The 57,671-nt window shown below is 63.3% G+C and carries 48 protein-coding genes (2 of these 48 cut by a window edge); 30 read left to right on the top strand and 18 right to left on the bottom strand.

The window, feature by feature from the left end:
* Both tkt and IFT44_RS02935 read left to right on the top strand, forming a co-directional pair.
* On the top strand, positions 1 to 583 hold the 3' portion of the coding sequence (gene tkt, locus IFT44_RS02930; protein ID WP_192175391.1) for a transketolase. It extends 1,487 nt beyond the left edge of the window; only the last 583 of its 2,070 coding nucleotides appear in the window; the start codon falls outside the window, past its left edge; its stop codon occupies positions 581 to 583.
* 255 nt (positions 584 to 838) lie between these two features.
* Positions 839 to 1,630 carry a TSUP family transporter gene (locus tag IFT44_RS02935; RefSeq protein WP_122477856.1) on the top strand — a complete coding sequence of 264 codons (792 nt, stop codon included), beginning with the start codon at positions 839 to 841 and terminating at the stop codon, positions 1,628 to 1,630.
* Here the strand turns inward: IFT44_RS02935 and nudC are convergent.
* From nudC to gnd, 5 genes are read right to left on the bottom strand one after another with little or no spacing between them, the layout of a single operon-like run.
* A complete protein-coding gene (gene nudC, locus IFT44_RS02940; RefSeq protein ID WP_192175392.1) occupies positions 1,598 to 2,428 on the bottom strand; it encodes an NAD(+) diphosphatase in 831 nt (276 codons plus the stop codon). The two genes, IFT44_RS02935 and nudC, sit on opposite strands and share 33 nt — an antisense overlap.
* 33 nt (positions 2,429 to 2,461) lie before the next feature.
* Positions 2,462 to 4,276 (bottom strand): glycoside hydrolase family 15 protein, encoded by a 1,815-nt coding sequence (locus IFT44_RS02945; RefSeq protein ID WP_185793245.1) that lies wholly within the window; start codon positions 4,274 to 4,276, stop codon positions 2,462 to 2,464.
* Positions 4,277 to 4,333: 57 nt separating this feature from the next.
* A complete protein-coding gene (locus IFT44_RS02950) occupies positions 4,334 to 5,161 on the bottom strand; it encodes a Cof-type HAD-IIB family hydrolase (protein WP_122477851.1) in 828 nt (275 codons plus the stop codon).
* Entirely contained in the window at positions 5,158 to 6,666 is a 1,509-nt protein-coding gene (gene zwf, locus IFT44_RS02955; protein ID WP_192175393.1) for a glucose-6-phosphate dehydrogenase, read from the bottom strand. Before zwf ends, IFT44_RS02950 begins: the two co-directional genes overlap by 4 nt.
* Complete coding sequence (gene gnd, locus IFT44_RS02960; protein ID WP_425311959.1) at positions 6,663 to 7,823, bottom strand: phosphogluconate dehydrogenase (NAD(+)-dependent, decarboxylating); 1,161 nt, start codon at positions 7,821 to 7,823, stop codon at positions 6,663 to 6,665. The genes zwf and gnd overlap by 4 nt, the downstream gene beginning before the upstream one ends.
* Before the next feature lie 457 nt (positions 7,824 to 8,280).
* Between gnd and glgA the strand changes: the two genes are divergently transcribed.
* The 9 genes from glgA to IFT44_RS03005 all read left to right on the top strand — a co-directional run bounded on the left by glgA (position 8,281) and on the right by IFT44_RS03005 (position 21,653).
* On the top strand, positions 8,281 to 9,843 hold the full coding sequence (gene glgA, locus IFT44_RS02965; protein WP_122477847.1) for a glycogen synthase GlgA: 1,563 nt from the start codon (positions 8,281 to 8,283) through the stop codon (positions 9,841 to 9,843).
* 35 nt (positions 9,844 to 9,878) lie between these two features.
* Positions 9,879 to 11,672, top strand: coding sequence for a malto-oligosyltrehalose trehalohydrolase (treZ, locus tag IFT44_RS02970; RefSeq protein WP_192137261.1), 1,794 nt, complete (start codon positions 9,879 to 9,881; stop codon positions 11,670 to 11,672).
* Positions 11,669 to 13,753, top strand: coding sequence for a 4-alpha-glucanotransferase (gene malQ / locus IFT44_RS02975; RefSeq protein ID WP_192103511.1), 2,085 nt, complete (start codon positions 11,669 to 11,671; stop codon positions 13,751 to 13,753). The genes treZ and malQ overlap by 4 nt, the downstream gene beginning before the upstream one ends.
* Positions 13,750 to 16,539, top strand: a complete 2,790-nt coding sequence (locus IFT44_RS02980; protein WP_192175394.1) for a malto-oligosyltrehalose synthase — start codon at positions 13,750 to 13,752, stop codon at positions 16,537 to 16,539. The genes malQ and IFT44_RS02980 overlap by 4 nt, the downstream gene beginning before the upstream one ends.
* A gap of 14 nt (positions 16,540 to 16,553) precedes the next feature.
* The gene (locus IFT44_RS02985; RefSeq protein ID WP_192055273.1) at positions 16,554 to 16,904 is read left to right on the top strand and encodes a DUF2934 domain-containing protein; all 351 of its coding nucleotides are present in this window, start codon (positions 16,554 to 16,556) and stop codon (positions 16,902 to 16,904) included.
* Between the two features lie 222 nt (positions 16,905 to 17,126).
* Complete coding sequence (gene glgX, locus IFT44_RS02990) at positions 17,127 to 19,289, top strand: glycogen debranching protein GlgX (protein ID WP_192103505.1); 2,163 nt, start codon at positions 17,127 to 17,129, stop codon at positions 19,287 to 19,289.
* Positions 19,286 to 20,293, top strand: a complete 1,008-nt coding sequence (locus IFT44_RS02995) for an acyl-CoA dehydrogenase family protein (RefSeq protein ID WP_192175395.1) — start codon at positions 19,286 to 19,288, stop codon at positions 20,291 to 20,293. The genes glgX and IFT44_RS02995 overlap by 4 nt, the downstream gene beginning before the upstream one ends.
* A complete protein-coding gene (locus IFT44_RS03000) occupies positions 20,290 to 21,048 on the top strand; it encodes a PIG-L deacetylase family protein (protein ID WP_122477836.1) in 759 nt (252 codons plus the stop codon). The genes IFT44_RS02995 and IFT44_RS03000 overlap by 4 nt, the downstream gene beginning before the upstream one ends.
* Positions 21,045 to 21,653: a class I SAM-dependent methyltransferase gene (locus IFT44_RS03005; protein WP_192175396.1), complete on the top strand. Its 609-nt coding sequence runs from the start codon at positions 21,045 to 21,047 to the stop codon at positions 21,651 to 21,653. Before IFT44_RS03000 ends, IFT44_RS03005 begins: the two co-directional genes overlap by 4 nt.
* 72 nt (positions 21,654 to 21,725) lie before the next feature.
* Here the strand turns inward: IFT44_RS03005 and glgB are convergent, their stop codons facing one another.
* The 3 genes from glgB to IFT44_RS03020 form a co-directional block, all read right to left on the bottom strand.
* On the bottom strand, positions 21,726 to 23,969 hold the full coding sequence (gene glgB, locus IFT44_RS03010; protein ID WP_192059646.1) for a 1,4-alpha-glucan branching protein GlgB: 2,244 nt from the start codon (positions 23,967 to 23,969) through the stop codon (positions 21,726 to 21,728).
* On the bottom strand, positions 23,966 to 27,289 hold the full coding sequence (gene treS / locus IFT44_RS03015; RefSeq protein ID WP_192175397.1) for a maltose alpha-D-glucosyltransferase: 3,324 nt from the start codon (positions 27,287 to 27,289) through the stop codon (positions 23,966 to 23,968). The genes glgB and treS overlap by 4 nt, the downstream gene beginning before the upstream one ends.
* 95 nt (positions 27,290 to 27,384) lie before the next feature.
* Complete coding sequence (locus IFT44_RS03020) at positions 27,385 to 29,412, bottom strand: alpha-1,4-glucan--maltose-1-phosphate maltosyltransferase (protein WP_192175398.1); 2,028 nt, start codon at positions 29,410 to 29,412, stop codon at positions 27,385 to 27,387.
* A 208-nt stretch (positions 29,413 to 29,620) separates the two neighbouring features.
* On the opposite strand from IFT44_RS03020, the gene IFT44_RS03025 reads away from it, so the two are divergent.
* The 3 genes from IFT44_RS03025 (at position 29,621) to IFT44_RS03035 (ending at position 33,222) form a co-directional block, all read left to right on the top strand.
* On the top strand, positions 29,621 to 29,794 hold the full coding sequence (locus IFT44_RS03025) for a hypothetical protein (protein WP_192137276.1): 174 nt from the start codon (positions 29,621 to 29,623) through the stop codon (positions 29,792 to 29,794).
* A 99-nt stretch (positions 29,795 to 29,893) separates the two neighbouring features.
* Entirely contained in the window at positions 29,894 to 31,309 is a 1,416-nt protein-coding gene (gene mapR, locus IFT44_RS03030) for a GntR family transcriptional regulator MpaR (protein WP_192059655.1), read from the top strand.
* A gap of 524 nt (positions 31,310 to 31,833) precedes the next feature.
* Positions 31,834 to 33,222 (top strand): MFS transporter, encoded by a 1,389-nt coding sequence (locus IFT44_RS03035; RefSeq protein ID WP_122796998.1) that lies wholly within the window; start codon positions 31,834 to 31,836, stop codon positions 33,220 to 33,222.
* A gap of 52 nt (positions 33,223 to 33,274) precedes the next feature.
* Here the strand turns inward: IFT44_RS03035 and IFT44_RS03040 are convergent, their stop codons facing one another.
* Positions 33,275 to 33,817, bottom strand: a complete 543-nt coding sequence (locus IFT44_RS03040) for a hypothetical protein (protein WP_446730934.1) — start codon at positions 33,815 to 33,817, stop codon at positions 33,275 to 33,277.
* A 209-nt stretch (positions 33,818 to 34,026) separates the two neighbouring features.
* Here IFT44_RS03040 and IFT44_RS03045 point away from each other — a divergent pair, with 209 nt between their 5' ends.
* The 3 genes from IFT44_RS03045 (at position 34,027) to IFT44_RS03055 (ending at position 36,055) form a co-directional block, all read left to right on the top strand.
* On the top strand, positions 34,027 to 35,322 hold the full coding sequence (locus tag IFT44_RS03045; protein WP_122715514.1) for an Nramp family divalent metal transporter: 1,296 nt from the start codon (positions 34,027 to 34,029) through the stop codon (positions 35,320 to 35,322).
* A 135-nt stretch (positions 35,323 to 35,457) separates the two neighbouring features.
* The gene (locus IFT44_RS03050) at positions 35,458 to 35,793 is read left to right on the top strand and encodes a hypothetical protein (RefSeq protein ID WP_122477822.1); all 336 of its coding nucleotides are present in this window, start codon (positions 35,458 to 35,460) and stop codon (positions 35,791 to 35,793) included.
* Positions 35,794 to 35,827: 34 nt separating this feature from the next.
* Positions 35,828 to 36,055 carry a hypothetical protein gene (locus IFT44_RS03055; protein WP_192059657.1) on the top strand — a complete coding sequence of 76 codons (228 nt, stop codon included), beginning with the start codon at positions 35,828 to 35,830 and terminating at the stop codon, positions 36,053 to 36,055.
* A gap of 30 nt (positions 36,056 to 36,085) precedes the next feature.
* Here the strand turns inward: IFT44_RS03055 and IFT44_RS03060 are convergent, their stop codons facing one another.
* The 4 genes from IFT44_RS03060 to IFT44_RS03075 form a co-directional block, all read right to left on the bottom strand.
* Complete coding sequence (locus IFT44_RS03060) at positions 36,086 to 36,316, bottom strand: hypothetical protein (protein WP_163007557.1); 231 nt, start codon at positions 36,314 to 36,316, stop codon at positions 36,086 to 36,088.
* Positions 36,317 to 36,482: 166 nt separating this feature from the next.
* Positions 36,483 to 37,901 (bottom strand): short-chain fatty acid transporter, encoded by a 1,419-nt coding sequence (locus IFT44_RS03065; RefSeq protein ID WP_192175399.1) that lies wholly within the window; start codon positions 37,899 to 37,901, stop codon positions 36,483 to 36,485.
* A 59-nt stretch (positions 37,902 to 37,960) separates the two neighbouring features.
* The gene (locus tag IFT44_RS03070) at positions 37,961 to 38,617 is read right to left on the bottom strand and encodes a 3-oxoacid CoA-transferase subunit B (RefSeq protein ID WP_192103484.1); all 657 of its coding nucleotides are present in this window, start codon (positions 38,615 to 38,617) and stop codon (positions 37,961 to 37,963) included.
* Between the two features lie 38 nt (positions 38,618 to 38,655).
* The gene (locus tag IFT44_RS03075) at positions 38,656 to 39,354 is read right to left on the bottom strand and encodes a CoA transferase subunit A (protein ID WP_122477814.1); all 699 of its coding nucleotides are present in this window, start codon (positions 39,352 to 39,354) and stop codon (positions 38,656 to 38,658) included.
* A 129-nt stretch (positions 39,355 to 39,483) separates the two neighbouring features.
* Here IFT44_RS03075 and IFT44_RS03080 point away from each other — a divergent pair, with 129 nt between their 5' ends.
* Positions 39,484 to 40,380, top strand: a complete 897-nt coding sequence (locus IFT44_RS03080; protein WP_192059661.1) for a LysR family transcriptional regulator — start codon at positions 39,484 to 39,486, stop codon at positions 40,378 to 40,380.
* Between the two features lie 74 nt (positions 40,381 to 40,454).
* A complete protein-coding gene (locus tag IFT44_RS03085) occupies positions 40,455 to 41,276 on the top strand; it encodes an aldo/keto reductase (protein WP_192059662.1) in 822 nt (273 codons plus the stop codon).
* Between the two features lie 44 nt (positions 41,277 to 41,320).
* Here IFT44_RS03085 and IFT44_RS03090 read toward each other — a convergent pair whose 3' ends face one another.
* Both IFT44_RS03090 and IFT44_RS03095 read right to left on the bottom strand, forming a co-directional pair.
* Positions 41,321 to 41,854: a DUF4174 domain-containing protein gene (locus IFT44_RS03090; protein WP_122477809.1), complete on the bottom strand. Its 534-nt coding sequence runs from the start codon at positions 41,852 to 41,854 to the stop codon at positions 41,321 to 41,323.
* Positions 41,855 to 41,885: 31 nt separating this feature from the next.
* Positions 41,886 to 42,770, bottom strand: coding sequence for an EamA family transporter (locus tag IFT44_RS03095; protein ID WP_197975811.1), 885 nt, complete (start codon positions 42,768 to 42,770; stop codon positions 41,886 to 41,888).
* 195 nt (positions 42,771 to 42,965) lie between these two features.
* Here IFT44_RS03095 and IFT44_RS03100 point away from each other — a divergent pair, with 195 nt between their 5' ends.
* The 10 genes from IFT44_RS03100 (at position 42,966) to prpF (ending at position 54,698) form a co-directional block, all read left to right on the top strand.
* The gene (locus IFT44_RS03100) at positions 42,966 to 43,391 is read left to right on the top strand and encodes a 3-isopropylmalate dehydratase (protein WP_192059665.1); all 426 of its coding nucleotides are present in this window, start codon (positions 42,966 to 42,968) and stop codon (positions 43,389 to 43,391) included.
* A 50-nt stretch (positions 43,392 to 43,441) separates the two neighbouring features.
* Positions 43,442 to 44,164: a GNAT family N-acetyltransferase gene (locus tag IFT44_RS03105; RefSeq protein ID WP_192059667.1), complete on the top strand. Its 723-nt coding sequence runs from the start codon at positions 43,442 to 43,444 to the stop codon at positions 44,162 to 44,164.
* A gap of 76 nt (positions 44,165 to 44,240) precedes the next feature.
* Positions 44,241 to 45,968: a gamma-glutamyltransferase gene (gene ggt, locus IFT44_RS03110; protein WP_192059669.1), complete on the top strand. Its 1,728-nt coding sequence runs from the start codon at positions 44,241 to 44,243 to the stop codon at positions 45,966 to 45,968.
* A 147-nt stretch (positions 45,969 to 46,115) separates the two neighbouring features.
* The gene (locus tag IFT44_RS03115) at positions 46,116 to 46,679 is read left to right on the top strand and encodes a type 1 glutamine amidotransferase domain-containing protein (protein WP_192175400.1); all 564 of its coding nucleotides are present in this window, start codon (positions 46,116 to 46,118) and stop codon (positions 46,677 to 46,679) included.
* A gap of 33 nt (positions 46,680 to 46,712) precedes the next feature.
* Entirely contained in the window at positions 46,713 to 47,789 is a 1,077-nt protein-coding gene (locus tag IFT44_RS03120; RefSeq protein WP_192059673.1) for an alkene reductase, read from the top strand.
* A 130-nt stretch (positions 47,790 to 47,919) separates the two neighbouring features.
* A complete protein-coding gene (locus IFT44_RS03125; RefSeq protein ID WP_244646817.1) occupies positions 47,920 to 48,672 on the top strand; it encodes a GntR family transcriptional regulator in 753 nt (250 codons plus the stop codon).
* Positions 48,669 to 49,556 carry a methylisocitrate lyase gene (gene prpB, locus IFT44_RS03130; protein ID WP_122477799.1) on the top strand — a complete coding sequence of 296 codons (888 nt, stop codon included), beginning with the start codon at positions 48,669 to 48,671 and terminating at the stop codon, positions 49,554 to 49,556. The genes IFT44_RS03125 and prpB overlap by 4 nt, the downstream gene beginning before the upstream one ends.
* Positions 49,557 to 49,597: 41 nt before the next feature.
* A complete protein-coding gene (gene prpC, locus IFT44_RS03135) occupies positions 49,598 to 50,725 on the top strand; it encodes a bifunctional 2-methylcitrate synthase/citrate synthase (RefSeq protein ID WP_122477797.1) in 1,128 nt (375 codons plus the stop codon).
* A 162-nt stretch (positions 50,726 to 50,887) separates the two neighbouring features.
* Complete coding sequence (gene acnD / locus IFT44_RS03140) at positions 50,888 to 53,503, top strand: Fe/S-dependent 2-methylisocitrate dehydratase AcnD (RefSeq protein ID WP_192175401.1); 2,616 nt, start codon at positions 50,888 to 50,890, stop codon at positions 53,501 to 53,503.
* 10 nt (positions 53,504 to 53,513) lie between these two features.
* Positions 53,514 to 54,698, top strand: a complete 1,185-nt coding sequence (gene prpF / locus IFT44_RS03145; RefSeq protein WP_192175402.1) for a 2-methylaconitate cis-trans isomerase PrpF — start codon at positions 53,514 to 53,516, stop codon at positions 54,696 to 54,698.
* Between the two features lie 17 nt (positions 54,699 to 54,715).
* Here prpF and IFT44_RS03150 read toward each other — a convergent pair whose 3' ends face one another.
* Genes IFT44_RS03150 through IFT44_RS03160 form a run of 3 tightly spaced genes read right to left on the bottom strand, consistent with a single transcriptional unit; the run spans position 54,716 to position 56,806 of the window.
* Positions 54,716 to 55,414, bottom strand: a complete 699-nt coding sequence (locus IFT44_RS03150) for a dihydrofolate reductase family protein (RefSeq protein ID WP_192055301.1) — start codon at positions 55,412 to 55,414, stop codon at positions 54,716 to 54,718.
* A 57-nt stretch (positions 55,415 to 55,471) separates the two neighbouring features.
* Positions 55,472 to 55,975: a GNAT family N-acetyltransferase gene (locus IFT44_RS03155; protein ID WP_192175403.1), complete on the bottom strand. Its 504-nt coding sequence runs from the start codon at positions 55,973 to 55,975 to the stop codon at positions 55,472 to 55,474.
* Positions 55,976 to 56,020: 45 nt separating this feature from the next.
* On the bottom strand, positions 56,021 to 56,806 hold the full coding sequence (locus IFT44_RS03160; protein WP_122477789.1) for a sulfite exporter TauE/SafE family protein: 786 nt from the start codon (positions 56,804 to 56,806) through the stop codon (positions 56,021 to 56,023).
* 269 nt (positions 56,807 to 57,075) lie between these two features.
* Here IFT44_RS03160 and IFT44_RS03165 point away from each other — a divergent pair, with 269 nt between their 5' ends.
* Positions 57,076 to 57,671 carry the 5' portion of a pirin family protein gene (locus tag IFT44_RS03165; RefSeq protein WP_192175404.1) on the top strand. 127 nt of this gene lie beyond the right edge of the window, so the window shows 596 of its 723 coding nt (coding positions 1-596); its start codon is at positions 57,076 to 57,078; its stop codon lies beyond the right edge, outside the window.

Raw genomic sequence — 57,671 nt, forward strand, 5'->3', positions numbered from 1 at the left:
GACCCATCAGCCCATCGAACACCTGACCCAGCTACGCGCGACGCCGGGGCTGCTGACGTTGCGCCCAGGCGATGCCAACGAAACCACCCAGGCATGGAAGATTGCCTTGGCACAGACCGATCGGCCGTCGTGCATCGTGTTGTCGCGTCAGCCTATGGCGACCCTGGATCGCGAGCGCTTCGGCAGTGCCGAGGGCGTCGCCCGTGGCGGCTATGTGTTGGCCGACAGCGAGAATCCGCAGGTGATTCTGATCGCCACTGGCAGTGAAGTGGGCCTTGCCGTGCAGGCTTATGAGCAGTTGCACGAGCAAGGTATCGCGGCTCGCGTGGTCAGCCTGCCGTGCTGGGAGTTGTTCGAGGAGCAGGATGCGCAGTATCGCGAACAGGTGCTGCCGGCTGCGGTGACTGCGCGCGTGGCCATCGAGCAGGCCGGACCGCTGGGTTGGGATCGCTACGTGGGTGCCACCGGTGCGAAGGTGGTGATGAACAGCTTCGGGGCCTCGGCGCCGATCGACAAGCTGCAGGCCAAGTTCGGGTTCACCGTGGACAATGTGGTGAAGCTGGCGAAAGAGCAGATCGGCTAGCCCCATCTCGGCGGCGCGTTGAATCTGGAACTCCGCGGCGTTGCTTTCGCGGCCGCTAACCGCTCCTACGGTATCAGGCTCCTGTGTAGGAGCGGTCTTTGGCCGCGAAACGGCCGGCGCGGTCCATCGGCGGCTCCGCGGCGTCCCATTCGCGGCCAAAGACCGCTCCTACGGATGCATGCAGCGCCGCGCACCGGCTAGAATGGCTGCATTCGCCTGCGCCTTTCGCATGCACCCTGCCGTGAAGCCGACCCCATGTCTTTCGATCTTCTGTCCAATCTCAGCGTCACGCCGAGCGTCCTGCTCATTCTCGTGCTGGTCGCATTCGTGGCCGGGTTCATCGACGCCATCGCTGGCGGTGGCGGCCTGCTCACCACGCCTGCCCTGCTCACTGCAGGCTTGCCACCGCACCTGGTGCTGGGCACCAACAAGCTCAGCTCGACCTTTGGCGCCGCGACTGCAAGCTATACGTTCTACAAACGCAAGCTGTTCCATCCGCGGCAATGGAAGAATGCCCTGCTGGGCACCCTGGTCGGCGGATTTCTCGGTGCAGGTGCGGCGCACTACATGCCCGCCGAATGGCTGAACCGGATGCTGCCGGTGATCGTCTTCGCCTGCGGCCTGTACCTGCTGTTCGGCGGTACACCCAAGGCGCCCCTGGACAGCCACGCGCCAATCAAGCGCAAATGGCAATTGCCCCAAGGCTTGACGCTGGGCTTCTACGATGGCGTGGCAGGCCCCGGCACCGGGGCCTTCTGGACCGTCAGCACGATGCTGCTGTACCCACTGGATCTGGTCCGCGCCAGCGGCGTGGCGCGCAGCATGAACTTCGTCAGCAACATCGCCGCACTCACGGTGTTCATCATCAGCGGTCAGGTCGACTGGCTGATCGGCCTGAGCATGGGCCTGGCAGTGACGGTGGGTGCGTTCTTCGGCGCACGCACGGCGATCGGCGGCGGCGCCAAGTTCATCCGCCCGGTGTTCATTACCATCGTGCTGGCCCTGACCGTGCGGCTAGCCTGGCAGCACTGGTTCGGGCAGGCCTGAGCGGCGCGCCACGTACAGGTCGATGAGATGCCGGGCAATCGAGCGCCCGGCCGGCAGGGCCGGCAATGCATCGATGCGAAACCACTGGGCGTCTTCGATTTCGTCGAGCTGCGGCACGATCTCGCCGGCGGCGTATTCGGCATGGAAACCCAGCATCATCGAATGCGGAAACGGCCAGCATTGGCTGCCGATGTACTGGATGTTGCGTACGCTCACCTGGACCTCTTCCATCACCTCACGGCGCAGGCAGTCTTCGGCAGACTCGCCCGGCTCGGCAAAGCCGGCCAACGTGCTGTAGACACGCGGCACGAACCGTGGAGAGCGAGCCAGCAGGACTTCATCGCCGCGGGTGACCAGTACGATCATGCTCGGCGAGATCCGCGGATAGCTGCGCAACTCGCAGCGCGCGCAATGCATCGCACGTTCACCTGGCACCTGCAATGTCGGGCCGCCGCAACTGCCGCAAAACCGATGCTCACGCGCCCAGGTGCCGATCTGCGCGGCATAGCCGAGCATGCGGTAGACCTGGAAATCGCCTTCGAGCATGAACTGCCGCAGGCCCTGCCAGTGGCAGCCGTCCGGTGCGTCCGGGCTGCGCAGCTCCAGAAGGTAAACCGGCCGGCCGTCGAAATGCCCGATGCCGTGTTCGGTCAGGACATCGATGGGTCGCTGCTTGAGCCAGTCACGCTCGAACAGTACGCCTTGGGCGTTGCAGAGAAATCCCTGGCTGCTGCGAGCCACGGCCCAGCCACCGGGTTGTGCGGTATCGAGCACCGCTGTGGTCCAGCGTTCACTCATCGAATCAAATCCTCGTTTGGCAACTCCGCGCGATCATTCCACGCGCGCGCCCACGGCGGCGGCAGCGCGGGCCTGGGCCGGGTTCTGCGCGCGGTACAGGTTGAGCGCGGTATTGATGATGCCCAACTGGCTGAACGCCTGGGGAAAATTTCCCAGCATGCGCCCCGCCTGTGGGTCGTACTGCTCGGCCAGCAGGCCAACGTCGTTGCACAGACCGGCCAGGCGCTCGAACAGCCGTTCGGCGTCGGCCATGCGGCCTTGCAGCACATAGACATCGGCCAGCCAGAAAGAGCACACCAGAAAAGTCCCTTCGCCAGGGTCCAGGCCATCGACCCCGTGGGCGGTGTCGTAACGCAGCAGCAGACCGTCGCGCATCAACGTGCTCTCGATACGTGCCACGGTCGCCACCACCCGCGGATCGTCCGGCGGCAGGAAACCGGTCAAGGCAATCTGCAGCAGGCTGGCATCGGTATGGGTCGAACCATAGGCCTGAACGAAATGCCCCAGCTGCGCATCGATGCCCCGGCTGCAGACCTGGGCATGGATGCGGTCGGCGACGGCGCGGTAACGCGCGGCCTGTTCCCGCCCCTCTTCTGTGGGCTCGGCGAGGTTCGCCGCACGGTCGAAAGCCACCCAGGCCATGACCTTGGAATGGGTGAAGTGCTGCGGCGCACCGCGAATCTCCCAGATTCCCTCGTCCGGCTGCTCCCAGATGCTTTCCAGGTACGGCAGTATGACGCGGAAAATCGCAGCGCCACGCGGGTGTCGCGGCAGCCCGGCGCGGATGGCCTGGCTCATGGCGTCGGCCACTTCGCCGTAGACATCCAGCTGCCGCTGGGTCGCGGCGCCGTTGCCGATGCGCACCGGCGCCGAACCCTCGTAGCCCGCCAGCCATGGCAGGGTCTGCTCGGGCAATCGGCGCTCACCGGCCAGGCCGTACATGATCTGCATCTGCTCGGGGTTGCCGGCAACCGAACGCATCAACCACTTGCGCCAGGCAGCGGCTTCTTCGTAGTAGCCCAGGTTCATGAAGGCCAGCAAGGTCATGGTGGCATCGCGCAGCCAGCAGTAACGATAATCCCAGTTGCGCTCGCCGCCCAATTGCTCGGGCAGCGAGGTGGTGACCGCAGCGACGATGCCGCCCGTGGGGGCATAGGTCATGGCCTTGAGGGTCAACAGCGAGCGCTTGACCAGCGGCGTCCATGCCCCCACGTCGGGGCAGCGCTCGGCGAACTCATGCCAGTAGCGCTCGGTTTCGGCCAGGCAGCGGTCGGCATCCACGGCCGGTTGCAGCGGCAGGTGCGAGGCCTGGAAACTCAGGCGATAGCACAGCCGCTCGCCGGCGGCGACCGTGAAGCGGCTGCCGGTGCGGTGGTCCACCGCGTGCAGGTCGGACGCGCTGCGCAACACCAGCATGTCGGGGCCGGCCACCGCAGTGAGGGTCCGGGGATGGGCCTGCTCGACCCAGGGCACGCTGCTGCCGTAGTCGAAGCGCATGACCAGCTCCATGTCGAAAGCGACCTTCCCGCTCAGCCCGACGACCGTGCGCACTACGCAGTCCTGGTCACCCACCGGCATCCAGTCGACGAGCATGGCGCTGCCGTGCTCGGTATGGAACACCGTCTCCAGGATCATCGTGCTGTCGCGGTAGCGGCGCTCGGTAGCGGTCAAGGCATCGCTGGGGCAGATACGCCAGCGGCCGTTTTCGCTGTCACCCAGCAGGGCCGAGAAACAGGCAGGGGAATCGAAACGAGGAAAGCACAACCAATCCAGCGAACCCGACTTGTCAACCAGAGCAGCGGTACGGCAGTTGCCCAACAGGGCATAGTCTTCGATCAGTGCCGGCATGGAACCCTCATGACCACTGGCGCGGACCGGAAGTCGGTGCCACGCCGGAAAACTGTATCAACGTCGAGCGCGGGGCAATATCAGCTCATGAATGGCTTGCGCCACGCCGTCCGCCGCATTGCTGGCGGTCACTGCATCGGCCTGGTCGCGCACCGCCTGCTCGCCCTGGCCCATGGCCACGGAAAAACCGGCCCGCTTGAACATGGCCACATCGTTGGCGCCGTCACCCAATACGGCGGTGTTGGCAAGGTCAATGCTCAAACCGGCAGCCAAGGTTGCCAGGGCTTCGCCTTTGTTGGCCAACACCGCGGTGATGTCCAGGTAATACTGCTGCGAGCGTGCCGCAATCGCCTTGCCGCTCAGCGGCCCCTGCAGCTGCCGTTCCAGATCGATCAGCAGTTGGAAGTCGCTGGAGGTGGCGACCATCTTGTGCACGCGGTCCAGATAGGGCGTGAAATCGTCGACGATCAACGGCTCGTAGCCCAGAGCGTGCAGCTCCTTGGGAAAATAGTGAGCGTCGCGGTCGCGTGCCAGCCACTGGTCGTCGGCGAACACCCAGACGTCCAGCCGGTGCTGGGCAAACAACGCCAGGCAAATATCGACCGCCGCGCGCTCCACCCAGTGGGATTGCAGCTCACTGCCGTCGGGATTGACCAGTACGCCACCGTTGAATGCAGCGGTCGGCAGGTCGATTCCCAAGGTCTGGATCTGTTGGCGCATGGCCCGCGGCGGGCGGCTGCTCGCCAGGGTAAACCGCACCCCTGCCTCGCGCAGCTGCGCCACCGCCTCGATAACCGCTGGGCTCAGGCTGTGGTCGGGCATCAGCAGGGTGCCGTCCATGTCGCTGAGGACGAACTGGATGAGGTGTTCCGAAGCCGCACTCATCCCAGTCGATGCCAGTGGTGGCCATCGCGTGCCAACAACTCGTCGGCCGCCTCCGGACCGTCTTCGCCCGCCGCGTAGGTGGCAATGCTGCCGCCCTCGCGCCAGGCGTCGAGGAACGGCTGCACGGCGCGCCAACCATTTTCGATGTTGTCGGCGCGCTGGAACAGGGTCTGGTCGCCGATGAGGCAGTCGTAGATCAACGTCTCGTAGCCCGTGGACGGCTGCATCTGGAAGAAGTCCTTGTAGGCGAAGCCCAGCTTGACGTTCTCCAGCTCCATTGCCGGGCCGGGGCGTTTGGCCTGCAGGTCGAACCACATGCCCTCGTCTGGCTGGATCTGGATCTTCAGGTAGTTGGACTTGAGCCGGTCTACTTCGGTGTCGCGGAACTGCGCGTAGGGCGCCGGCTTGAAGCAGATGGCGATCTCGGTGTCGCGCACGCTCATGCGCTTGCCGGTGCGCAGATAAAACGGCACACCGACCCAGCGCCAGTTGTCGACCATGACCTTGAGCGCCACGTAGGTTTCGGTGCTGCTCTGCGGGTCGACCTTGGGCTCCTCGCGATAGCCGGGCTTGTCGCCCTGCCCCGCGGTGTACTGGCCACGGACCGAGTTCTTCAAGGCATCGGCCTTGGACCAGGGGCGAATGGCGCCGATCACCTTGGCCTTCTCGCCGCGGACCGCGTCGGCGCCGAAGGCCGCCGGGGGCTCCATGGCAATCATCGCCAACAGCTGGAACAGGTGATTGGGGACCATGTCGCGCAACGCACCGGTCTGGTCGTAGAAATTGCCACGGGTTTCGACCCCGACCGTTTCAGCGGCAGTGATCTGCACGTGGTCGATGTAGTGGTTGTTCCAGAAGGCTTCGAAAATACCGTTGGAGAAACGGCTGACCAGAATGTTCTGCACCGTCTCCTTGCCCAGGTAATGATCGATGCGATAGATCTGCTTCTCGCTCATCACGCTCAACAGGCAGGCGTTGAGCGCTTCGGCGGACGCCAGGTCGTGACCGAAGGGTTTTTCGATCACCACCCGGCGAAAGGCGTCAGGCTGCTCCTTGAGCAACCCGCTGCTGCCCAGTCGCTGCGCCACTTCACTGAAGAAGCGCGGCGAGGTGGCCAGGTAGAACATGGCATTGCCGGTACCGTTGACTTCGATGCGCGCGGCAATCGCCTGGTAGGTGGCGTCGTCGAGGAAGTCGCCGGAAATGTAGCTGATGCGCTTGCGCAGCTTGGCCCAGAGCGCCGGATCCAGCACTTTTTCCGGCTCGTCGATGCCCTTGGCGCGCGCCTGTTCGATGATGAAGGCTTCGAGCTTGGCGGCGAAGTCCGCGTCGCTCACCTCATTGTGATCGACCCCGACAATGTGCAGGCCGTTGTCCAGCAGGCCATCCCGGCTCAAATTGTACAAGGCCGGCATCAGCAAGCGTTTGACAAGGTCGCCGTGGGCGCCGAACAGAAACAGGGTTGACGGTGGAGCGGCATCTACTTTCGAGGTCGCTCTACTCATTTGGGAACCTCGACGTGACCGCCGAAGCCGAAGCGCATCGCCGAGAGGATCTTGTCACCGTAGGTCGCGTCCTGACGCGAGCGGAAGCGCGCGAACAAGGCGCTGGACAACACCGGTACCGGCACGGCCTGCTCGACCGCCGCGTCGATGGTCCAGCGGCCTTCACCACTGTCCGACACCACGCCGGAATATTGGCTCAGCTGCTGATCGCTGGCCAGGGCATCGGCCGTCAGGTCGAGCAACCACGACGACACCACGCTGCCGCGACGCCAGACTTCGGCGATATCGGCCAGGTTGAGGTCGAAACGCTGATCTTCCGGCAGCTCGCTGCTGGACTTGGTCTTGAGGATATCGAAGCCCTCGGCGAAGGCCTGCATCATGCCGTACTCGATGCCATTGTGGATCATCTTGACGAAATGCCCGGAACCGGCCGGACCTGCATGGATGTAGCCACGCTCGGCACGATCGTCCGAACTGTTGCGATCACGGGTACGCGGGATGTCGCCCATGCCCGGCGCCAGGCAGTCGAACAGTGGGTCGAGGCGTTCGAAGATGTCCGGCTCGCCGCCGATCATCATGCAATAGCCGCGATCCAGGCCCCACACGCCGCCAGAGGTGCCGACGTCGACGTAGTGCAACTGGCGTGCAGCCAGCTCGCGTGCGCGACGGATGTCATCCTTGTAGAAGGTGTTGCCCCCGTCGATGATCACGTCGCCCGGCTCGAGCAGATCGCCCAACTGGGCGATGGTCGCCTCGGTCGGAGCGCCGGCGGGCAGCATGACCCAGACCGCGCGCGGCGTGTCCATCTTGCTCACCAGATCGGCTAGATCGGCGGCCCCGATGGCGCCCTCACCGGCCAGGCCATGCACTGAATCCTGATTGCGATCGAAGACCACCGTTTGATGACCCGCGCGCATCAACCTTCTGGCGATGTTGCCGCCCATGCGGCCCAGCCCAATGATTCCCAGTTGCATGCGAGAGCTCCACTCTATGTTGCTTGAAGAAGATATTTCTTGAACGGTGTTGTCCTGAAAGCCTGTACGGGTATTGCCCGATCGAGCTTCCAAGTTAGTCCCGGACGATACCGGTAAGTTTCCGAGTATACCTTTGGTCGATTGCGACGCTGGGCAAAACTTGGCTTTTTTTGTCGATTTCATCAACGTTCATACCTGGGATCCGACACAAATCGCAACGGTTTGCGAGGCAGGCATGGACGACCGCGCAAAAGCGCTTTCGGCGCACAGCCAAAGTGCGCTGGAAGCCCTCTGGCAGAGGCCTGTAGTACGAGTGTGCCAATAATTATCGGCCGTCAGTCGCGCGCCTGGCCCAAAAAAATGGCGGATCTCCTACACTCAGGCCACAGGCGATGTATCGCTTGGAAATCCGATGCAAAAAACTCGAAACTTTTTGCAAATCAGACAGGTCAGGATAGGGAGCAGGTTATTTGATGTTTCTTGTCCGCCAAGCCTGCCATCCCGTGAATCATTGCAGCCTGCGGCAGGAACGCCGTTGCCTGCGGCGCCTGTGCGTGTGTCAGCGGGAAGCGCTAATCGATCAGCGCTTTTTTTAGAGTCAGGATCTGCCATACAAGTACGTAATGCACGGGAGAGAACAATGATCAGTGCCGCTGTCGAAAACCACGGAGAGCGTTTCAACAGGCAAGCGGCGGAACCCGCCCACTTGCAGGTTCCCACGCCTACCAGCAAAGCACTGCAGACGCCGTCTGGCGCCCACAAACAAAAAGTTCTTTTCGTGACATCGGAAATTGCCGACCTGGTCAAGACCGGCGGCCTGGGTGACGTGTCGGCGGCGCTGCCACGCGCCATGAGTCAGGTACATGACGTTCGCGTACTGATTCCCGGCTACCCGCAAGTGCTCAACAGCGACAACCCGATTCACGTGGTCGGCGAACTAAGCGGCCATGCCGCCCTGCCACCGTGCAAGATCGGCCGCATGGACATGCCCGACGGGCTGGTCATCTACGTGTTGCTCTGCCCAGAACTGTATGAGCGCGACGGCACCCCCTACGGCGCCAACAACGGCCGCGACTGGCCGGACAACCATATCCGCTTCGCCCGCCTGGGCCTGGCAGCCGCCGACATCGCCGCAGGCCAGGGCATGGTGCACTGGAAGCCTGACCTGGTGCACGCCCACGATTGGCCTGCCGGCCTGGCGCCTGCCTACATGCACTGGCGCGGTCTGCGTACGCCTACCCTGTTCACCATCCACAACCTGGCCTACCAGGGTGTGTTCAGCCGTGGCTGCTGCCCGGAGCTGGGCGTTCCCAACCATGCGATGCAGCAGGACGGCATGGAGTTTTTCGGCAAGCTGTCGTTTCTCAAGGCCGGCATGGCCTACGCGAACCACATCACCACGGTGAGCGCGACCTATGCCGAAGAGATCACCACACCCGAATTCGGTTGCGGCCTGGAAGGCTTCCTCAGCAGCAAGGCCCAGCAAGGCAAACTCAGCGGCATTCCCAACGGCATCGACGCCAGCTGGGAGTCGGCCACCGACCCGCACCTGGTCTGCCCGTTCAGCCTGAACGACTGGGAAGGCAAGGCGGTCAATGCGGCCCACGTGCGCAAGCTGTTCGAAATCGAAGAATCTGATGGCCCCCTGTTCGCCGTGGTGTCCCGCCTGGTCTACCAGAAAGGCCTGGACCTTACCGAAGGCGTGACACAGTTCATCGTCGAAAACGGTGGCCAGGTGATCATCATCGGCCGCGGCGAGCCCGAGGAAGAGCAGGCCATGCGCGAGCTCGCCCTGCGCTTCCCCGGTCGCGTGGGTGTACGCATCGGCTTCAACGAAACCGATGCGCGACGCATGTTCGCCGGCAGCGACTTCCTGCTGATGCCGTCACGCTACGAGCCCTGCGGCCTGAGCCAGATGTATGCACAACGCTTCGGCTCGCTGCCCGTGGCGCGCAACACCGGCGGCCTGGCCGACACCATCGAGGACGGGGTAACCGGTTTTCTGTTCGGCGAGTCAACCATCGAGAGCTACAAGGCCGCCCTGGCGCGCGCCTTCTATGTCTTCGGCAAGCCTGAACTGTTGAATGCCATGCGCTGCCGCGCGATGACCCAGCCTTTCAACTGGAGCGAGGCGGTGGAACCTTACGCCGAGCTTTATCAGGCGCTGGTCCATGGCAGCAAGACTTCTGCGAATCATAAATAACGGCGATCAATCAATAAATGGAAGAGGTTTCATCGATGCCTTCACGGAAAACTGAAACCTGGTCCCACGGTGCAGTAATGCAGGACTCCGGGCTCACTCACTTTGCATTGTGGGCACCGGACGCTTTCTCGGTCGGGTTGCAGATCGCCGACGGCGAATCGTTGCCCATGCTCGCCGGCAACGACGGCTGGTTCACCCTGGAACACAAGTGCGCGGCCGGTACCGCTTACCGCTTCGATATCGATGGCGAGATGGCAGTGCCTGACCCGGCGTCCCGCGCCCAGCAGGACGACGTGCATTCAGCCAGCCTCGTGGTCGACCCGCTGGCCTACAGTTGGCAGAACACCAGCTGGCTGGGCCGGCCATGGTCCCAGGCGGTCATCTATGAACTGCACGTGGGTGCGCTGGGCGGTTACGCTGGTGTCGAGTCCCACCTGGCACGCCTGGCAGCCCTTGGCGTCACCGCGATCGAGTTGATGCCCATTGCCGAATTCCCCGGCGAACGCAATTGGGGGTACGACGGCGTCCTGCCGTATGCTCCGGAAGCCTCCTACGGCACACCCGAACAGCTCAAGCATTTGATCGATTGCGCCCATGGCCATGGCCTGATGGTGATCCTCGATGTGGTCTACAACCACTTCGGCCCCGATGGCAATTACCTCGGCCGCTACGCCAAGGGCTTCTTCCGCCACGACAAGAAAACCCCGTGGGGCGATGCCATCGACTTCCGTCGCGATGAGGTAAGAAGTTTCTTCATCGATAACGCGGCCATGTGGCTGCTCGAATACCGTTTCGACGGCCTGCGCTTCGACGCCGTGCATGCCATTCAAGACCCGACCTTCCTGCAGGAGATGGCCACCACCCTGCGCGAGCAGGTCGGCGCCGATCGACACGTCTGGCTGATGCTGGAGAACGAGCACAACCAGGCTCATCTGCTCGAGCAAGGTTACGACGCGCAGTGGAACGACGACGGTCATAACGTGCTGCATGCACTGCTCACCGGTGAAGACGAGGCGTACTACGCCGACTTCAGCGAACAGTCGACCGAAAAGCTGGCGCGTTGCCTGAGTCAGGGTTTCATCTATCAGGGCGATACCAACCAGAAGGGCGAATCGCGTGGCGAACCCAGCGGTCATCTGCCGCCCACTGCCTTCGTGCTGTTTCTGCAGAACCACGACCAGATCGGCAACCGCGCCATGGGTGAGCGCCTGAGTCTGCTGTGCAGCGAACCGGCCCTGCGCGCCGCCACTGCCTTGCTGTTGCTGTCGCCGATGATTCCCATGCTGTTCATGGGCGACGAGTGGGCCGCCGACGAGCCGTTCCTGTTTTTCACCGATCACCACGGCGAATTGGCCGAAGCGGTCCGCGAGGGGCGTCGCGCCGAGTTTGCCGCGTTCGACGCCTTCGCCAACGAAGCAACCCGGGCGAAGATTCCCGATCCGAACGCTGCCAGCACGTTCGAAGCGTCGCGGCCGGACTTCGCCGAATTCCAGTTCCGCCAGGACGGGGCCTGGGTGCAGTTGTATCGCCAGTTGCTGGCCTTGCGCCGCGACGAGATCGTGCCGCGGCTCGATGGTGCCCAGTCACTGGGTGCGCAGGTATTGGCCGACAAGGCGGTGACGGCAAAATGGCGAATGGGCGATGGCAGCGTGTTGCGCATCGATCTGAACCTGAGCGAGGCGACCGTGCCGGCCCATCTGCAGACCGAACACCTGCTGTTCGACAGCCGGCCCCAGAACGACACCACCACCGTACTGACCCAAGGACTGCCCGCCTTTACCGCTCTGGTCAGCTTGATTCCGGCGGGTGACTCGGAGACAGCGGTATGACCGAACAACGCCAACTCCACGATCTTGCCGAGCGCGCCGGCATCGCCGTCGACTGGACCGATGCCAATGGCAAGCCGCAGACGGTTGCCGACGGTGTCCTGCGCAAGGTGCTGCGTGGCCTGGGCCACCCTGCCGATTCAGTGCAAGAGGTCGAGCAAAGCCTGGACGAGTTGCGCAAGACGGCACAGTCGCATCGCCTGCCCCCACTGTTGACGGTCGAACACGGCCAGCCGCTCGATCTTGCGCGGTTCTTCGAGCCGGGTACGGCCTGCGAAGTCAAGCTGGAAGACGGCAGTACGCTGTCGCTGAGCCTGGACAAAAACGGCGCCCTGCCCGGCCTGTTGCCCGTCGGTTATCAGGACGTGCACATCGAGCAGCAGCATTTCACCCTGGCTGTAGCGCCACCACGCTGCTTCAGCGTAGCCGACGCCTATGGCCAGGACACGGCCCACGCCTGGGGGCTGAGTGTTCAGTTGTACGCAGTGCGCCGCAGCGGTGATGGCGGCTTCGGCGACACCCAAGCCCTGGAAACGCTGGTGCGCAGTGCCGGCGAGCGCGGTGCCGATGCCTTGGCGATCAGCCCCATGCACGCCATGAGCAGCAGCGACAACACGCGCTACAGCCCCTACTCGCCTTCGAGCCGGCTGTTTCTCAACAGCCTGTACGCGGCACCTGCCGCGGTGCTCGGTGAAGACGCCGTGCGCACCGCTATCGAAACTTCCGGGTTGGGCGATACCCTGCACGCGCTGGAAGCGTTGCCTTTGGTGGACTGGCCAGCTGCCGCCGGGGCCAAGCAGCGCTTGCTGCGTGCGCTCTATGACAGCTTCTGCCAGAACGAACACCCCCTCAATGCGGATTTCAACGCGTTCCGCCACACCGGTGGCGAAGCGCTGGAGAATCACTGCCGCTACGAGGCTTTGCAGGCCGACTTCAAGGCTCGCGGTGAAAGCCTGGACTGGCGCCAGTGGCCCCAGCAGTGGCATGACCCGCGCGGCACGGCCGTAGCCGAGTTCGCTGCAGCCCACGGCGATGAGATCGCTTTCCATGCATTCTGCCAATGGCTGATCGACCGCTGCTTGGCCAAGGTGCAACAAGCGGCGCGCAGCAGCGGCATGAAGATCGGTCTGATCGCCGACCTTGCCGTGGGTGCCGACGGCGCCGGTAGCCAGGCCTGGAGCCGTCAGGACGAGTTGCTCGCCGACCTGACCGTGGGCGCGCCGCCCGACATTCTGAATCGCTCGGGGCAAAGCTGGGGCATCTCGGCATTCTCGCCCGAGGGTCTGCAGCGCAATGGCTTCCGCGCATTCATCGAGATGCTGCGGGCTAATTTCGCCCACGCCGGTGGCCTGCGCATCGATCACATCATGGGCCTGCAGCGCCTGTGGCTGATTCCGGCCGACGCCAAGCCCGGCGAAGGTGCCTACCTGCAGTTTCCCATCGACGACATGCTGCGCCTGCTCGCGCTCGAATCCCACCGTCACCAGGCCGTGGTGCTGGGCGAAGACCTCGGCACGGTGCCCGATGGCTTGCGTGAGAAGCTGGCAGCCCGGCAGATGCTGGGGATGCGCGTGCTGCTGTTCGAACAGAACGACGGCGTGTTCATCGAGAATCAAGCGTGGCCAGATAACGCCCTGGCCACCTCGACCACCCACGACCTGCCGACCCTCAACGGTTGGTGGCGCGGGCGTGACATCGATTGGAACCGCGACCTGGAACTGATCGACGAGCCGACCGAGAAACACTGGCGCGAGACCCGCGAGCACGAGCGTCGCGCGTTGCGCCAGGTGCTTGCACACGAGCTGCAGCAGAGTCAGGTGGAGGGCGTGGACGACATCGATGCGATGATCGACGCCAGTACCCGCTTCCTTGGCCAGACCCCTGCTCCGCTGGTATTGCTGCCGATCGACGATGCCTTGGGTATCGAGGAACAGGCCAACCTGCCGGGCACCATAGACAGTCATCCCAATTGGCGCCGCCGCTACAGCGCCCATGCCCAGAATCTTCTCGACGATGAAGACGCTGCCAGACGCCTAGAGCTGCTGGCCTGCGCCCGCCAACAAGCCAGTGAGCGTTACCGATGAAAAAAATGACGGCCAGCGTTCGGCTGCAGTTGCACAAGGATTTCACCCTGGATGATGCCGCTCGCCTGGTGCCGTATTTTTCCCGGCTCGGCATCAGCCATGTGTACGCGTCTCCCATTCTCAAGGCCCGCCCCGGCTCGATGCACGGCTACGACGTCGTCGACCCGACCCAGGTCAACCCCGAACTGGGTGGCCAGCCCGCGCTGGAGCGGCTGATCGCAGCGCTGCGCGAGCAGGACATGGGTTTCATCCTCGACATCGTGTCCAATCACATGGCCGTGGGGGGTGCGCACAACCCGTGGTGGCTCGACCTGCTCGAGTGGGGGCGTCGCAGCCCGTATTCGGAGTTCTTCGACATTCAGTGGCACTCGCCCGACCCGTTGCTCGAAGGCCAGTTGCTGTTGCCCTTTCTCGGCAGTGACTACGGCGCAGCCCTGCAGGGCGGTGAACTGGTGCTCAAGTTCGACGCCGAGCAAGGCAGCTTTTTCGTTGAGCACTACGAGCATCGCTTTCCGATCTGTCCGATCGACTACCCGCACATCCTGGCGGCGTCGGGCAATGCACCGGTCAGCGAGTTGGGCGCGCGCTTCGCCAACCTGCATGGCAGCGACGACGCGTACGGCGAGGCTCGCGCGCTGCAAGCCGATCTGGCGACCCGTGTTGCCAGCGGCGGCCTGAACGATGGCATTAAAGCCTCCCTCGCCCAGTTCGATGCCACCAGCGACGAAGGCTTCAACCGCCTGCACGAGCTGCTGGAGCGACAATCCTATCGCCTGGCAAGCTGGCGCACCGCCGGTGACGACATCAACTGGCGGCGCTTCTTCGACGTCAACGAGTTGGGCGGCCTGCGTGTCGAGCGGCCGGCGGTGTTCGAAGCGACCCATGCGAAGATCTTCGAACTGATCGGCGCAGGCCTGGTGGACGGCTTGCGTATCGACCATATCGACGGCCTGGCCGACCCGCGTGGCTATTCGCGCAAACTGCGACGTCGGGTCAACGCCCTGTTGCAGCAGCGCCCGGAGTCCGCGTGCATCGATCACGTACCGATCTACGTCGAGAAGATTCTGGGTGCAGGCGAAACACTGCACCGTGACTGGCAGGTCGATGGCACCACCGGCTACGAGTTCATGAACCAGGTGTCGTTGCTGCAACATGACCCTGACGGCGAGCAGCCACTGGGCGAGCTGTGGAGCCGCGTCAGTGGCCGCCCCAGCGAGTTCATCGAAGAAGCCCACGTGGCTCGCAACCTGGTACTCAACGGTTCCCTCGCCGGCGATTTCGAGTCCGTGGCCCAGGCCTTGCTGCAAGTGGCCCGCGGCGACTTGATGAGCCGCGACCTGACCCTGGGCGCCATCCGCCGAGCGCTGCAAGAACTGATCGTGCACTTCCCGGTGTACCGTACCTATATCAACCCGTGCGGACGCCCGGCTGAAGACGAAGCCTTCTTCCAGAAGGCCATGGACGGCGCACGCGGTACCTTGGGCGAGGCCGACTGGCCGGTACTCGATTACCTGCAGCGCTGGCTGGGTGGCGAACGCTGGCGCGCGCTGCCCATCGGGCGTCGACGCAAGCTGATTCGCCACGCCTGCGTGCGCTTCCAGCAACTGACATCGCCGGCGGCGGCCAAGGCTGTCGAGGACACTGCATTCTACCGCTCTGCCGTATTGCTTTCGCGCAACGACGTCGGTTTCGAGACCGAACTGTTCGCCGGCACCCCGGAAGCGTTCGACCAGGCCTGTCAGCAGCGCCTCGAGCATTTCCCGGACAATCTGCTGGCCACTGCCACCCACGACCACAAGCGGGGCGAAGACACCCGTACGCGCCTGGCCGTGCTCAGCGAGCGCGCACCCTGGTACGTCGAGCAAGTGCAGCAATGGCTGGAGCTGGCTGCGCCCCTGCGCAGTGCCTTCGGCGACGGCCATGCACCGAGTGGTGGCGACGAGCTGATGCTTTACCAGGCACTGCTGGGCAGCTGGCCGCTGGACTTGCGCAGTGACGACGTCGAAGGCCTGACCGCCTACGCCGAGCGCCTGTACCAATGGCAGCAGAAGGCGTTGCGCGAAGCCAAGCTGATCAGCAGCTGGAGTGCGCCAAACGAAGCCTACGAAACAGCCTGCCGCGACTTTCTCGAGCAATTGCTGCTGAGCGACAAGGGTCGCCCGCTGCGCGATGCCATTGCCGCCGCCAGTCGCACCATTGCGCCCAGCGGCGCGTTGGACAGCCTGGTGCAGACCCTGCTGCGCATGACCGTGCCTGGCATCCCCGATCTGTACCAGGGCGCCGAGTACTGGGATTTCAGCCTGGTCGATCCGGACAACCGTCGTCCGGTAGATTACGCCGCACGCGAACATTCGCTCGATGCCCGCCCTGCGGTCAGCGAATTGCTGCAAGACTGGCACGATGGTCGCATCAAGCAGGCCATGATCCAGCGCACGCTTCAGGCTCGTGCCGCACACCCGGCGCTATTCCGGGACGGCAGCTACCAGAAGCTCGACGTCCAGGGTGTGCATGCCGATCGCATTCACGCGTTCGCTCGCGTACTGGACGGCACGACGGCCATAGTGATCGTGCCCCGTCTGGCCAGCGGCCTGTTGGCCGATGCACAGACGCCTTTGATCGATGCCAGCGCTTGGGGCGACACCCGTGTCGTTTTGCCATCGGTGCAATCCGGGGCTACATTGAAGGGACTTTTCTCCGACCACGCAGTCACAGCAGAGAAGGAATTGTTGGTGAGCACTGCGCTGAAAGAGTTTCCCGTCAATCTCTTCCTACAAAGTGAGCTGTAATAAGGAGCGTTGAAATGAGTGCCGACGATAAACGAGTCCGCGAATTCGCCTATCAGATCTGGGAATCCGAAGGTCAGCCCGAAGGGCAGGACGAGCGCCATTGGGAGATGGCACGCAAACTGGCCGAGGCTGAGGCGCTAGCGCCTTCCAAGCCGGCCAAGGGCAAAGCTGCGGCCAAGCCCAAGGCGGCCGCTCAGCCCAAGCCCAAGCCAGCTGGCGAGGGTCCTGCTGCCAAACCCAAGGCCCCGGGCAAGGCTGCTGAGCCAGCCGATGCAGCAGCGGATCCCGCCGCCAAGGCCGACGGTGCTGGCAAGCCACCGGCACCGAAGAAGCCGCGTCCACCGAAAAAGCCCGCTGCAAAGTGACACCCGCCCGCGTACTGCCGCTACCTGGCACGCGGGCACATCTTCCGTCGGTCCAGCCCCAGGGCTGGACGGCTGCAGTTACCGAACTTCACGTGCCCGTCACCCGGACGGCACGTTCACCGACCCGTTGCCTGCCTCAGCACCCCCCGACTCTGAAGACACCGATGATGCTATGACATCTGCCTGCGCCGTATGCGTGCAAACCAAGAGCAAGGATCGACCATGAGTCCGCACAAGAAAGCTGCACCCGCGCCAGAACCGACCGAACCGTCGCGTATTCGCGAAGGCCTGCCCTTCCCGCTTGGCGCCACCTGGACCGGTCTGGGTGTGAACTTCGCACTGTTTTCCGCCAATGCCACCAAGGTCGAACTTTGCATCTTCGATGCCAGTGGCGAAGAGGAAATCGAGCGCATCGAGTTGCCCGAGTACACCGACGAGATCTACCACGGCTACTTGCCCGACGCCCACCCAGGGCTGATCTACGGCTACCGTGTGCATGGCCCTTACGACCCCGAGAACGGCCACCGTTTCAACCCCAACAAGCTGCTGATCGACCCCTACGCCAAGCAGCTGGTAGGCGAACTCAAGTGGTCCGAGGCCCTGTTCGGCTATACCATCGGCCATCCCGATGGTGACCTCAGTTTCGACGAACGCGACAGCGCTCCATTCGTGCCGAAGAGCAAAGTCATCGACCCGGCCTACACCTGGGGCCGCGACCATCGCGTCAGTGTGCCGTGGGACAAGACCATCTTCTACGAGGCACATGTGCGCGGCCTGACCATGCAGCACCCTGCCGTGCCTGAGTCCCTGCGCGGGACCTTCGCCGGCCTCGCCGTGCCGGAAGTGGTCGACCACCTGAAGAACCTGGGGGTGACGTCGATCGAGTTGCTGCCGATCCATGGCTTCGTCAACGACCAGCACCTGTTGCAGAAAGGCCTCAACAACTACTGGGGCTACAACAGCATCGCGTTCTTCGCGCCGCATTCGCGCTACATCGCCAGCGGCAAGATCGCCGAGTTCAAGGAGATGATCGCGCACCTGCACGACGCCGGCCTGGAAGTCATTCTCGACGTGGTCTACAACCACACCGCCGAAGGCAACGAGCAAGGGCCGACGCTGTCGATGCGCGGCATCGACAACGCCTCCTACTATCGCTTGATGCCCGAGAACAAGCGCTATTACATCAACGACTCAGGCACCGGCAACACGCTGGACCTGAGCCATCCCTGTGTGTTGCAGATGGTCACCGACTCGCTGCGCTACTGGGCCTCGGAAATGCACGTCGACGGTTTCCGCTTCGACCTGGCAACCATCCTCGGCCGCTACCACGACGGCTTCTCGGAACGTCACAGCTTCCTCGTTGCCTGTCGCCAGGACCCGGTGCTGCGCTCGGTGAAGCTCATCGCCGAGCCGTGGGACTGTGGCCCCGGTGGTTATCAGGTGGGCGGCTTCGCGCCGGGTTGGGCCGAATGGAACGATCGCTTCCGCGACACCGTACGGGCGTTCTGGAAAGGTGACGACGGCCAGCTTGCCGACTTCGCCGCGCGCATGACCGGCTCGGGCGACATGTTCAACCAGCGCGGTCGCCGGCCCTATTCTTCGGTCAACTTCATCACCGCGCACGATGGCTTTACCCTGCGCGATTTGGTGTCGTACAACGACAAGCACAACGAAGACAACGACGAAGACAACCAGGACGGCACCAGTAACAACGTCTCCTGGAACCACGGTGTCGAAGGCCCCAGTGACGATCCGGAAATCATCGAACTGCGCCTGCGCCAGATGCGCAACTTCTTTACCACCCTGTTGTTCTCCCAGGGTACGCCGATGATCGTCGCCGGCGACGAGTTCTCGCGCACGCAGGGTGGCAACAACAATGCCTACTGCCAGGACAGCGAGATCGGCTGGGTCAACTGGGAGCTCGACGAAGACGGCAAGAGCCTGCTGCGTTTCGTCAAACGCCTGATCAAGCTGCGCAACAGCTACCCGATCCTGCGCCGCAATCGCTTTCTGGTCGGCGAGTACAACGAAGCCATCGGCGTCAAGGACGTGACCTGGCTTGACCCGCTGGGCAACGAGATGACCGCCGAGCAATGGGAAGACGCCCATGGCCGCTGCCTGGGGATGATGCTCGATGGCCGCGCGCAGCCCAGTGGCATTCGCAAACCGGGCGCCGATGCGACCCTGCTGCTGATCGTCAATGCTCACCATGACGTCGTCAACTTCACCCTTCCCGAAGTACCGGAAGGTGAATACTGGAATTGCCGCATCGACACCAACCGCCCGGACCTGGGCGAGCATGAGCGTCTGGAATTCGGCAGCGAATTCCAGGTGACCGGTCGCTCGATGCTGATGTTCGAACTGCACCGGGATGTCGAAGAATGAAACCGACCCTGACCGAGGCTCTGACCTGGCCGGCGCAGGGTTACGCCGACACTGCAGCGCTGGGCAAGGAACTGCGGCGGCTGTGCGCCTCGGGCCTGGACAGCCTGCCGCTGCCCGCCGGTGGCGACACTTTGCAGCGCTGGCAGTGCCTGGCGGCCGTGGCCGGGCATGATCTGGGCCTGTGCAAACTGTACGAAGGCCACACTGACGCGTTGGCCATCATGCAGGAACTGGGCGCCGATCCCGCGCCCGAGGGCTCGATCTGGGGCACTTGGGCCTCGGAGCCGCCCCAGGCACGGGTGATGGTTCGCCACGAAGGTGACCGCGTGCTGCTCAGCGGCCGCAAGGCCTGGTGTTCGGGCGCCAGCGTCGTCACCCATGGCCTGCTCACGGCCTGGGATGACGATGGCCAGCAACAACTGGTCGCGGTGCCGATGGACCAGGCCAACCTGTGCGTCACCGACGACGGCTGGAACGCCGTGGGCATGGCCAACACCGGCAGCGTCGAGATCCTGCTGGAAAACGCCGAGGGCTGGTGCGTCGGAACCGCAGGAAGCTACCTCAACCGCCCCGGTTTCTGGCTGGGCGGCATCGGCATCGCCGCGTGCTGGTTCGGTGCCGCCCGTGAGCTTGGGCGCTATCTGGCCCAGCACTGCCATGCCCGGCCCGAACCTCATGCACTGGCGCACCTGGGCGCAGTGGATCGAGCATTGGCGGCCTGCATTGCCGTCCTGCGCTCGGCCGCGATTGCTGCCGACCAGCAGCCCGATGGCCATTTCGAGCATTCGGCGCGACTGTGCCGCGCGGTGGCTGAACACACCGCCGACACCGTCATCAGCCATGTCGGCCGAGCCCTGGGCGCGGGCCCGTACTGCAAGGATCCTCATTTCGCCCGGTTGATCGCCGATCTGCCGGTATACCTGCGACAGAGCCATGCCGAGCGCGACCTCGCTGCGCTGGGCCAGTTGCTCGGCGCCCCCACGACGCGGACCTGGAGTTTATGAAAGAAAACCCTATCGTAGGCCAGGGCACGCCCCTGCAGGCCTGGCGCGGCTCGCGGCACTTGGCCGAACTGCCATTGATCGACGCCCAGACTCTGGTACCGGCCGGCTCGCGGGCGGTGATCATCGCCCCGCATCCGGACGATGAAGTGCTCGGTTGTGGTGGGCTTTTGCAATTGCTGGCAGGGCTGGATCGGCAGATCCTGATCATCTCCGTCACCGACGGCAGCGCCAGCCATCCGGGCTCGCAGACGTGGCCGGCCGAACGCCTCAGTGCAGTGCGCCCGCAGGAGAGCGCCGAGGCGCTGCACCGGTTGGGCCTGCCGTTGCACAGCCTGCAATGGATTCGCGGAGGCTTTGCCGACAGCGGTGTGGCGCACGAGGAGCAACGCCTGACCGAGTTCATTCAGCGTTACCTCAAGCCCACCGATGTGGTGTTCAGCACCTGGTGCAACGATGGCCACACCGACCATGAGGCGGTAGGCCGTGCGGGCGCAACGGCGGCCGCGGCTGCTGGCGCGAGCCATCATGAACTGCCGATCTGGACCTGGCACTGGGCGCAGCCCGAAGACGATCGGATCCCGTGGTCGCGCGCGCGCAAGCTGCCGCTGGACAAGGTGATGGTGGCGCGCAAGAGCCATGCGGTGCATGCCTTCGCCAGTCAGCTGGAAGGCGATCCACAGATAGGCTTGGCGCCTGTGCTGCCCCCCTACGTACTGGAGCGGTTGCTGCAGCCGTTCGAGGTGGTGTTTCTATGAGCGGACAAAGCGTCGACAACCAGTATTTCGACAAGCTCTACGAGGGCAACGACGACCCCTGGGCCATGCGGCATCGCTGGTACGAGCGGCGCAAGCGGGCATTGCTGCTCGCCTGCCTGCCGCAGGAGCGCTATGGCGCGATCTTCGAGCCCGGTTGTGCCAACGGCGAGACCAGCCTGGCACTGGCCACGCGCTGCGACGCCCTGCTCAGCTGCGACATGAACACCCGCGCGGTGGGCCTGACCCAGGCGCGCCTGAGCGACATCGCCCACGCCCAGGCGCGACAGGCCGCCCTGCCCGCCGACTGGCCAAGCGAGCGCTTCGACCTCATCGTGCTCAATGAACTGGGTTACTACCTGAGTCGCACCGACCTCAGCCAGGTCATCGAGAAAGCTCGTGCTTGCTTGAACCCCGGAGGCCAAGTGGTTGCTTGTCACTGGCTGGCGAGCATCGAGGGTGCGCCGCAGACGGCCACGCAGGTCCACGAACAGCTGCACGCGGAATTGGGCATGCACCGGCTGGTGGAACACAGGGAGGGTGATTTTCTACTGGAACTGTGGAGCTGCGAGTCGACGACCGTCGCTCAGCACGAGGGATTGCGCTGACCCTTGGAACACGCAGACTTGATACTCAGTCGAAAAAAAGGGGCTCCGTGAAGGAGCCCCTTTTCATTACCGTCAGCCCTGGATATCGGCCCGCGTAGGACGCAGGATCAATACACCCAGCGGTGGCAGGTTGAGGCTGATGGCGTGAGGTTGGCCATGGCTGCCCTCCTCTTCGGCGAAGACCTTGCCGCCGTTGCCGTAGTTGGAGCCAGCGTACTGCTCGGCGTCGCTGTTGAGCAGCTCTTCCCACTCGCCACCGAACGGCACGCCTACGCGGTAGGCCTCGCGCGGAACCGGCGTGAAGTTGGCAACCACCAGCACCGGCTCGTTATTGGCACTCCAGCGCAGCCAGGCAAAGACACTGTTGGTGGCGTCGTCGCCGATCAACCACTGGAAGCCCTCAGGTTGGCAGTCCTGCTGGTGCAGTGCCGGTACTTCGCGGTACAGCCTGTTGAGGTCGGCGACCAACTGCTGAACACCCTTGTGTTCGGAGTACTCGGTGAGGTACCAATCCAGCTGATGATCGTGGTTCCACTCCCGCCATTGGCCGAACTCGCAACCCATGAACAACAGCTTCTTGCCCGGATGAGTCCACATGAAACTCAGGTAGGCACGCAGGTTGGCAAACTTCTGCCAGCGGTCACCGGGCATCTTGTCGATCAGCGAGTGTTTGCCATGCACGACCTCATCATGGGAAATCGGCAGCACGAAATGTTCTGAATAGGCATACACCAAACCAAAACTGAGCTGCCCGTGATGATGCGGCCTGTGGATCGGATCGTTCTGGACGTAGTTGAGCGTGTCATGCATCCAGCCCATGTTCCACTTGTAGTCGAAACCCAGGCCGCCTTCCTGTGTGGGCTGAGTCACGCCCGGCCATGCGGTGGACTCTTCGGCTATCACCATGGCCCCCGGTGCTTCCTGTTTCACCACGTCATTGAGGTGACGCAGGAACGCGATGGTTTCCAGGTTCTCACGGCCGCCGTACTCGTTGGGCACCCATTCCCCTGACTTGCGCGAATAGTCGCGGTACAGCATCGACGCCACGGCATCGACGCGCAGGCCGTCGATATGGAACTGCTTGAGCCAGTGAACCGCGGAGGCAATCATGAAGCCATGCACTTCAGTGCGGCCCAGGTTGTAGATCAGCGTGTTCCAGTCTTGATGGAAGCCCTCCAGCGGGTTGTCGTATTCGTACAGCGCAGTGCCGTCGAAACGCGCCAGGCCATGCTCGTCGGTGGGGAAATGCGCCGGGACCCAGTCCAGGATCACACCGATTTCAGCTTTGTGGCAGGCATTGACGAACGCCGCGAAGTCCTCCGGCGTGCCATAGCGGGCCGACGGCGCGAATTGCGACAGCGGTTGATAACCCCACGAACCGCCGAATGGGTGCTCCATGATCGGCAGCAGCTCGATGTGGGTGAAGCCCATCTTCTGTACGTACGGAATCAGGCGCTCGGCCAGTTCATGCCAGTTGTAGGGACGAACCACCTCGCCTGCTTCGTCGAGCTCGCACATCCAAGAACCGGCATGCAGTTCGTAGATCGACTGTGGTGCACCCAGGGCGTGGCGCTCGGCGCGGATATCCAGCCAAGCGTTGTCGTCCCAGGCGAACTGCATCGGCTTGGCCACCCGCGAGGCGGTGGACGGCGGCAACTCGGTGCACAGGGCAATCGGGTCGGCCTTGAGCGGCAGAATGCCGTGCTGGCCAAGAATCTCGTATTTGTACGGTTCGCCAGGCTGCAGGCCGGGGATGAACAACTCCCAGACGCCGGCCGGGAAGCGTTGGCGCATTGGATGACGGCGACCGTCCCAGACGTTGAAGTCACCGACCACCGAAACCCGCTTGGCGTTCGGTGCCCAGACGGCGAAGCGCACGCCCTGCACGCCTTCGATTTCAATGAACTGGGCGCCGAAGACGCTGCCCAGGTTGCGATGCTTGCCCTCTGCAAACAGGTAGATGTCCATGTCGCCGAGCAGATTGCCATAGCTGTACGGATCTTCGCTGACCTGCACACCCCCGGCCCACTGCACGCGCAGCAGGTAGGGTTGGCTTTGCTCGATACGGCCGGTAAACAACCCGGGCACGTCGCCCTGGTCGAGGGTCGTCAGTGGATGCCCCCCGTCCTTGGCCAATACCTGCACGCTCAGGGCCGTCGGCAGGTAGGCACGGATGTAGCTGCCTGTGCCGCCATCGCTATGGGCACCCAGAACCGAGAACGGATCGGAATGGTCGGCACGGATCAGCGCCTCGATATCGGCTTTTGCCGGCAACGCGCCGGAATCGCGCTTGCCATGTTCGCTGTGCGCACTCATTGCTTATTCTCCCTCGTACTCAAGAGCCCGAACAGTCCGTGCAAGGGCACGGCCAACCAGCTCGGGCGATTCTCCGCTTCATAAGCGATCTCGTAGGCAGCCTTTTCCAGGCTGAACAAATCCAGTGCCGCGCGCGCGCCGTCCGGGTCCTGCCACTGATGTGGCACGGCCTGGGTCGCCAGGTCGTAGGCGCCGATGAACGCATGGCGGGCCTCGGCCAGGTAGCGCTGGGCCACGCGCTGGCGCGCCGATGCCGCTTCCTCCGAGGCATCGGTGCTTTGTACATTGCGGATCGCCATGGCCGCAGCGTAGTCGAACGAACGCAATACGCCCCCTACATCCTTGTAAGGACTGTATTTCGCGCGGCGCTCTTCGAGTGGCCGTGCAGGCTCGCCCTCGAAGTCGATCAGGTAGGCATCGCCCTGCACCACCAGCATCTGGCCCAGGTGCAGGTCACCGTGGACCCGCATGATCAGACCGCCAGTGGCCTGCGCGCTGAGGCGCTCGACCTGGGCCAGCAACTCGTCGCGTCGGCCCAGCAGCTCGGCCACCAAAGCCTGGTCCTGCTCGGCAAATTCGGCGCGGCGCTGCTCGAGCAGGCCCAGCGCCCGCTCGACCTGGCTGGCGATGCTTGTAGCCCAGCCTTGGGCATCTTTCTGGTTGCTCACCCGGGCGAGGAAATCGGCCTGGGCGCCGGACGCCGCCAGGGCGACGTGCATCTCGCCCAGGCGCTGGCCGAGCATGCCGGCAAAGTCTGCCAGCTCGCCCAGTGCGTCGTAGCGCTGGCCTTGTTCGGAATGGGCGAAGGCCATCTCGTCGCGAATCGCGCGCTCGAGGTTGTTCTGGGTCCATTCCCAGGCGTCGCCCTGATTGTTCAGGTAACCCTGGGCAATCATCAGCAAGTGCGGTGTTCCGCTGGCATCCACACGGCTGACGGACCCCATCAGCGGCGAGATATTGGCGTAGCCCGCGGCGGTCAGGTAGTCGCCCATTTCCAGCTCTGGATGGATGCCACCGCTGACGCGGCGAATCATCTTCAGCACCAGGCTACCGCCAACCACGACCGAGCTGTTGGACTGCTCGGCCGACAGGTAGCGGATCACCGAAGTCTGGTCGAGATTCAGGGCCGTCAGATGCTCGGTGGCCTGGAAGCGGATCTCGCCTTCGCCGGTCGCCAGCGTCTTCTCGACCTGAAGCCCTTCGATCACCGAGTGGATGAAGTTTTCCAGGACGAAGGCGTCGGTGATCAGGCCGACTTCACGGCCGCGACGAACGCGCGACAGCGCCAGTTGCAAGGGCAGCGGCGAACCGCTGTGCTCCTCGGGAATGAAGCCGAACGGAAACTGGTAGCGGCTGGTCTGGCCACCGGCGGTGACCTCCAGCTCACTGAACAGCACCGGGCTTTGCGGCGTGCCGAAGCGCACGCCGTAAGCGATGCGCAGGTTGTCGATGGCGACATCCTTGCCGCCGAACCAGCGCCGCTTGGGCAGGTACTGCAGCAGAGAGGTGTTTTCCAGAGTGCTGCGCGACGGCTCGTCGAGCAACTCCTCCATCCGTTGTTTCAAAACCAGGGTTTGGAAGTCAGGCATGCTTTGGGCCGGTTCGACGTGCCAACTCGGCATCTGGGTTTCGCTGGCCAGCAGGAACCAATAGAAGCCGTAGGGTGGCAAGGTCAGCAGAAAATTCAGCTGACCGATGGGTGGGAAGGCGCTGCCGCCGAGCATCTCTACCGGCACCATGCCGGCGTACGGGGACAGATCCAATTCAGCCGCTTGGGCGGCACGCGAGACGTTGGCTACGCACAACACGATCTCGGTCTTGCCATCGCTGCCGGTGTATTCACGCACGTAGGCCAGGATGCGGCGGTTGGTCGGCGTGAGCATGGTCAGGGTACCGCGGCCGAACGCTTTCTGCTGACGGCGCACGGCGAGCATGCGCCGGGTCCAGTTCAGCAGCGAGTGCGGGTCGTTGGCCTGGGTTTCGACGTTGACCGACTGGTAGCCATAGAGCGGATCCATGATCGGCGGCAGCACCAGGCTGGCCGGGTCGGCGCGCGAGAAGCCGCCGTTTCGGTCGATCGACCACTGCATGGGCGTGCGCACACCGTCGCGGTCACCCAGGTAGATATTGTCGCCCATGCCGATTTCGTCACCGTAATACAGGGTCGGTGTGCCGGGCATGGACAGCAGCAGGCTGTTGAGCAATTCGACCCGGCGGCGATCACGTTCGAGCAGCGGCGCCAGGCGACGACGAATGCCGAGGTTGATCCGCGCGCGGCTGTCGGCCGCGTAGTAGTTCCACAGGTAGTCGCGTTCACGATCGGTGACCATTTCCAGGGTCAGTTCATCGTGGTTGCGCAGAAAGATTGCCCACTGGCAGTTGGCTGGGATAGCAGGCGTCTGGCGCAGAATGTCGGTGACTGGAAAGCGGTCTTCCTGCGCCAGTGCCATGTACATGCGCGGCATCAACGGGAAATGGAACGCCATGTGGCATTCGTCGCCGTTGTCGCCGTGGGCATCGCCGAAGTACAGCTGGGTGTCCTCTGGCCACTGGTTGGCCTCGGCCAGCAGCATGCGGTCCGGGTAATTGGCATCGATCTCGGCACGGATCTGCTTGAGCACCTGGTGGGTCTCGGGCAGGTTTTCGTTGTTGGTGCCGTCGCGCTCGATCAGGTACGGGATGGCATCCAGGCGCAGGCCGTCGATGCCCATGTCCAGCCAGTAGCGCATGACGTCGATGACCGCTTTCATCACTTGCGGGTTGTCGAAATTCAAATCCGGCTGGTGCGAATAGAAACGGTGCCAGAAGTATTGGCCTGCGACGGGGTCCCAGGTCCAGTTGGACTTCTCGGTATCGAGAAAGATGATTCGCGTTCCGTCGTATTTCTCGTCGCTATCGGACCACACGTAGAAATCGCGAGCCTTGGAGCCCTTCTTGGCCTTGCGCGCGCGCTGAAACCAGGGGTGCTGGTCGGAAGTGTGGTTGATCACCAGCTCGGTGATCACACGCAAGCCACGCTTGTGCGCCTCGCTGATGAAGCGGCGAACATCGGCCAACGTGCCGTAGTCCGAGTGCACCGCCTTGTACTCGGCGATGTCGTAGCCGTCGTCGCGACGTGGCGACGGGTAGAACGGCAGCAGCCAAATGGTATTGACGCCCAGATCGGCGATGTAATCGAGTTTGGCGATCAACCCCGGAAAGTCACCGATGCCGTCGTTGTCGGAGTCGAAGAACGACTTGACGTGGACCTGATAGATAACCGCATCCTTGTACCAGAGCGGATCATCGATGAACGCTTGCGACCGAGGCTTTTTCGCCATTGTGGATTCCCTGTAGTGAGCAGCGTGTCTGGAGCGGCTGGACATCGCCTGGAGCAGCGTGAGACACCGAGTGCGACGTACGACGTGGCACTTGCCTACGGCTGTACGCGGGTGATCCTCCAGATGCCGAACGGTTGATAGGCAGGGTCGATCCGCATGAACTGATTCTTGCCGTGCCACGTCCAGCGATGCCCGGTCATCAGGTCTTCGCCGTTGGTGGCCGCATCGTCGTCCAGGCCCAACTCCCACAGCGGCAGCTCGAAATGGGCTTCCTGGACGTTGTGTGGATCGAGGCTCACGGCGACCAGCACATAGTTGCTGCGGTCAGCGGTCCGCTTGCCGAAATACAGGACGTTATCGTTGTAGCACTGAAAGAACTCGACGCCCAGATGTGTTTGCAGCGCCGGGTTCTGACGGCGAATCCGGTTGAGCTGGGCGATCTCGGCAATGATGTTGCCGGGGGCGGTGAAGTCACGCGGGCGGATCTCGTACTTCTCCGAGTCCAGATACTCTTCCTTGCCAGGGATGGGCGCCGATTCACACAGTTCGAAACCCGAATACATGCCCCACAGGCCGGAGCCCATGGTCGCCAGCGCCGCGCGGATGAGGAACCCGGCGCGGCCGTTGTCGTGCAGGAAGAACGGGTTGATGTCCGGCGTGTTGACGAAGAAGTTCGGCCGGTAGCAGTGCGCCCACGGTGCCTGGTTGAGCTGGGTGAAATAGGTGGTCAGCTCCGGCTTGGTATTGCGCCAGGTGAAGTAGGTGTAGCTCTGCGAGTAACCGACCTTGCCCAGGCGCGCCATCATGGCTGGCTTGGTGAACGCCTCTGCAAGGAACATCACGCTGGGGTCCTTGCTGCGGATATCGGCGATCAGCCATTGCCAGAATGGCAGCGGCTTGGTGTGCGGGTTGTCGACGCGAAAGATCTTCACACCTTCCTCGACCCAGCCCCACACCACGTCGCGCAGCTCGGTCCACAGGCCCGGCACTGCGTCGGCAGCGTAGAAGTCGACGTTGACGATGTCCTGGTATTTCTTCGGCGGGTTTTCCGCATAGCGGATGGTGCCGTCCGGGCGCCAGCTGAACCAGCCCGGGTGCTCTTTGAGCCACAGGTGGTCCTGGGAGCACTGGATGGCGAAGTCCAGCGCGATTTCCAGACCGTGCTCGGCCGCCGCGGCCACCAGCCTGCGGAAGTCTTCCCGCGTGCCCAGCTGCGGGTGAATGGCCTCGTGCCCACCCTCGGCGCTGCCGATGGCATAAGGGCTGCCTGGATCGTCCGGGCCGGCGGTCAGGGAGTTGTTCGGGCCCTTGCGGTGAGCGCGTCCGATTGGATGGATCGGCGGGAAGTACAGCACGTCAAAGTTCATGTCGCGAATCATCGGCAGACGGCTGTGCACGTCGTTGAAGGTGCCATGACGAGCTTTGTCATCGGTGATCGAGCGCGGAAACAACTCGTACCAGCTGGCGAACTGCGCGAGTTCGCGTTCTACGTCCAGGGCATATTCGACACTGGAGCAGAGGAACGCGCGCGAGTCCGCCAGGGACATCAGGGCCTGGGTGTCACGCTGCAACAGCAGCGCGACCTTGGCGTCCTGATCCAGCCCCTGCAATTCGTCGTGCAACTGGCGCAGTTGGCGTGCCAGGGTATCCTGGCTGCGGCTGGCGGCCTGCTCGAGGTGCACGCGGCCTTCTTCCAGTTCCAGGTCGATGGTCACGCCAGCGGCGTACTTCTTTTCCAGTTCGTAGCGGTAGCTGGCGAACTGGTCGATCCAGGCGTCGATGCAATAGGCATGGGTGCCGACACTGTCGACGACCAGCTCGGCTTCCCAGCTGTCGTTGCCCAGCTCGCGCATGGCAGTGCTGTGCCAGGTGTCGGTGCCCGCCTCATGCCAGCGCAGGACCACGGCCAGCTTGTCGTGACCGTCAGCGTAGACCTTGGTGCTGACCGTGACCGTCTGGCCGACGATGGCCTTGACGGCAAACTGACCACCGTCAACAACAGGCTGCGTGTCTTCGATCACGATCCGAGGCAGCAGCAGCGCCCGGGACAGGCTCAGCACGTGGTCTGGCGTCTGTTCGTCGGTCGCGTTCTGGTCCGCTTGGAAAGTCTGATCAGCCGTCATCGAGCCTCGCTCCTGTGCGTCACCTGGACGCTGTTGTGCTTGTGCAAGCGGTGAAGTGAACCGGGTTTGTCTTTCGCTTAGGTTCGGAGCCAAGCCTCGAGGGAAAGTTCATATGCTTTTACACGTTGCAACGCGCTTGGACGGACCGAAATCGTTGTAAACGATGTCTACCACAGGCATATGTCCATTACCTACCAGAGGCCGCCCCATGAACCTTCCTCTTCCGCCTGAATCAACGGATCCGAACATCGACAATCCTCCCCTGCCGGACGTGCCACCCACGGTGCCTCAAGACGATCCGGACGGTGTCCCGGTGCAACCGACCGTGCCACCCACCCCGATTGTCGATCCTCCCATCGACCCTGCGCCGATCCAGGCCTGAACCCGGCACTGGTCACCGGCAAGCCATGTGCGCATGGCCTGCCGGCTGTGCGCACCGCTGTGGCATAGTGCGGCCCTCGCCCATGGACCCAGGCCGGTCATGAAACGCTACGAGCAGTTTGCCCACCACATCGCCGAGCTCATTCGCACCGGCGTGCTGAAGCCCGACGAGCGCGTGCCCTCCGTGCGGCATGCCAGCCAGACTCAGGGTGTCAGCCCCTCTACCGTGTTCCAGGCCTATTACCTGCTCGAGCGACGCGGAATGATCCGAGCCCGGCCGCGTTCCGGGTACTTCGTCAATGCGCTGGCCGAACGATCGCTGGAGGAGCCCTCGGCGACCTCGCAGATGCTGGCCGAGTCGACCGATGTCGACGTCAGTGAGCTGGTGTTTTCCATCCTCGATTCGATCAAGGATCCGAACACGGTGCCACTGGGGTCTGCCTTTCCCAGCCCTGACCTGTTTCCATTGCCGCGCCTGGCGCGCTCGCTGGCCAGTACCAGCCGAGCCATGCACCCGCGCGAAACGGTCACCGATCTGTCGCCGGGCAGCCCCGAGCTGCGCCGGCAGATCGCCTTGCGCTACAACATCGCCGGCATCAACCTGCCGGTCGACGAACTGCTGATCACCAACGGTGCACTGGAAGCCCTGAACCTGTGCCTGCAGGCGGTGACCGAGCCAGGTGACATGGTGGCCATCGAGGCACCGGCGTTCTACGCCTGCCTGCAGGTGTTGGAGCGGCTCAAGCTCAAGGCGGTGGAGATTCCCACCCATCCGCGCGACGGGTTGGACGTGGATGCCTTGGCGAAGGCCCTGCAGCGCCTGCCGATCAAGGCGTGCTGGTGCATGCCGACGTTCCAGAATCCGATCGGTGCAAGCATGCCAGAGGCGCGCAAGCGTCAACTGGTAGCGCTGCTGCATGAACACCAGGTGCCCTTGATCGAAGACGACGTGTACGCCGAGCTGTACTTCGGCCAGCACGCGCCGCGCCCGGCCAAGGCCTATGACAGCGATGGCTGGGTGCTGCATTGCGGATCGTTCGCCAAAAGCCTGGCACCCGGGTACAGGATCGGCTGGGTCGCTGCCGGACGCTTTGCGCAGAAGGTCGAGCGCCTGAAGATCATGACCTCGATCTGCGCTTCGGTGCCGGGTCAGGCGGCCATTGCCGACTACCTTCAACACGGCGGCTATGATCGACACCTGCATCGGTTGCGCGGTGCACTGCAGGGCCAGCAGCACGCAATGATGGCAGCCATCGCGCGTTATTTTCCCGAGGACACCCGGGTGAGTCGTCCCGAGGGCGGGTACTTCCTGTGGCTCGAATTGCCGACGAGAGTCGATTCGCTGCAGCTGTTTCGCCTGGCGTTGGCGCAAGGCATCAGCATTGCGCCGGGCCCGATCTTTTCCGCCAGCGGCCGATTCGGCAACTGCATTCGTTTGAACTACGGCTCGCCGATGGGCAAGGTTCAGTTGGCCGCCATGCAGACGCTGGGCAATCTGGTCCGCGAGTTGGCCTGAGCCGGGCGCGCAAGCAGTTGCAGCGAATGACACACCGTGCATTGAACGACGTACTGCGGCGCCTTCTTCGCGGCCGCTGACCGCTCCTACGGGGGATTGGGGTTCTTGGCCGATCGGGGATGCGGTGGAACCCGGATCCTGTAGCAGCGGCGCAAGCCGCGTCCGGGAGCGCTGCAGATCGGGCTGAATCAAAACCAAATGTGTGCGATCAGCGGCTACAATAGCAAGCAAGCTAGGCACCGATCGCGGCCGCGAGTGACCCATCTCATGCACCTATGCAAGGCTCTATTCCGGCACTGTCGGTTGAAACCCGAACCCACTTGGGGCAGTCTTGCATGCACCCCGGCCCACGGACCGCTCCAACCCTGGCATGCAGCCGTATTGACACCCATTCGGCACCACTGCTAAACATTAACTACCCAGTTAGTTTTGCCTCACTCCAGCGCACGCAGCGTCGCCTGCAATGGGGTGAAAACGAAGCCAACGGTTCCAATGCTTCATAATAAAAACAACGGAGACACAGCATGGCGCATGCTCAGTCAGAATCGCACGGCTCGCAGCAAACCAAGAAGGCCACCGCCAGCGGTTGGGTCGGTTCCGCTCTGGAATACTACGACTTCTTCATCTATGCCCAGGCCGCGGCGTTGATCTTTCCGCAAATCTTCTTTCCCAACACCGACCCCAAGGTCGCCATCGTCGCCTCCCTGGCCACCTACGGCGTAGGCTACGTTGCACGCCCCATCGGCGCGTTCTTCCTCGGCCACTGGGGCGATACCCGCGGCCGCAAGAACGTATTGCTGTTGTGCATGTTCCTGATGGGCTTCGCCACCATGGCCGTCGGCCTGCTGCCGACCTACAGCCAGGTCGGCCTCTGGGCACCGGCCATGCTGGTGGTACTGCGCTTGATCCAGGGCTTCGCGGTCGCAGGGGAGATATCCGGAGCCAGTTCCATGGTCCTGGAACACGCGCCGTTCGGACGGCGAGGTTTCTACGCCAGTTTCACCTTGCAGGGCGTGCAGGCCGGACAAATCTTTGCCGCAGCGATTTTCCTGCCGTTGGCCTATTTCATGCCAGACGAAGCGTTCAACTCGTGGGGCTGGCGTATTCCGTTCCTGCTCAGTGCCGTGGTGCTGATCGCCGGCTACATCATTCGCCGCGAGGTCAATGAAACCCCAGCCTTCGAAACTCAGGAAGCGCGCGCCACCATCACCAAGTCGCCGGTCCTGGAGGCTTTCAAGCACAGCTGGCGGAACATGGGTCTGGTCATGTGCATGGCGCTGATGAACGTGATCCCGGTGGTCGCGACCATCTTCGGCGCCGCGTACGCGGTGCAACCGGCCTACGGCATCGGTTTCGCGAAGAGCGTGTACCTGTGGATCCCGGTGATCGGCAACATCGTGGCGGTATGCGTGATCCCGTTCGTGGGTAACCTCTCGGACCGGATCGGTCGCCGTCCGATGATCATCGGTGGCGCACTGAGCTCCGGCATCCTGTCGTTCTTCTACCTGTATGCGATCAGCGTGCATAACGTACCGCTGGCCATCGGCATGTCGATTCTGATGTGGGGCGTGTTCTACCAGGGCTACAACGCGGTGTTTCCAAGTTTCTACCCTGAGCTTTTCGAAACCCGCTACCGCGTCTCGGCCATGGCCATTTCGCAGAATGTCGGCACGCTGATCACCGCCATGCTTCCGGTGCTGTTCGCCGCGATGGCTCCACCGGGCTCCGCCAACATCCCCATGGTAGTGGGTTCACTGGCCTTGGGTGTGTGCTGCATCGCAGCGTTGGCAGCGTTCTGTGCCAAGGAGACCTATCGCATCCCGTTGAACGAGCTGGGCAAGCCAGGCGCCGCTGCAGTGGACTCGCAGGCGTATGAGCGCAGTCGCCAGGAGGCTTTCAGTTCAGTGCGCTGATCTACCCCCGCATCACCCGAAGGCCCCTGCACATGCAGGGGCCTTTTTCGTTCTAACCGCCCGGATTGGTGTACTGCGCATACACCGCGAACACACCCAGCAACACCCACAGCACACTGAACAGGAACGGCGATCTCATGGAGAACAGCAACGCTCCGCGCCAGCGCTTTTCACTCGACTCGCGCTCGCTGAACAGCGGCGACTCGTCATAGGCCGCGCCCATCGCCGGCTCGCTGTCCAACAACTGGCTCTGCTTGAAATGCCAATGGTCGATGATGTCGTAGGCCGAGCGGATGCCCGGCCAGGCATGCAGCGAGCTGACCAGGCCGAACAGCGCCAGCAGCGGCGGCACGACCAAGGTGAACAGCTTGCCCCACTCCGGGTTCAGGTTGGCCATGGACGAGGCATAGGCAATGACCAGGAAAGACTGTGCGGACAGATAGGCGTCGGTGCGGTTGGAAAGAATGGAGGTTTCGTACTGGATCTCCTTGCGGTAGAAGTCCAGGCGATCCTTGGGGCTGCCGAACATCAGCACATCGGCTGCCGCGTCGGCTTTGGCAGGCGTCTGAATGTCATCGACGATGATCTGCGACATGGCTGCATTCCTTTTGCGGTAAGGCTCATCGGAAAGCCTGCGGCGGGATTGGTTCAGCGCAACCGACCGGCGGGTGCGGTCACTAAAAGCGTAAAAATGTGAAATATCCCCTTACACCTTTTTGCAACTTGTCAGGTCATATGACATCCTAACTCATGATTGAATGACCCCCTGATCCATCCACAAAAACAACAAAGGGAATTCACCCAATGACGAGTACCCACTCGCTCGAAAAAAAGGCGGCCGCTCCCACGACTCGCATGGGCCGCCTTGCCAAGATCATCGGACCGGGCATTATCGCCGTGTTGTCATGGCTGGGCGCCGGTGACTTGATCACCTCCTCCGTAGCGGGCGCCAACTACGGCTATGCCATGATGTGGGTGCTGGCAGTGTCGCTGCTGCTCAGATTCCTCATCGTCAACATCATTGCCCGCTTCCAGCTGTGCAACAACCAGGGCATGACCATCCTGCAGGGCTATGCACAACTGCACCCTTTCTTCGCCTGGTTCATGCTGGGCTACGCATTGATCATGGGCCACTTGACCAACGCCTACATGATCAAGGGCGCTGGCGAAGCATTGGCCACCCTGCTGCACATCAATCAACCCCTGCTGGCATCCTTTGCCGTGGTCCTGGGTGTGTGGCTGCTGGTGGGGCGCAACATCTATTCGCTGATCGAAGGCGTGATGAAAGGTCTGCTGGCCTTGATGACCCTGGCGTTCATGGCCTTGGCGATCATGTCCAAACCGGACGTGGGCGGCATCCTGGCCGGGACCATCGGCTTCAGCATTCCACCGGATGAAGGCGTGCATGGCGCGCTGCTGGTCGCGGTATCGGTCATCGGTGCGGTGGCCGGCTCGATCGCCAACTTCGTCCACCCCTACGTAATGCGCCAGAAAGGCTGGGTAGGCCCTGAACACAAGCGCATCCAGCGTAACGACCTGCTGTTCGCGGTGTTCGTCGGCATCATCATCAACCTGGCCATCTGGGTGGTGGGTGCGGAAATCCTGCGTCCCAACGGTATCGAAGTGAAGACCCTGGACGACCTGGGCTCGGCACTGCAGATGTTCTTCGGCACCGGCGGCTGGCTGATCTTCTTCGTCGGCGTGTTCGCCACGCTGTTCGCCAGCATCGCTGGCAAGACCACTGCCTTCCCGATGCTGATCACCGATGCCTTCCAGCACATCCGTCCGGAGCGTCGCGAGAAGTACGGCAAGGAGTTCCATCATGACCCGATGCACAAATGGTTCATGCTGTTCATCCTGGTTACGCCGCTGGTGTGGTCGCTGCCAGGCATGCCCGACTTCGTGACCCTGACCATTGGCGTGAATGCGCTGAACATCATTGGCCTGCCAGTGATTTCCCTTGGCCTGCTGATCATGTCCAACCAGAAGAAGCTGCTCGGTAAATATCGCAACAACTGGTTCGAAAACATCGCGCTGGGCTTCGCCACCATTCTCGCCGTATGGGTCGCGTTCCAGCTGGGCATGCAATTGCTCGCTTGATCGCCCCTTCCCCCCTGTGAGCGGCCGACGGCCGCCCCCACCAAGTTTGCCCGCATGCCGTTCGTCGGCATGCGGGCACCTCCTGGCCTCCCTCATAGCCCAATGCATGAAGCATTCACGAACAAGGAGAGCTCCATGAAAAGCCAGAAATACATCACCACAGCGTTGCTCGCAGGCTTGTTGGCTGCTGCAGCCGTACCGGCCATGGCCGACAACAGCACCGGTCCGACCAACCCAGCCGCCAAGGGCACCGTACCTTCAGCGGTAGGCGTGCCGGCGGGGACCGATAGCGGTATGACCAATCGTAATACCGACGGCACTGCCGCGCCGCGAAACGGCACCAGCACCGACATCAAGCCGCAGAACACCGGCAACCCCGAAGGCAGTTCGATGGGCGGCGCGGTGACCAAGCCTGGTTCGGGCACCATGGACGGTGGCGACGGCACCGGGTCCGAAGGCGGCAAGCGCTGATCGGCCACGCATCCAGCCACCTCGGGAGAACACCATGAGCGAACACACACCTGCACCGAATACGGTCGAGCGTGATACCGACGATTCGCAGAACAACCACCCCAACGACCCGGCACTCGACCCCAAGCCTGACGATGCCGGGGATCCAACCACCCCTGAAGGCAATCGCTTCAGTCCCGATTTCAAATCGGACCCTGAAGTCGACCCCGGCAGTGCGGACGACGAAGAAACCGACGCCGATATCGACACAGCAGGCGGCTGACCCACGCCGCCACCTCGGCTGACCGTTCGCTCAGCGGCTGATACGGCTGCGCTCGTTGCGCACGTCGAATATCAGTTGCCGAGCGACCTCCGAACTGATCAGACCCTGCTCCCTGAAACCCTCGACCTTGCCAATGATCTGCACCGCTGCCTGATCCAGGTCCCTGGACGCTGCGGTATGCAGGTTGCGTATTTCTTGGGAAATGATCCGACTGACCTGTTCACCCTGGTCCGGACCCCCGCCCGCGCCGTTATCAAGCATTTCAAGATCTCCCTTCATCGGTTCACGATGGGTGGGCGTCCAGCCCATACCCCATTCAACCTAGATGTGTACCCCGAGCGCTGGCTACTTCGCAATAGCCACTACGCAAACAATCGCTCGGCGGGAGCATATTCCCGATCAACGTCGCGCGCAGATCACGCCTGTCTCAGGGTGCAACGGGAGGCACATAGGCCAAGGTCGTGCCCAGCGCCCAAAGCAGGAACAGCACCAGGGGCGCATGCACCAGCAGCTGTACGAACGAGAAACCGATCAAGTCACGCGCCTTCAAGCCCAGCACGCCGAGCAGAGGCAGCATATAGAACGGATTGATCAGATTCGGCAAGGCTTCGGCAGCGTTGTAGATCTGCACGGCCCAGCCCAGGTGATATTGCAGCTCGTTGGCCACCTGCATGACGTAGGGCGCCTCGATGATCCACTTGCCCCCGCCCGACGGAATGAAGAACCCGAGCACTGCCGAATAGACGCCCATCAACAGCGCATAGGTATCGTGCGAGGCGATCTGTACGAAGAAAGTTGAGATGTGGTGGGCCAGGGTCTGTGCATCGCCACCCTTGACCGTGGTCATGATCGCGGCGATCGAGCCGTACAAGGGAAACTGGATCAGCACACCGGTAGTGGTCGGGACTGCACGCGCCACTGCATCGAGAAAGCTGCGCGGACGCCAGTGCAGCAGCAGGCCCAGCATGATGAACAGGAAGTTGTAGGTATTGAGCCCGGAGATGGCGGTGATCGCCGGCTTGGTGGAAAACTCGTGGAACAGCCACCCCGCAGCCAGCAACACCAGAAAGATGGTGAGCAGCGGGCTGTATTCCAGCCATTCGCCAGGCCGGCTGCGCTTGTTCAGTGGCGGCAGACTGAAGGCCGGGTCGATGCCGCAGGCCTGGGCGTCCCGGGCAGAGTTGGGGCCCGGCGCCGTGGCGTAGGCCACCACCAGCGAGACCAGCACCAACGCCAGCAGCAATACCCCCGACTGCCACAGGAAGATCGTCTGGGTGAAGGGAATCACGCCCGTGATCGACAGGATCGACGGTGGCAGGCTGGCCGGGTTGGCCTGCAACTGAGCCGCTGAGGACGACAGCCCGAGCGCCCATACCGCGCCCAACCCCAGGTAGGCTGCCGCACCGGCCGCACGGTAGTCCATGCGCAGGTCGGTCCGCCGTGCCAATGCCCGCACCAGCAGCCCGCCGAATACCAGCGACAGCCCCCAGTTGAGCAACGAAGCGACCATCGATATCAACGCCACCCAGGCCACGGCCGAGCGGCCATTGCGAGGGATGCGCGCGAGGCGATCGATCAACTTCACCGCAGGTGGCGAACTGGCGACCACGTAGCCACCAATCACCACGAAGGCCATCTGCATGGTGAACGGGATCAGGCTCCAGAATCCGTCGCCAAAGGCTGTTGCCGTTGCGGTCGGCGTGCCGCCGATGGCCAGTGCTCCCAGTGCCACCAGCAACACCGCAACGGCGGCGAATACGTAGGAATCAGGGAACCAGCGCTCGGCCCAGCTCGAACAGCGCAGGGCGAAGCGAGCGTAGCGGCTCTCTTCAAGTTGTGCAGACATGGTGGTGTTTCCCTTGTTCTTATAAGTATGAGATCGGCTATGGATGGTGCAGCAGGTGCTCAGAAGCTCATTTCAACGACGTCATCGGCAATGATCAGCTTGCCGGCCGTCTTCGACTTGATCTCATCGATACTGACACCAGGCGCACGCTCCTTGAGAATGAACGCGCCGTCTTCGATCTCCAGGTAGGCCAGGTCCGTGAGTACCTTGCGAATGCACCCGGCACCGGTCAGCGGCAGCGTGCACAACGGCAGCAGTTTCGACTCGCCATCCTTGGAGGCATGGGTCATGGTGACGATGATGTTTTCTGCCCCGGCCACCAGGTCCATCGCCCCACCCATACCCTTCACCAGCTTGCCGGGGATCATCCACGAGGCAATGTTGCCCTGTACGTCCACTTCGAAAGCACCGAGCACGGTGAGGTCGACATGGCCGCCGCGGATCATCGCAAACGACTGCGCAGAGTCGAAGATGGACGCGCCGGCGCGGGCCGTCACGGTCTGTTTGCCAGCGTTGATCATGTCGGCGTCGACGGTAGCCTCGGTGGGAAATTCGCCCATGCCCAGCAGACCGTTTTCCGACTGCAGCATGACGTCGATGCCAGCCGGCACGTAGTTGGCCACCAGGGTAGGTATGCCGATCCCCAGGTTCACGTAGAAACCGTCTTGCAGTTCGCGCGCCACGCGCTGGGCCATCTGTTCGCGAGTAAGTGCCATTTGGAATACCTCTTGTGTAGCGGAGCAGATGGGAGCAATCAGGCCTTGAGGGTGCGCTTTTCGATGCGCTTCTCGAAGGTGCCCTGGATCACTCGGTCGACGTAGATGCCTGGCGTGTGGATGTGCTCGGGCAGGAGCACGCCGGGTTCGACGATTTCTTCGACCTCGACCACGGTGATGCGCCCGGCGCTTGCCGCCAGCGGGTTGAAGTTCTGTGCGGTGTGACGATAGATGACGTTGCCGAAATGGTCGGCCTTCCAGCCCTTGACGATGGCGAAGTCGCCGGTGATGGCCTGCTCCAGAATGTACTGGCGGCCATTGAATTCACGTATTTCCTTGCCTTGCGCTATCGGTGTGCCGTAGCCGGTAGCCGTGAAGAACGCGGGGATGCCGGCGCCGCCTGCGCGCATCTTTTCCGCCAGGGTGCCTTGAGGGGTGAGTTCGACTTCCAGCTCGCCATCGAGCAACTGCCGCTCGAACAGGGCGTTCTCGCCGACATAGGAGGCGATCATCTTGCGAATCTGCCGGTCTTCGAGCAGCACGCCAAGGCCAAAGCCATCAACGCCACAGTTGTTGGACACCACCGTAAGGTCGCGGACACCCAGTCGCTTGATTTCGGCAATGAGGTTTTCCGGAATGCCACACAGGCCGAACCCACCGGCCAGTACGGTCATGCCATCACGCAGGCCTTCGAGTGCCTGGGCATAGGTTGCCACTCGTTTATCGAGTCCAGCCATGATTGTTCGCCTTGTTTTGTTTGTTATGGCGCCGTCACGTCGGCAACGGCAAGCGTGACGGTATCTTCTCCCCACGATGGTAATTTGTTAATTTTGTTTTTCTTGGGGATTGATTGGTTTTGCAAATAGATGAACGTCAAACAACTGCGCGCTTTTCTCGCCGTCGCCCAAGCCCTGAGCTTCGCCCAGGCTGGTGAAAAACTGCATCTCTCGCAGCCCGCCCTGAGCTTGACGATAAAAGGCCTGGAAGAAGACCTGGGCGGCGCGCTGCTGATCCGCACCACGCGCAGCGTCAGCCTGACGCCGGAAGGCGAGGTGCTGGTGCCACTGGCCCGCCGCTTGCTGGCGGACTGGGACAATACCGAAGAGCTGCTGCGCCAGCACTTCACCCTGCAGTTGGGCAAAGTGTCCATCGCGGCCATGCCGTCGTTCGCCGGCAACCTGCTGCCGGCAGCACTGCGGATCTTTCGCGACCGGCACCCGAGGGTCAATGTTGCCGTGCATGATGTGATCAACGAGCACGTGGTGGAGATGGTCCGCCATCGGCGGGTCGAACTGGGCATAGGCTTCGAGCCGGAAAGCACCTCGTCGCTGGTGTTCACCCCCTTCTACACCGATCGGTTCGTGGCGGTGGTGGCGGCCGATTCACCGCTGGCCGAGCAACCGATGCTCACCTGGGAGACCCTGCTCGCTCATGATTTCATTGCCCTGCAGCGCCCTTCTGCGGTTCGCCTGCTGCTGGAAAGCGCCATCAGCGAGCAGCACGGCAAGCTTGCGGTGGCATTCGAGAGCCACCAGTTAAGCACCATCGGCCGCATGGTTGCCCACGGCCTGGGGGTGAGCGCGGTGCCGGCATTGTGTGTCGAGCAGATGCATGAACTGGGTGCGCGCTGCGTGCCGTTGGAGTCACCGCGCATCGAACGGCGCATCGGCCTGATGCGCCTGCCCGATCACAAGCTGTCGGCCGCCGCGCACGCGTTGATGGAGGTGCTGCTGGAGCACACGGCGCAGCGCCGACTGGGTTGAACCGCAGCTTCATCGCACTGCCCAATCCTGCAGCGATGGCGCGTTTACCATGTTATCAACCACGGAGCATTGCGATGAACAGCATCAGCCTGGCCGGCAGGCCGGTCGCGAGAATCGGCCAAGGCACTTGGCGCATGGGCGAGGATCCTGCCCGTGCGCAACAGGAAATCGCCGCGCTGCAGCAAGGTATCGACCTGGGCATGACCCTGCTCGACACCGCTGAAATGTACGGCGAAGGCGGCGCCGAAAAAATCGTCGGGCAAGCCATCCAAGGGCGTCGTGACGAAGTCATGCTGGTCAGCAAGGTCTACCCGCACAACGCCAGCAGCCAGGGCGTGATCAAGGCGTGCGAGCGCAGCCTGCAGCGTCTGAACACCGAACGCATCGACCTGTATCTGCTGCACTGGCGCGGCCAGTATCCCCTGAGCGAAACGGTGGAAGCGTTCGAGCGGCTGCAGGCCCAGGGCAAGATCGGCCGTTGGGGCGTGTCGAATTTCGATGTCGATGACATGACCGAGCTGGACGACGCCGGATGCGCGACCAACCAGGTGCTGTACAACCTGGAAGAGCGCGGCATAGAGTTCGATCTGTTGCCGTGGTGCGCGAAGCAGGCGATGCCATTGATGGCTTATTGTCCGATTGCCCAGGGCGGTCGCCTGCTAGACCAACCCGCCTTGCGCCAGGTAGCCGAGCGTCACGGCATCACGCCGGCCCAGGCATGCCTGGCCTGGGTGGTGCGCCACGACAACGTGATCGCGATCCCCAAGGCTTCCACGCCCGAGCATGTAAGGCTGAATGCCGGGGCACTGCAGGTGAAGCTCGACGAAGCAGATCTAGCCTCGCTGGATGCCGCTTACCCACCACCCCTGCGCAAGCAGCGCCTCAACATGGTTTGAACGCAGGAATCCGAGGCCGCAACGCGGCGTAGAGCGCTGACGGATCAATCGTCGAGCGGCTGCGGCGCCTTGCTCGGCTTGGCCGCCTTGCCCGGCTTGCTGGCGGGCTCCTGTGCAGCAGGCACTGCCGCCGCGGGTGCACTGGCGTCCTTTTCCGCTGCCGGCAACTGGTCGATGGTGCTGAACAGCTGTGAAGGCTCGACGTAACCCGCCTGTTCGAGCTTCTTCTCGCCATCCTTGCCCAACAGCACGAACTTCTGGCTGGACCCGGCACCCAGTTTTAAGTCGCGGATCAGCGACATGGTGGCCTGTGGGTCGAGATCCTTGCCGTCACGCTGGCCGATGGTATTGATCACGGTGTACAGGACCATGCCGCGCTGTTTGAAGCCGTCGCGGTTGGCGGGTTCTTCCAGCGCCTTGCGCAGCTTCAGCAGGTTGGGATCCACCGAGCTGGGAGCAATGACCACCAGCGGCCGGGCCCTCCCGCGGTCCTGGGCCAGAGGGCTGTCGCCATCGGCGGCCAGCAAGGGCGCCGCGAACGCGAACAGTGTGGCGAGGGTCAGCGACCGGATCATCATGCTGCATCTCCTTGACGTATCGATGGCCTCATCATTGCAGAGATTTCGCCTCGGTGCGACCCGTGCCCAGGCGGCTGAACAGGCTGCTGCCGAACACGTTGATCAACAGCCCGACCATGACCAGCGCTCCACCCCACCACTGCAGGGCACCCAGGCGCTCGCCCAGGATCCAGGCCGAAGAACTCAAGCCCACCACCGGCACCAGCAATGAAAACGGCGCTACCTTGCCGGCCGGATAGCGCGACAACAGCTTGCTCCACAAGCTGTAGCCAAGCACCGTAGCCACGGCAGCCAGATAGACCAGGCTACCGATGGATTTCCAGCCGATGCCCAACAGCGATTGCTGGATCAGTGCCGGACCTTCCAGCCACAGCGACAAGGCGAAGAACGGCAAGGGCGGAATCAATGCGCCCCAGATCACCAGAGCGACCAGGTCGATGTTGCCGAAGCGGCGGGTGATGACATTGCCCATCGCCCACATCGACGCTGCGCACAGGGTCAGCAAGACCGCCATCAACGGCGTGGCCTGATCGCTTTCCAGGCCGATCATCGCCAGTCCTCCAGCCGCCACCAGCAAGCCCACCACGCTGGCGGCGCGCAGGCGCTCGCCAATGAACAGCGCAGCGAAGAACAAGGTGAAGAAGGCCTGGGATTGCAGCACCAGCGAGGCCAGGCCGGCGGGCATGCCATTGGCCATGGCCTCGAACAGAAACGCGAACTGGCCCAGGGAAATGGTCGCGCCATAGGCAATCAGCCAGCGCAGTGGCAGGTTCGGCCGGCGGATGAAGAACACCGCGGGAATCGCCACCAAAGTGAAGCGCAGGCCGCCCAGCAGCATCGGCGGCAAGCCATCGAGACCGTAGCGAATCACCACGAAATTCAAACCCCAGACAACGATCACGACCAGGGCCAACATCAGGTCTCTAGGTGCCACGGTACCTCCACAGGTTCAGGTCAGTCCGTACGGATAAGCCCAACCATTCTTGCCCATCGCGGACCCTGGCGGGAACCTGTTTCAAAACTTTTCTAAAGCTGGCCACGTTGCGAGTGTTCGGCACCCCTTCTCGCTTGAGCTAGAGTGGGAGCACAGTGCCCTATGAGGAATCGAACGATGCGTGTGTTCTGGATGATGCTGGCCGCGGCAAGCCTGTCGGGTTGTACCTCGTTTCGCGCTGATTCGGAGCACCTGAAAGCCGTGCCGGCCGAACGGCTGTCGGCCTGGCAACAAACGCTGTCGCCATCGAGCGAGCTGGTGGTGGACCGTGATATCGGCATGCTGGGCGGCGGCTGCTACGTGGCACTGCTGATCGACCGTGAACCCGCCGCGCTGCTGGCCGTGGGTGAAGTGGCGACCTTTCACCTGCCACCGGGCGAACACATCGTCGGCATCACCACCGACAAGCAGGGTGGCCTGCTGTGCAGCAAAGGCCGCCTGAACCGCGAACTGCGCCTGCAGGCGCAGCCCGGCGAGCGCCAGCACCTGCGTATCGTCAGCGAAGCCAAGAGCGGCTTCGGCATCGTCCTGGACCCACGCTGAGTTCGGCGCCACCCTTCTGCCTCTCCCCGCTCACTTCATCAGGAGTCGTCATGCCCAGCAACGATAACAGCCGCAACGAGCACCACCAGCCTGTCGGTCACGCCCTTCCCGAGTGGAGCCCCCGCGCTCGCCCGGCCCACGACGTCATCGAAGGACGCTATTGCCGGCTCGAGCCACTGAACGCTGCGGCCCACGCCGGAGACCTGTTCAGCGGCTATTGCCAACAGACCGATGGCAGCGACTGGACCTACCTGCCGGTCGGCCCGTTTGCCGACCTGGACAGCTACCGCAGTCACCTGCAACACGCGGCAGCCAGCCAGGATCCGCAACACTGGGCGGTGATCGACCTGCGCACCCAGCGCGCGGTGGGCACCCTGGCCTTGATGCGCATGGACCCGGCCAATGGCGTCATCGAGGTCGGCCATGTGACGTTCTCGCCGCTGATGAAACGCACCCCGCTGTCGACCGAAGCCCAGTACCTATTGATGCGCCGGGTGTTCGACGAACTGGGTTACCGCCGCTACGAATGGAAGTGCGACGCCCTCAACGAGCCCTCGCGCAAGGCCGCGGCACGGCTTGGCTTCAGCTTCGAAGGCATCTTCCGCCAGGCGCTGGTGTACAAGGGTCGCAACCGCGATACGGCCTGGTTTTCCATCATCGACAGCGAATGGCCGGCGCTGCGCGCAGCCTTCGAGCGGTGGCTGGCGACGGATAACTTCGATGCTGCCGGCCAGCAGCTGACGGCGTTGGCCGCCGGCCGCCAGCAACATTGAGAAACACGGCTATTCTTGCGATTGGCGAAGCCATTCGCTTTTTTGCTCCCCATCCGCAGAAGAAGAGAGCCACCTCTTGAAACTCGAACCCTTGCCCAAGTCGCTGATCGCCCTTGCGTTCGCGCTGGTGCCCGCCTGTACGTTCGCCTCCTCTCCCGCCCCCGTCGCTGCCGAAAACGGCATGGTGGTCACCGCGCAGCAACTGGCCACCCACATTGGCGTGGATGTGCTCAAGGACGGCGGCAATGCCGTCGATGCCGCCGTGGCCGTAGGCTATGCCCTGGCCGTGGTCTACCCGGCTGCGGGCAACATCGGCGGCGGTGGCTTCATGACCCTGCAGATGGCCGATGGCCGCAAGACCTTCCTCGACTTCCGCGAGAAGGCACCGCTGGCCGCCACCGCCGACATGTACCTGGACAAGGCCGGCAATGTCATCGAGGGCCTGAGCACCGATGGCCATTTGTCGGTAGGCATACCCGGCACAGTGTCGGGCATGGAGCTGGCGTTGCAGAAGTACGGCACCTTCAAACGCGCCGATCTGCTGGCGCCGGCCATCAAACTGGCGGACGAAGGTTTCACCCTGGCCCAGGGCGACATCGATCTGCTGGAAACCGCCACCGAGGACTTCCGCAAGGACAGCCAGGATTCGGCAAAGATCTTTCTCAAGCAGGGCCAGCCGTTCAAGGCCGGCGAGAAGCTGGTGCAGAAGGACCTGGCGCGGACCCTGCGGGAAATCTCCGAGAAGGGTAACGCCGGGTTCTACCAAGGCTGGGTGGCCAAGGCCATCGTCGATTCGAGCCAGGCGGGCAAGGGCATCATCACCCAGGCCGACCTCGACAAGTACAAGACCCGCGAACTGGACCCGATCGAGTGCGACTACCGTGGCTACCATGTGGTGTCCGCGCCACCGCCCAGTTCCGGCGGCGTGGTCATCTGCCAGATCATGAACATCCTCCAGGGCTACCCGATGGCCGAGCTGGGCTATGGCTCGGCGCAGGGCATGCACTACCAGATCGAGGCCATGCGCCACGCCTACGTGGACCGCAACAGCTACCTGGGCGACCCGGATTTCGTCAAGAACCCCATCGCGCACCTGCTCGACGCCAACTACGCGACCAAGCTGCGCGACAGCATCGCACCGAACAAGGCCGGCGTTTCGGCCGAGATCAAGCCCGGTGTGGCACCCCATGAGGGCAGCAACACCACGCATTACTCCATCGTCGACAAATGGGGCAACGCGGTGTCGGTGACCTACACCCTCAACGGCTGGTTCGGCGCGCGGGTCATGGCCAGCGGTACCGGCATCCTGCTCAACGACGAAATGGACGACTTCACCTCCAAGGTCGGCGTGGCCAACATGTACGGGCTGGTCCAGGGCGAGGCCAACGCCATCGCGCCGTACAAGACGCCGCTGTCCTCCATGAGCCCGACCATCGTCACCAAGGACGGCAAGCCAGTCATGGTGCTCGGCACGCCCGGCGGCAGCAGGATCATCACTGCCACCCTGCTGACCATGCTCAATGTCATCGACTACGGCATGGACATCCAGCAGGCGGTCAATGCGCCGCGTTTCCACCAGCAGTGGATGCCCGACGTCACCAACCTGGAAAACTTCGCCATCAGCCCTGACACCCGCAAGATTCTTGAAAGCTGGGGGCACAAGTTCGGTGAGCCCCAGGACGCCAATCACCTGGCCGCGATCCTGGTAGGCGCGCCGGCACTGGGCGCCAAACCGGTGGCCAACAACCGTTTCTACGGCGCCAACGATCCCCGCCGCAACACTGGTCTTGCCGCAGGCTACTGAGCCGGCAAACGCAAAGGCAGGCCTGCAATCGGGCCTGCCCGCCCGCCGCACCGAAGAAGAATCCGCCTGAACTTTCCATTTTCCTCCGCGCTCAGATTTCCTGATCGCCTGGCGTGCCAGGCACCCACTGAGCCGAGGAAGACCTTCATGAGTACCCAACTGCAAGGCAAGAAAGTCCTGTTCATCACTGCCAACACCGGCATCGAACGCGATGAACTGCTCAAGCCTCTCGAAGCGCTGCGCGAAGCAGGCGCCACCGTGACCCACGCTTCGAGCGAAGGCGGCACCGTGCAGACCTTCCAGCAGGACACCGAGAAAGACCGTACCGTTGAATCCGACGGCAAGATCCAGGGGCTGAACGCGAGCGACTTCGACGCCCTGGTAATTCCCGGCGGCACCGTAAACGCCGACACCCTGCGCCAGGACACCGATGCCCAGCAACTGGTCAAAGCATTCGCCGAGGCTGGCAAGGTCGTGGCTGCCATTTGCCATGGTCCATGGCTGCTGATCAATGCTGGCGTGATCCCCGGCAAAACCCTGACCTCGTACCCCAGCGTCAGCCTCGACCTGACCAACGCCGGTGCCGCTGACTGGGTGGATCAAGAAGTCAAGCAGTGCGGTGCCAACGGCTGGACCTTGATCACCTCGCGCAACCCGAAGGATATCCCGGCCTTCAATGACGCCATCATCAAAGCCCTCGCCACCGCCTGAGCCGCCTTTCAACCCACAGACCAGGGAGACCAGATGCCTTCTTTATTCGACCCGATCCAGGTCGGCGCGCAGAAGCTGCCCCATCGCATCCTGATGGCGCCGCTGACCCGCGGCCGTGCCACGCGCAACCATGTACCCACCGATCTGATGATCGAGTACTACACCCAGCGCGCGAGCGCCGGGCTGATCATCACCGAAGCCACCGGCATCACTCAGGAAGGCCTGGGCTGGCCATACGCGCCAGGCATCTGGAGCGACGAGCAGGTCGAGGGCTGGAAGAAGATCACCGCTGCGGTGCACGAGGTCGGTGGCCGCATCGACCTGCAACTGTGGCACATGGGCCGCATCGTTCACCCCAGCTTCCTCGGTGGCGCGCAGCCGGTTTCCTCGTCGGCGACCACTGCGCCAGGTCAGACCCACACCTACGATGGCAAGCAGCCCTATGTGCAGGCGCGTCCGTTGGGGATCCACGAGATTCCACGGTTGCTGGACGATTACGAGCATGCCGCGAAGAACGCCATGCGTGCCGGCTTCGATGGCGTGCAGATCCATGCGGCCAATGGTTATTTGATCGATCAGTTCCTGCGCGACAACAGCAACTTCCGTGACGATGCCTACGGCGGTTCGGTAGAAAACCGCATCCGCCTGCTGACAGAGGTTACACAGCGGGTTGTCGACACCATCGGTGCCGAACGTACTGGTGTGCGCCTGTCGCCCAACGGCGATTCGCAGGGGGTCAACGACAGCGATCCGGAAACCCTGTTCTCCGCTGCTGCCGCTGCGCTGGACACGATCGGCATCGCCTATCTGGAACTGCGTGAGCCACCGCTCGACGGTACCTTCGGCAAGGCCGACCGCCCGCCCGTGCATCCGGTCATCCGCAAGGCCTTCAGCCGCACACTGGTGCTCAACTCCGATTACACCCATGAGAAAGCGCAGGCCGCGCTGGACGCCGGTGAAGCAGACGCCATCGCTTTCGGCCGACCGTTCCTGGCCAACCCTGACCTGCCCCATCGGTTCGCCGAAGGCTTGCGGCTAAACAAGGACGTGATGGAAACCTGGTACAGCCAGGGGCCCGAAGGCTACGTGGACTACCCCACAGCCGAGTGAGCGCAGCACGGTATCGGGGGCCAGTGCCCCCGGTCACTACCAAGGATTGTCGACACTTCGCCTATGACGTATTGACTAGCCGCTTAAACAGGGCTATTTTTTTGTCACTACCTGCCCAGGTGTCGACAATATGTCTGCCACGTCTGTTTCGTTGCACGTCCTGCCCAACAATGACGCGCCGCACGTTTCCAGTGTTGCGGGTGAAACCGAGACGCTTTCGGAAAACGTCTTCCGGCGTATCCAGGCGGCCATCGTCAACGGCGAAATAGCCCCTGGCAGCAAGATTTCCGAGCCCGAACTGGCACGCACCTACGGCATCAGCCGCGGTCCCCTGCGTGAAGCCATCCACCGCCTCGAAGGCCAACGCCTGCTGGTGCGCATTCCGCACGTCGGTGCGCGGGTGGTATCGCTCAACCACGCCGAACTCATCGAACTCTACGAAATCCGCGAATCGCTTGAAGGCATGGCCTGCCGGCTGGCCGCCACGCGCATGAGCCAGGTGCAGATCGACGAACTGCGCGAGGTGCTGGCCACCCATGAGCGCGATGCCGCGTTCCAGGCCGGCGTCGGCTACTACCAACAGGAAGGCGATTTCGACTTCCACTACCGGATCATCCAGGGCAGCGGCAACAGCACGTTGGTGCAGATGCTGTGCGACGACCTCTACCAGTTGGTGCGCATGTACCGGATCCAGTTCTCGGCCACGCCCAACCGCCCCCATCAGGCCTTTGCCGAACACCACCGTATTCTCGACGCCATCGCCGAGCGCGATGGCGAATTGGCCGAGTTGCTCATGCGCAGGCACATCGCCGCGTCCAAGCGCAACATCGAGCGCCATTACCTGGAACCCAACCACAACAACACCCCAGGAGCCCAACCATGAATCAGCCGTCCAGCCCCGGCCAACGTTTCCGCCAGGCACTCGCCGAAGAGTCACCCCTGCAGGTGGTCGGCACCATCAACGCCAACCACGCACTGCTCGCGCAGCGGGCCGGCTTCAAGGCCATCTACCTCTCCGGAGGCGGCGTCGCGGCGGGTTCGCTGGGCCTGCCTGACCTGGGCATTACCGGCCTGGACGATGTGCTGACCGACGTGCGCCGCATCACCGACGTCTGCGAGCTGCCGTTGCTGGTCGATGTCGACACCGGTTTCGGCTCGTCGGCGTTCAACGTTGCGCGCACCGTCAAGTCGATGATCAAGTTCGGCGCGGCGGCCATGCACATCGAGGACCAGGTGGGCGCCAAACGCTGCGGCCATCGGCCAAACAAGGAAATCGTCTCACAGCAGGAAATGGTCGATCGTATCAAGGCGGCCGTGGATGCCCGCACTGACGACAGCTTCGTGATCATGGCGCGCACCGATGCCCTGGCGGTGGAAGGACTGGAGTCTGCCTTGGACCGCGCCGCCGCCTGCATCGAGGCGGGTGCGGACATGATCTTTCCCGAAGCCATCACCGAATTGCAGATGTACCAGCTGTTCGCCAGCCGGGTGAAGGCGCCGATTCTGGCCAACATCACCGAGTTCGGCGCCACCCCGCTGTTCACCACCGAGCAACTGGGTGGCGTTGGCGTGGGCCTGGTGCTTTACCCACTGTCTGCGTTCCGTGCCATGAACAAGGCGGCCGAGAACGTCTACACCGCGATACGCCGCGACGGCACTCAGCAGAATGTCATCGATACCATGCAGACTCGCATGGAGCTGTACGAGGCAATCGACTACCACGACTTCGAGCGCAAGCTGGACGCACTGTTTGCGCAGAAAAAATGATCACTGCATTCCAATAACAAATCCAAGATCGGAGAAAACCCATGGCCGAAGCAAAAGTACTCAGTGGCGCTGGCCTGCGTGGCCAAGTGGCCGGACAGACCGCCCTGTCGACCGTCGGCATGCCCGGTGCCGGGCTGACCTATCGTGGCTATGACGTGCGCGAACTGGCCGAACATGCCCTGTTCGAGGAAGTCGCCTACCTGCTGCTGCATGGCGAGCTGCCCACGCCTGCCGAACTGGCTGCCTACCAGGGCAAGCTGCGCAGCCTGCGCGACCTGCCGCAGCCGTTGAAGGAAGTGCTCGAACGCATTCCGTCGAGCACCCATCCGATGGACGTGATGCGCACCGGTTGTTCGTTCCTCGGCACGCTGGAGCCTGAGCGCAACTTCGGCCAGCAGGAACACGTGAGCGACCGCCTGCTGGCGGCGTTCCCGGCGATGATGTGCTACTGGTACCGCTACAGCCACCATGGCGTGCGTATCAGCTGCAGCAGCGACGAAGAGACGTTCGCCGGGCACTTCCTGTACCTGCTGCATGGCAAGTCGCCGAGTGAATTGCACAGCAAGGTGATGGACGTATCGCTGATTCTCTACGCCGAGCACGAATTCAACGCCTCGACCTTCACCGCCCGCGTCTGCGCATCGACCCTGTCGGACATGTATTCATGCGTGACCGCCGCCATCGGCTCGTTGCGCGGCCCGCTGCACGGCGGCGCCAACGAGGCGGCGATGGCGATGATCCAGAAGTTCGCTTCGCCCGAGGAGGCGGTGCGCGGCACCTTGGCCATGCTGGAGCGCAAGGACAAGATCATGGGTTTCGGCCATGCCGTGTACAAGGACAACGATCCGCGCAACGAGGTGATCAAGGGCTGGGCCAAGAAGCTGAGCGAAGAAGCCGGCGACAAGGTGCTCTACCCGGTGTCCGAGGCCATCGACAAGACCATGTGGGAACAGAAGAAGCTGTTTCCCAACGCCGACTTCTACCATGCCTCGGCCTACCACTTCATGGGCATCGCCACCGAACTGTTCACACCTATCTTCGTTTGCTCGCGGGTGACGGGCTGGGCGGCGCACGTATTCGAGCAGCGCGCGAACAACCGGATCATCCGGCCCAGCGCGGAGTATGTCGGCGTGGAACAGCGCGCATTCGTGCCCCTGGATCGTCGCTGACCTGGCGGGCCTCTTCGCGGGTAGATGGCTCGCCGCCCGCCCCGCTCCCACAATCCTCCGAATCTGGAGCTGGGTTTTATGTGGGAGCGGGCTCTGCCCGCGAAGGCCGCCCCGCCGAACTTTTGCCATGCCTGACCATGCCTTGCACCGTGAGCCGACCTTATGAACACACAACACCGCAAGTCCCTGCCGAACTCGCCACTGGACTATTACGACGCCCGAGAAGCCGTCGAAGCCCTCCAGCCTGGCGCCTACGCCACCCTGCCCTACACCTCCCGCGTACTCGCCGAGAACCTGGTGCGACGCTGCGACCCCACCACACTCGACGCCTCGCTGCGCCAGCTGATCGAGCGCAAGCGCGACCTGGACTTCCCCTGGTACCCGGCGCGCGTGGTGTGCCATGACATCCTCGGCCAAACCGCGCTGGTCGACCTCGCCGGCCTGCGCGACGCGATTGCCTCCCAGGGCGGTGACCCGGCGCTGGTCAACCCGGTGGTGCCGACCCAATTGATCGTCGATCACTCGCTGGCGGTAGAAAGCGCCGGCTTCGACCCCCAGGCGTTCGAGAAGAACCGCGCCATCGAAGACCGTCGCAACGAAGACCGCTTCCATTTCATCGACTGGACGCGCAAGGCCTTCAAGAACGTCGACGTCATCCCACCGGGCAACGGCATCATGCACCAGATCAATCTGGAGAAGATGTCGCCGGTCATTCAGGTTCGTGAAGGTGTCGCTTTCCCCGACACCTGTGTTGGTACCGACAGCCACACGCCCCATGTCGACGCGCTGGGGGTGGTTGCCATCGGTGTCGGCGGCCTGGAAGCCGAAAGCGTCATGCTCGGTCGCGCCTCGTGGATGCGCCTGCCCGAGATCGTCGGCGTCGAACTGACCGGGCAGCTGCAACCCGGCATCACCGCCACCGACATGGTGCTGGCCCTGACCCAATACCTGCGCCAGCAGAAAGTCGTCGGTGCCTACCTGGAATTCTTCGGCGAAGGCGCACGCGAGCTGACCCTGGGCGACCGCGCCACCATTTCCAACATGGCTCCGGAATACGGCGCCACGGCGGCGATGTTCGCCATCGACCAGCAGACCATCGACTACCTGCGCCTCACGGGTCGCGAAGAGCAGCAAGTGCAGCTGGTCGAAGACTACGCGCGCCTCACCGGCCTGTGGGCCGACAGCCTGGACGCCGCCGTCTACGAACGCGACCTGAGCTTCGATCTGTCGGGCGTGGTGCGCAACATGGCCGGCCCGAGCAACCCCCACGCGCGGGTGGCGACCAGCGACCTTGCCGCCCAAGGTATCGCCGGCCCCTGGACCGACGTGCCAGGGCAGATGCCGGACGGCGCGGTGATCATCGCCGCCATCACCAGCTGCACCAACACCAGCAACCCGCGCAACGTGATCGCCGCCGGCCTCTTGGCGCGCAACGCCAACCGCCTGGGCCTGACCCGCAAGCCCTGGGTGAAGTCATCCCTGGCACCGGGCTCGAAAACCGTGGCGCTGTACCTGGACGAAGCCGGCCTGACCGAGGAACTGGAAACCCTGGGCTTCGGCATCGTGGCGTTCGCCTGCACCACCTGCAATGGCATGTCCGGCGCGCTGGACCCGGTGATCCAGCAAGAGATCATCGAACGCGACCTGTATGCCACGGCGGTGCTCTCGGGCAACCGCAACTTCGACGGGCGCATCCACCCGTATGCCCGGCAGGCGTTCCTCGCCTCACCGCCTTTGGTAGTCGCCTATGCCATCGCCGGCACCATCCGCTTCGACATCGAAAAAGACGTGCTCGGGTTCGACCCGCAGGGTCAACCCATTCGGCTCAAGGACATCTGGCCCAGCGACGAAGAAGTCAACGCCGTGGTCAAGTCGTCGGTGAAACCGGAGCAGTTCCGCCAGGTGTACATCCCCATGTTCGCCATTCACGAGGACACCGGGCCGAAGGTCGCGCCTCTCTACGACTGGCGCCCGGCGAGCACCTACATCCGTCGTCCGCCCTACTGGGAAGGCGCCCTGGCCGGCGAGCGCACGCTCAAGGGCATGCGCCCCCTGGCCGTGCTGCCGGACAACATCACCACCGATCACCTGTCGCCGTCCAACGCGATCATGCTCGACAGCGCTGCGGGCGAATACCTGGCCAAAATGGGTCTGCCCGAAGAAGACTTCAACTCCTACGCCACCCACCGCGGCGACCACCTGACTGCCCAGCGCGCGACGTTCGCCAACCCCAAGCTGTTCAATGAAATGGTGGTGGAAAACGGCAAGGTTCGCCAAGGCTCGCTGACCCGCCTGGAACCCGAAGGCCAGGTGATGCGCATGTGGGAAGCGATCGAAACCTACATGCTGCGCAAGCAGCCGCTGATCATCATTGCCGGGGCCGATTACGGCCAGGGTTCCTCGCGCGACTGGGCGGCCAAAGGCGTACGCCTGGCCGGGGTCGAGGCAATTGCCGCCGAGGGCTTCGAGCGCATCCACCGGACCAATCTGGTGGGCATGGGTGTGCTGCCGCTGCAGTTCGCTGCCGGCACCGACCGCAAGACCCTGGGTATCGACGGCACCGAGGTGTTCGACGTGATCGGCCGACTGACGCCCCAGGCGCAGGTGACGCTGATCATCGAACGGCGCAATGGCGAGCGCCTGGAAGTGCCGGTGACCTGCCGACTGGACACTGCCGAAGAGGTCTCGATCTACGAAGCCGGTGGTGTGCTGCAGCGCTTCGCCCAGGATTTCCTGCAGGCCACCGCGCCTGCTCCCCATGCCGCCGGCGCTCACTGAGGACAGCTCCATGACGCAGATTCGCATTCCCGCCACCTACATGCGCGGCGGCACCAGCAAGGGCGTGTTCTTCAACCTCGCCGACCTGCCCGAGCCGGCGCGCCAGCCAGGGCCGCAGCGTGACGCCCTGCTGCTGCGGGTGATCGGCAGCCCGGACCCGTACGCCAAGCAGATCGACGGCATGGGCGGTGCCACCTCGAGCACCAGCAAGACGGTGATCGTCAGCCCGAGCAGCCAGCCGGGGCATGACGTCGACTATCTGTTCGGCCAGGTGTCCATCGACAGCGCGTTCGTCGACTGGAGCGGCAACTGCGGCAATCTGTCCGCGGCCGTCGGCCCCTTTGCCATCAGTACTGGTTTGCTCGATCCTTCCCGCGTCCCCCACGACGGCATCGCCACGGTTCGCGTGTGGCAGGCCAATATCGGCAAGACGATCATCGCCCATGTGCCCATGAGCGGCGGTGTGGTGCAGGAAACCGGTGATTTCGAACTCGACGGCGTGACGTTCCCGGCCGCCGAGGTGCAACTGGAGTTCATCGATCCGGCTGCCGAGGCCGAGGGCGCGGCGGGGGCGATGTTTCCCACCGGCAACCTTATCGACGTGCTGGACGTGCCGAACGTGGGTCGTTTCGAGGCGACCCTGATCAACGCGGGCATTCCAACCATCTTCATCGACGCCGCCGCCCTGGGCTACAACGGCTGCGAACTGCAGGAGGCGATCAACGGCGATCCACAGGCCCTCGCTCGCTTCGAAACCATCCGCGCCCATGGCGCGCTGCGCATGGGCCTGATCAGTCGCCTGGAGGATGCAAAGACCCGCCAGCACACGCCGAAGGTCGCTTTCGTCGCGCCACCGGCCGACTACCTCGCGTCCAGCGGCAAACCCGTTGCCGCGGCCGATATCGACCTGACCGTACGCGCCCTGTCGATGGGCAAGCTGCACCACGCGATGATGGGCACTGCGGCGGTGGCCATCGGTACCGCCGCGGCCATCCCCGGCACCGTGGTCAACCGCGCGGCCGGGGGTGGCGTGCGCAGTACGGTGTGTTTCGGCCATCCCTCGGGCACCTTGCGTGTCGGCGCCCAGGCCAACGAAGTCGCGGGCCAGTGGCAAGTGACCAAGGCGATCATGAGCCGCAGCGCGCGAGTCCTAATGGAGGGCTGGGTACGCGTCCCCGCTCAGACCCTGGCCTAGCTAAGCGCGTCCGGCCTTCAGCCCGGCAGTGCTTGCTGCCGGTAGCGCAGCCACACCGCACCGCCCTCCTGCACTTCGGCACTGTCCAGGGCCAGGTAGGTCGGCTGCTGCCATTGCCCGGCGTCGATCTCGAACGACGCCGGGTGCTCGCCGCGGCCGTCTACCAAGGGCAGCAGCAGGACACTGATTTCATCGACCAGCCCTGCATTCACGAAGGAGCCACTGACGTGCGGTCCGCCTTCGACGACCAGGCGCTTGATGCCCAATTCACGGCCGAGAATGTCCAGCACTCGACTCAAGTCTAGGGTGTCCTGGCCGCCGAAAATGTAGGACACCTGGATCGACTGCAGATAGGCCAGGTAGTCGTCGCTGACGCCTTCGGTCAGCACTTCGACGATGTGCGAGTCCAGCGCCGTGTTGGATTTCCAACCGACCTTGCCCTTCGGATCGATGGAAATGGCATAGGCGCTCGCGGCGCGATCGGCAAAGTACGGCGTACGCGCAATCGGCCCGGTGGCCAGGCCGGACGGATAACCCTCGTCGTGGGCGATCTCCTGCATGGTCACGCGACCACAGGCCCAGGCATCGAACTCGAACTGCTTGGCCAACTGCTCGTACAGCTCACCAGCGGCGTTCTTGAACGGCCGCGCCCAGCCGTCGGTGAGGGCATGACCATCGACGGAGGACATCATGTGGCAGATCACGTAGGGCTTCATTGGCGGCTCCAAGGCTTTCGGTATGTCTATCACCGACCGGCGCCCCTGGCCGTTGGTTCAGCCTGAAGCGGCGCAGCGCATGTGCGTCGTCTGCCATACGGGGTCGGACTCGACGTCGAGCACCTCGAACCCCTGTTTCTGCCAGAACGCGATGGCTCCGGGCAGGAATGGGTGAGTGTGCAGGTACAGGGTTCGCACACCTGCCGCACGCGCCTGCGCCAGCAGCGCTGCATACAGCGCCTTGGCCACGCCGGCGCCACGACAGCTGGGCGAAACGAACAACCGGACGACTTCGACGGTGGCTTCGAGCGGCAGCTGCAGCTGATTGAAGCGCTGGTCGTAGGGCAGGTAACCGATGCTGCCTACGATCTGACCCGCCTGCCAGGCCAGCAGAAAACAGCCTTGGGCGGAGCCCAGGTAAACCTCGGCAAAGCGCGCCAGGTCATCCGGCACCTGCGTGGCATCCAGCTGCGGAAAGATCGAGGCCCGCGCAGCCATGACGTAATCCAGGGTCGCAGCGACCTGATTCGATTGCACTGGGCGAATGTCTACCGCGTTCATGGAATCTGCTCCGCACATGAGATAACCCGCGCCGGTATGAGGGGCTCAGAAAGCAAGCTTGAAACCGATCAGCAGCAGCATCACCGCCAGGCAAGGCCGCAGGATGTCGTCCGACACCCGCCCGGACAGATGGCTGCCCAGCCAGATGCCCGGCAGCGAGCCAAGCAGCAAATGGCCAAGCAACGACCAGTCCATGTTGCCCATACTGGCGTGGCCCATGCCCGCCACCAGGGTCAGGGGCACGGCGTGGGCAATCTCGGTGCCGACCAGGCGCCGCGTCGCCAGGAACGGATACAGCAGGAACAGGGCCACGGTGCCCAGCGCACCGGCGCCGATGGACGTGAGCGAAACCATCACACCAAGGACCACGCCGGTGATCACCGTCAGCCCGTTGAGGGTGCTGGCACTGAGGTTGTAGCGGTCGCCGGCATGGCGGCTGGCGAAGGCCTGCAGGCGCTTCTTGAAGAGGATGGCGAACGCGGTCAGGAACAGCACCGCAGCCAATGCCTGCTTGATCACCGCGCCCATGGCCTGCGGTTCGGCATCCAGGCTTTTCAGATACCAGAGCACCAGCGCCGCTGCGGGCACGCTGCCCAGCGCCAGCCAGCCGGTGATCTTCCAGTCGATGTTCTTGTTGCGCCCATGCACCCAGACGCCGCTGGCCTTGGTGATGGCGGCGTACAACAGGTCGGTGCCGACGGCCGTGGCCGGATTGATGCCGAACCACAGCAGGATGGGCGTCATCAGCGAGCCGCCGCCTACACCCGTCATGCCGACGATGAAACCGACCACCAGCCCGGCCACGGTGAAACCCCAGGTACCTACGTCCATTCTTACGTCCTACACATCAGATTCAGCATCGCGGGAGCGGTAGCCGGGCGGCAGGATAACAATTTCTGATATAGCCAATTATAACTATGCAGCATTAGCTTATAACCGCCACTCGATCACGCAAAGCAAGCCTGCACTTCATGACTGTCAACTTGAGCGCGACAGTCCTGCGCTGCCGGAACGATTTATCCCGGCGCGGCGAACGCATAATCTTTACCCATCGCACAGCACCTCCAACGCTGCGCCCCCACCAGAATCGGGAGAACACCATGCTCGCACTTCGCAAAGCTTCGGACCGCGGTCTCGCCAACCATGGCTGGTTGCAATCCTTCCATACCTTTTCCTTCGGCCACTACCGCAACCCACAGGAGCAGGGCTTCTCCGACCTGTTGGTGATCAACGACGACCGGGTCAGCGCCGGCAAGGGTTTCGGTCAGCACCCGCACCGCGACATGGAGATCTTCTCCTACGTGCTGCAAGGTGCGCTGGCGCACAAGGACACCCTGGGCACCGGCTCGGTCATTCGCCCGGGCGACGTGCAGCTGATGAGTGCTGGCCACGGCGTGGCCCACAGCGAGTTCAACCACAGCGATGTCGACCCCGTACATTTCCTGCAGATCTGGATCGTGCCCGAGCAAGCAGGCGCCGAGCCTCGCTACCAGCAGGAACACTTCTCGGCCGAGCAGAAACGTGGCCGCCTGCAACTGATCATCTCGCCCGATGGCGCGCAAGGCTCGCTTGAAGTGCGCCAGGATGCGCGGGTCTACGCCGGCCTGTTCGACGGCGCGGAACAGGCCACGCTGACGCTGGCGGACAACCGCTACGCCTATGTGCACGTCGCCACGGGCAGCGTCGAACTCAACGG

The organism is Pseudomonas sp. CFBP 13710 (assembly GCF_014842235.1).
GTDB lineage: Bacteria > Pseudomonadota > Gammaproteobacteria > Pseudomonadales > Pseudomonadaceae > Aquipseudomonas > Aquipseudomonas baltica.

Bases quoted from the DNA above. Each gene is read 5' to 3' on its own strand.
- IFT44_RS03065 (WP_192175399.1), bottom strand. From the start codon at position 37,901: ATGTCTGCACAACTTGAAGAGAGCCGCTACGCTCGCTTCGCCCTGCGC.
- IFT44_RS02985 (WP_192055273.1), top strand. From the start codon at position 16,554: ATGAGTGCCGACGATAAACGAGTCCGCGAATTCGCCTATCAGATCTGG.
- glgX (WP_192103505.1), top strand. From the start codon at position 17,127: ATGAGTCCGCACAAGAAAGCTGCACCCGCGCCAGAACCGACCGAACCG.
- prpF (WP_192175402.1), top strand. From the start codon at position 53,514: ATGACGCAGATTCGCATTCCCGCCACCTACATGCGCGGCGGCACCAGC.
- IFT44_RS02980 (WP_192175394.1), top strand. From the start codon at position 13,750: ATGAAAAAAATGACGGCCAGCGTTCGGCTGCAGTTGCACAAGGATTTC.
- IFT44_RS03100 (WP_192059665.1), top strand. From the start codon at position 42,966: ATGCGTGTGTTCTGGATGATGCTGGCCGCGGCAAGCCTGTCGGGTTGT.
- IFT44_RS03020 (WP_192175398.1), bottom strand. From the start codon at position 29,412: ATGACGGCTGATCAGACTTTCCAAGCGGACCAGAACGCGACCGACGAA.
- nudC (WP_192175392.1), bottom strand. From the start codon at position 2,428: ATGAGTGAACGCTGGACCACAGCGGTGCTCGATACCGCACAACCCGGT.
- IFT44_RS03125 (WP_244646817.1), top strand. From the start codon at position 47,920: ATGTCTGCCACGTCTGTTTCGTTGCACGTCCTGCCCAACAATGACGCG.
- IFT44_RS03095 (WP_197975811.1), bottom strand. From the start codon at position 42,770: ATGTTGGCCCTGGTCGTGATCGTTGTCTGGGGTTTGAATTTCGTGGTG.
- IFT44_RS02950 (WP_122477851.1), bottom strand. From the start codon at position 5,161: ATGAGTGCGGCTTCGGAACACCTCATCCAGTTCGTCCTCAGCGACATG.
- IFT44_RS02945 (WP_185793245.1), bottom strand. From the start codon at position 4,276: ATGCCGGCACTGATCGAAGACTATGCCCTGTTGGGCAACTGCCGTACC.
- IFT44_RS03045 (WP_122715514.1), top strand. From the start codon at position 34,027: ATGACGAGTACCCACTCGCTCGAAAAAAAGGCGGCCGCTCCCACGACT.
- IFT44_RS03025 (WP_192137276.1), top strand. From the start codon at position 29,621: ATGAACCTTCCTCTTCCGCCTGAATCAACGGATCCGAACATCGACAAT.
- IFT44_RS02935 (WP_122477856.1), top strand. From the start codon at position 839: ATGTCTTTCGATCTTCTGTCCAATCTCAGCGTCACGCCGAGCGTCCTG.
- IFT44_RS03090 (WP_122477809.1), bottom strand. From the start codon at position 41,854: ATGATGATCCGGTCGCTGACCCTCGCCACACTGTTCGCGTTCGCGGCG.
- IFT44_RS03105 (WP_192059667.1), top strand. From the start codon at position 43,442: ATGCCCAGCAACGATAACAGCCGCAACGAGCACCACCAGCCTGTCGGT.
- malQ (WP_192103511.1), top strand. From the start codon at position 11,669: ATGACCGAACAACGCCAACTCCACGATCTTGCCGAGCGCGCCGGCATC.
- glgB (WP_192059646.1), bottom strand. From the start codon at position 23,969: ATGAGTGCGCACAGCGAACATGGCAAGCGCGATTCCGGCGCGTTGCCG.
- IFT44_RS03035 (WP_122796998.1), top strand. From the start codon at position 31,834: ATGGCGCATGCTCAGTCAGAATCGCACGGCTCGCAGCAAACCAAGAAG.
- IFT44_RS03120 (WP_192059673.1), top strand. From the start codon at position 46,713: ATGCCTTCTTTATTCGACCCGATCCAGGTCGGCGCGCAGAAGCTGCCC.
- IFT44_RS03040 (WP_446730934.1), bottom strand. From the start codon at position 33,817: ATGTCGCAGATCATCGTCGATGACATTCAGACGCCTGCCAAAGCCGAC.
- IFT44_RS03050 (WP_122477822.1), top strand. From the start codon at position 35,458: ATGAAAAGCCAGAAATACATCACCACAGCGTTGCTCGCAGGCTTGTTG.
- IFT44_RS03085 (WP_192059662.1), top strand. From the start codon at position 40,455: ATGAACAGCATCAGCCTGGCCGGCAGGCCGGTCGCGAGAATCGGCCAA.
- IFT44_RS03115 (WP_192175400.1), top strand. From the start codon at position 46,116: ATGAGTACCCAACTGCAAGGCAAGAAAGTCCTGTTCATCACTGCCAAC.
- IFT44_RS03055 (WP_192059657.1), top strand. From the start codon at position 35,828: ATGAGCGAACACACACCTGCACCGAATACGGTCGAGCGTGATACCGAC.
- IFT44_RS03070 (WP_192103484.1), bottom strand. From the start codon at position 38,617: ATGGCACTTACTCGCGAACAGATGGCCCAGCGCGTGGCGCGCGAACTG.
- IFT44_RS03155 (WP_192175403.1), bottom strand. From the start codon at position 55,975: ATGAACGCGGTAGACATTCGCCCAGTGCAATCGAATCAGGTCGCTGCG.
- treZ (WP_192137261.1), top strand. From the start codon at position 9,879: ATGCCTTCACGGAAAACTGAAACCTGGTCCCACGGTGCAGTAATGCAG.
- zwf (WP_192175393.1), bottom strand. From the start codon at position 6,666: ATGAGTAGAGCGACCTCGAAAGTAGATGCCGCTCCACCGTCAACCCTG.
- IFT44_RS03000 (WP_122477836.1), top strand. From the start codon at position 20,290: ATGAAAGAAAACCCTATCGTAGGCCAGGGCACGCCCCTGCAGGCCTGG.
- glgA (WP_122477847.1), top strand. From the start codon at position 8,281: ATGATCAGTGCCGCTGTCGAAAACCACGGAGAGCGTTTCAACAGGCAA.
- IFT44_RS03005 (WP_192175396.1), top strand. From the start codon at position 21,045: ATGAGCGGACAAAGCGTCGACAACCAGTATTTCGACAAGCTCTACGAG.
- IFT44_RS03080 (WP_192059661.1), top strand. From the start codon at position 39,484: ATGAACGTCAAACAACTGCGCGCTTTTCTCGCCGTCGCCCAAGCCCTG.
- mapR (WP_192059655.1), top strand. From the start codon at position 29,894: ATGAAACGCTACGAGCAGTTTGCCCACCACATCGCCGAGCTCATTCGC.
- gnd (WP_425311959.1), bottom strand. From the start codon at position 7,823: ATGAAATCGACAAAAAAAGCCAAGTTTTGCCCAGCGTCGCAATCGACC.
- treS (WP_192175397.1), bottom strand. From the start codon at position 27,289: ATGGCGAAAAAGCCTCGGTCGCAAGCGTTCATCGATGATCCGCTCTGG.
- IFT44_RS03150 (WP_192055301.1), bottom strand. From the start codon at position 55,414: ATGAAGCCCTACGTGATCTGCCACATGATGTCCTCCGTCGATGGTCAT.
- prpB (WP_122477799.1), top strand. From the start codon at position 48,669: ATGAATCAGCCGTCCAGCCCCGGCCAACGTTTCCGCCAGGCACTCGCC.
- IFT44_RS02995 (WP_192175395.1), top strand. From the start codon at position 19,286: ATGAAACCGACCCTGACCGAGGCTCTGACCTGGCCGGCGCAGGGTTAC.
- IFT44_RS03075 (WP_122477814.1), bottom strand. From the start codon at position 39,354: ATGGCTGGACTCGATAAACGAGTGGCAACCTATGCCCAGGCACTCGAA.
- IFT44_RS03060 (WP_163007557.1), bottom strand. From the start codon at position 36,316: ATGCTTGATAACGGCGCGGGCGGGGGTCCGGACCAGGGTGAACAGGTC.
- acnD (WP_192175401.1), top strand. From the start codon at position 50,888: ATGAACACACAACACCGCAAGTCCCTGCCGAACTCGCCACTGGACTAT.
- prpC (WP_122477797.1), top strand. From the start codon at position 49,598: ATGGCCGAAGCAAAAGTACTCAGTGGCGCTGGCCTGCGTGGCCAAGTG.
- IFT44_RS03160 (WP_122477789.1), bottom strand. From the start codon at position 56,806: ATGGACGTAGGTACCTGGGGTTTCACCGTGGCCGGGCTGGTGGTCGGT.